Origin of the sequence: Mesorhizobium sp. M5C.F.Cr.IN.023.01.1.1, from assembly GCF_003997585.1 — a bacterium.
Lineage (GTDB): Bacteria > Pseudomonadota > Alphaproteobacteria > Rhizobiales > Rhizobiaceae > Mesorhizobium > Mesorhizobium wenxiniae.
The window spans coordinates 1-55,007 of sequence record NZ_RZSU01000004.1 but is presented as its reverse complement, the minus strand read 5'-3'; the positions used below and the strand labels follow the sequence as shown (position 1 = coordinate 55,007).

General features: G+C 62.7%; 57 protein-coding genes, 1 pseudogene and 1 riboswitch (1 of these 59 running past the window's edge). Of the genes and pseudogenes, 29 read left to right on the top strand and 29 right to left on the bottom strand.

Going from position 1 to position 55,007, the window contains the following annotated elements; all coding sequences use genetic code 11:
• From EOA78_RS03010 to EOA78_RS02995, 4 genes are all read left to right on the top strand, one after another.
• A protein-coding gene (locus EOA78_RS03010) for a phosphoketolase family protein (RefSeq protein WP_127313817.1) crosses the window boundary here: on the top strand, window positions 1-462 show its end. It extends 1,950 nt beyond the left edge of the window; 462 of the gene's 2,412 nt are visible here — the last part of the coding sequence; the start codon falls outside the window, past its left edge; its stop codon occupies window positions 460-462.
• On the top strand, window positions 462-1,634 hold the full coding sequence (locus EOA78_RS03005; protein ID WP_164783619.1) for an acetate/propionate family kinase: 1,173 nt from the start codon (window positions 462-464) through the stop codon (window positions 1,632-1,634). Before EOA78_RS03010 ends, EOA78_RS03005 begins: the two co-directional genes overlap by 1 nt.
• A complete protein-coding gene (locus EOA78_RS03000; RefSeq protein WP_128204295.1) occupies window positions 1,627-2,058 on the top strand; it encodes a hypothetical protein in 432 nt (143 codons plus the stop codon). Before EOA78_RS03005 ends, EOA78_RS03000 begins: the two co-directional genes overlap by 8 nt.
• Before the next feature lie 267 nt (window positions 2,059-2,325).
• Window positions 2,326-2,967 carry a ThuA domain-containing protein gene (locus EOA78_RS02995; protein WP_127313814.1) on the top strand — a complete coding sequence of 214 codons (642 nt, stop codon included), beginning with the start codon at window positions 2,326-2,328 and terminating at the stop codon, window positions 2,965-2,967.
• Window positions 2,968-3,058: 91 nt separating this feature from the next.
• On the opposite strand, the gene EOA78_RS02990 is transcribed toward EOA78_RS02995, so the two are convergent.
• The 3 genes from EOA78_RS02990 to EOA78_RS02980 all read right to left on the bottom strand — a co-directional run bounded on the left by EOA78_RS02990 (window position 3,059) and on the right by EOA78_RS02980 (window position 5,327).
• On the bottom strand, window positions 3,059-3,724 hold the full coding sequence (locus tag EOA78_RS02990) for a DUF6064 family protein (RefSeq protein WP_127313813.1): 666 nt from the start codon (window positions 3,722-3,724) through the stop codon (window positions 3,059-3,061).
• A complete protein-coding gene (locus tag EOA78_RS02985; RefSeq protein ID WP_127313812.1) occupies window positions 3,725-4,642 on the bottom strand; it encodes an aldo/keto reductase in 918 nt (305 codons plus the stop codon).
• Window positions 4,643-4,823: 181 nt separating this feature from the next.
• A complete protein-coding gene (locus tag EOA78_RS02980) occupies window positions 4,824-5,327 on the bottom strand; it encodes a hypothetical protein (RefSeq protein ID WP_127313811.1) in 504 nt (167 codons plus the stop codon).
• Window positions 5,328-5,726: 399 nt separating this feature from the next.
• On the opposite strand from EOA78_RS02980, the gene EOA78_RS02975 reads away from it, so the two are divergent.
• From EOA78_RS02975 to EOA78_RS36830, 3 genes are all read left to right on the top strand, one after another.
• Window positions 5,727-6,617 carry an alpha/beta hydrolase gene (locus EOA78_RS02975; protein ID WP_127313810.1) on the top strand — a complete coding sequence of 297 codons (891 nt, stop codon included), beginning with the start codon at window positions 5,727-5,729 and terminating at the stop codon, window positions 6,615-6,617.
• Window positions 6,618-6,619: 2 nt separating this feature from the next.
• Window positions 6,620-8,188 (top strand): ABC transporter substrate-binding protein, encoded by a 1,569-nt coding sequence (locus EOA78_RS02970; RefSeq protein ID WP_245477197.1) that lies wholly within the window; start codon window positions 6,620-6,622, stop codon window positions 8,186-8,188.
• 436 nt (window positions 8,189-8,624) lie between these two features.
• Window positions 8,625-10,781 (top strand): hypothetical protein, encoded by a 2,157-nt coding sequence (locus EOA78_RS36830; RefSeq protein ID WP_245477179.1) that lies wholly within the window; start codon window positions 8,625-8,627, stop codon window positions 10,779-10,781.
• A gap of 165 nt (window positions 10,782-10,946) precedes the next feature.
• On the opposite strand, the gene EOA78_RS35800 is transcribed toward EOA78_RS36830, so the two are convergent.
• The 6 genes from EOA78_RS35800 to EOA78_RS02935 all read right to left on the bottom strand — a co-directional run bounded on the left by EOA78_RS35800 (window position 10,947) and on the right by EOA78_RS02935 (window position 17,265).
• Window positions 10,947-11,366 carry a hypothetical protein gene (locus EOA78_RS35800; RefSeq protein ID WP_164783618.1) on the bottom strand — a complete coding sequence of 140 codons (420 nt, stop codon included), beginning with the start codon at window positions 11,364-11,366 and terminating at the stop codon, window positions 10,947-10,949.
• A gap of 531 nt (window positions 11,367-11,897) precedes the next feature.
• Window positions 11,898-12,683, bottom strand: a complete 786-nt coding sequence (locus EOA78_RS02955; RefSeq protein ID WP_127313807.1) for an MOSC domain-containing protein — start codon at window positions 12,681-12,683, stop codon at window positions 11,898-11,900.
• The gene (locus tag EOA78_RS02950) at window positions 12,655-14,310 is read right to left on the bottom strand and encodes a dipeptide ABC transporter ATP-binding protein (protein ID WP_127313806.1); all 1,656 of its coding nucleotides are present in this window, start codon (window positions 14,308-14,310) and stop codon (window positions 12,655-12,657) included. Before EOA78_RS02950 ends, EOA78_RS02955 begins: the two co-directional genes overlap by 29 nt.
• Window positions 14,311-14,321: 11 nt before the next feature.
• Window positions 14,322-15,149, bottom strand: a complete 828-nt coding sequence (locus tag EOA78_RS02945) for an ABC transporter permease (protein WP_127313805.1) — start codon at window positions 15,147-15,149, stop codon at window positions 14,322-14,324.
• Complete coding sequence (locus tag EOA78_RS02940; protein WP_127313804.1) at window positions 15,146-16,087, bottom strand: ABC transporter permease; 942 nt, start codon at window positions 16,085-16,087, stop codon at window positions 15,146-15,148. Before EOA78_RS02940 ends, EOA78_RS02945 begins: the two co-directional genes overlap by 4 nt.
• A complete protein-coding gene (locus tag EOA78_RS02935) occupies window positions 16,069-17,265 on the bottom strand; it encodes a C45 family peptidase (protein ID WP_127313803.1) in 1,197 nt (398 codons plus the stop codon). The genes EOA78_RS02940 and EOA78_RS02935 overlap by 19 nt, the downstream gene beginning before the upstream one ends.
• A 134-nt stretch (window positions 17,266-17,399) precedes the next feature.
• On the opposite strand from EOA78_RS02935, the gene EOA78_RS02930 reads away from it, so the two are divergent.
• Window positions 17,400-18,332: a GntR family transcriptional regulator gene (locus tag EOA78_RS02930; RefSeq protein ID WP_127313802.1), complete on the top strand. Its 933-nt coding sequence runs from the start codon at window positions 17,400-17,402 to the stop codon at window positions 18,330-18,332.
• Between the two features lie 116 nt (window positions 18,333-18,448).
• On the opposite strand, the gene EOA78_RS02925 is transcribed toward EOA78_RS02930, so the two are convergent.
• Entirely contained in the window at window positions 18,449-18,634 is a 186-nt protein-coding gene (locus EOA78_RS02925) for a hypothetical protein (protein ID WP_036267210.1), read from the bottom strand.
• A 300-nt stretch (window positions 18,635-18,934) separates the two neighbouring features.
• Between EOA78_RS02925 and EOA78_RS02920 the strand changes: the two genes are divergently transcribed.
• Window positions 18,935-19,369 carry a hypothetical protein gene (locus tag EOA78_RS02920; RefSeq protein ID WP_127313801.1) on the top strand — a complete coding sequence of 145 codons (435 nt, stop codon included), beginning with the start codon at window positions 18,935-18,937 and terminating at the stop codon, window positions 19,367-19,369.
• Window positions 19,370-19,553: 184 nt separating this feature from the next.
• Here EOA78_RS02920 and EOA78_RS02915 read toward each other — a convergent pair whose 3' ends face one another.
• Together EOA78_RS02915 and EOA78_RS02910 are read right to left on the bottom strand one after the other, a co-directional pair.
• The gene (locus EOA78_RS02915) at window positions 19,554-21,260 is read right to left on the bottom strand and encodes an HAD family hydrolase (protein ID WP_127313800.1); all 1,707 of its coding nucleotides are present in this window, start codon (window positions 21,258-21,260) and stop codon (window positions 19,554-19,556) included.
• A gap of 197 nt (window positions 21,261-21,457) precedes the next feature.
• A complete protein-coding gene (locus EOA78_RS02910) occupies window positions 21,458-21,742 on the bottom strand; it encodes an acylphosphatase (protein ID WP_127313799.1) in 285 nt (94 codons plus the stop codon).
• A 145-nt stretch (window positions 21,743-21,887) separates the two neighbouring features.
• Between EOA78_RS02910 and EOA78_RS02905 the strand changes: the two genes are divergently transcribed.
• Window positions 21,888-22,700, top strand: coding sequence for a hypothetical protein (locus EOA78_RS02905; protein WP_127313798.1), 813 nt, complete (start codon window positions 21,888-21,890; stop codon window positions 22,698-22,700).
• Entirely contained in the window at window positions 22,693-23,445 is a 753-nt protein-coding gene (locus EOA78_RS02900; protein ID WP_127313797.1) for a metallophosphoesterase, read from the top strand. The genes EOA78_RS02905 and EOA78_RS02900 overlap by 8 nt, the downstream gene beginning before the upstream one ends.
• 16 nt (window positions 23,446-23,461) lie before the next feature.
• Here EOA78_RS02900 and EOA78_RS02895 read toward each other — a convergent pair whose 3' ends face one another.
• From EOA78_RS02895 to EOA78_RS37685, 6 genes are all read right to left on the bottom strand, one after another.
• On the bottom strand, window positions 23,462-24,652 hold the full coding sequence (locus EOA78_RS02895; protein ID WP_127313796.1) for an NADH-quinone oxidoreductase subunit D: 1,191 nt from the start codon (window positions 24,650-24,652) through the stop codon (window positions 23,462-23,464).
• Window positions 24,653-24,708: 56 nt separating this feature from the next.
• Window positions 24,709-25,149: a hypothetical protein gene (locus EOA78_RS02890; protein ID WP_127313795.1), complete on the bottom strand. Its 441-nt coding sequence runs from the start codon at window positions 25,147-25,149 to the stop codon at window positions 24,709-24,711.
• A 351-nt stretch (window positions 25,150-25,500) separates the two neighbouring features.
• Complete coding sequence (locus tag EOA78_RS02885) at window positions 25,501-25,788, bottom strand: hypothetical protein (RefSeq protein WP_245477158.1); 288 nt, start codon at window positions 25,786-25,788, stop codon at window positions 25,501-25,503.
• Window positions 25,789-25,904: 116 nt separating this feature from the next.
• Window positions 25,905-26,129, bottom strand: a complete 225-nt coding sequence (locus EOA78_RS02880; RefSeq protein ID WP_127313794.1) for a hypothetical protein — start codon at window positions 26,127-26,129, stop codon at window positions 25,905-25,907.
• Window positions 26,130-26,244: 115 nt separating this feature from the next.
• On the bottom strand, window positions 26,245-27,366 hold the full coding sequence (locus tag EOA78_RS02875) for an NAD(P)/FAD-dependent oxidoreductase (RefSeq protein ID WP_127313793.1): 1,122 nt from the start codon (window positions 27,364-27,366) through the stop codon (window positions 26,245-26,247).
• Window positions 27,367-27,368: 2 nt separating this feature from the next.
• Window positions 27,369-27,491 carry a hypothetical protein gene (locus tag EOA78_RS37685; protein ID WP_281034027.1) on the bottom strand — a complete coding sequence of 41 codons (123 nt, stop codon included), beginning with the start codon at window positions 27,489-27,491 and terminating at the stop codon, window positions 27,369-27,371.
• Window positions 27,492-27,641: 150 nt separating this feature from the next.
• Here EOA78_RS37685 and EOA78_RS02870 point away from each other — a divergent pair, with 150 nt between their 5' ends.
• A complete protein-coding gene (locus EOA78_RS02870; protein WP_127313792.1) occupies window positions 27,642-29,018 on the top strand; it encodes an aspartate aminotransferase family protein in 1,377 nt (458 codons plus the stop codon).
• A 145-nt stretch (window positions 29,019-29,163) separates the two neighbouring features.
• A riboswitch (TPP riboswitch) is annotated at window positions 29,164-29,275 on the top strand.
• Window positions 29,266-29,868: a YkoF family thiamine/hydroxymethylpyrimidine-binding protein gene (locus tag EOA78_RS02865; protein WP_127313791.1), complete on the top strand. Its 603-nt coding sequence runs from the start codon at window positions 29,266-29,268 to the stop codon at window positions 29,866-29,868. It overlaps the preceding riboswitch by 10 nt.
• Before the next feature lie 147 nt (window positions 29,869-30,015).
• On the opposite strand, the gene EOA78_RS02860 is transcribed toward EOA78_RS02865, so the two are convergent.
• The 4 genes from EOA78_RS02860 to EOA78_RS02845 form a co-directional block, all read right to left on the bottom strand.
• Entirely contained in the window at window positions 30,016-31,119 is a 1,104-nt protein-coding gene (locus tag EOA78_RS02860) for an alcohol dehydrogenase family protein (protein WP_127313790.1), read from the bottom strand.
• Window positions 31,120-31,127: 8 nt separating this feature from the next.
• Window positions 31,128-32,507, bottom strand: a complete 1,380-nt coding sequence (locus EOA78_RS02855) for an aspartate aminotransferase family protein (RefSeq protein ID WP_127313789.1) — start codon at window positions 32,505-32,507, stop codon at window positions 31,128-31,130.
• Window positions 32,508-32,542: 35 nt separating this feature from the next.
• Window positions 32,543-34,036, bottom strand: coding sequence for an NAD-dependent succinate-semialdehyde dehydrogenase (locus EOA78_RS02850; protein WP_127313788.1), 1,494 nt, complete (start codon window positions 34,034-34,036; stop codon window positions 32,543-32,545).
• Window positions 34,037-34,164: 128 nt separating this feature from the next.
• Window positions 34,165-34,653 carry an Lrp/AsnC family transcriptional regulator gene (locus EOA78_RS02845; protein ID WP_127313787.1) on the bottom strand — a complete coding sequence of 163 codons (489 nt, stop codon included), beginning with the start codon at window positions 34,651-34,653 and terminating at the stop codon, window positions 34,165-34,167.
• 83 nt (window positions 34,654-34,736) lie between these two features.
• On the opposite strand from EOA78_RS02845, the gene EOA78_RS02840 reads away from it, so the two are divergent.
• The 10 genes from EOA78_RS02840 (at window position 34,737) to doeB (ending at window position 44,503) form a co-directional block, all read left to right on the top strand.
• On the top strand, window positions 34,737-36,122 hold the full coding sequence (locus EOA78_RS02840) for a PLP-dependent aminotransferase family protein (protein ID WP_127313786.1): 1,386 nt from the start codon (window positions 34,737-34,739) through the stop codon (window positions 36,120-36,122).
• Between the two features lie 125 nt (window positions 36,123-36,247).
• Complete coding sequence (ehuA, locus tag EOA78_RS02835) at window positions 36,248-37,033, top strand: ectoine/hydroxyectoine ABC transporter ATP-binding protein EhuA (RefSeq protein ID WP_127313785.1); 786 nt, start codon at window positions 36,248-36,250, stop codon at window positions 37,031-37,033.
• A 94-nt stretch (window positions 37,034-37,127) separates the two neighbouring features.
• A complete protein-coding gene (gene ehuB, locus EOA78_RS02830) occupies window positions 37,128-37,979 on the top strand; it encodes an ectoine/hydroxyectoine ABC transporter substrate-binding protein EhuB (protein ID WP_127313784.1) in 852 nt (283 codons plus the stop codon).
• A 187-nt stretch (window positions 37,980-38,166) separates the two neighbouring features.
• Window positions 38,167-38,826, top strand: a complete 660-nt coding sequence (gene ehuC, locus EOA78_RS02825) for an ectoine/hydroxyectoine ABC transporter permease subunit EhuC (protein WP_127313783.1) — start codon at window positions 38,167-38,169, stop codon at window positions 38,824-38,826.
• A 16-nt stretch (window positions 38,827-38,842) separates the two neighbouring features.
• Window positions 38,843-39,502 carry an ectoine/hydroxyectoine ABC transporter permease subunit EhuD gene (gene ehuD, locus EOA78_RS02820; protein ID WP_029350592.1) on the top strand — a complete coding sequence of 220 codons (660 nt, stop codon included), beginning with the start codon at window positions 38,843-38,845 and terminating at the stop codon, window positions 39,500-39,502.
• Between the two features lie 5 nt (window positions 39,503-39,507).
• Window positions 39,508-40,281 carry an ectoine utilization protein EutA gene (gene eutA, locus EOA78_RS02815; RefSeq protein WP_127313782.1) on the top strand — a complete coding sequence of 258 codons (774 nt, stop codon included), beginning with the start codon at window positions 39,508-39,510 and terminating at the stop codon, window positions 40,279-40,281.
• A 16-nt stretch (window positions 40,282-40,297) separates the two neighbouring features.
• Window positions 40,298-41,290 (top strand): hydroxyectoine utilization dehydratase EutB, encoded by a 993-nt coding sequence (eutB, locus tag EOA78_RS02810; RefSeq protein ID WP_127313781.1) that lies wholly within the window; start codon window positions 40,298-40,300, stop codon window positions 41,288-41,290.
• The gene (eutC, locus tag EOA78_RS02805; protein ID WP_127313780.1) at window positions 41,287-42,279 is read left to right on the top strand and encodes an ectoine utilization protein EutC; all 993 of its coding nucleotides are present in this window, start codon (window positions 41,287-41,289) and stop codon (window positions 42,277-42,279) included. Before eutB ends, eutC begins: the two co-directional genes overlap by 4 nt.
• A gap of 38 nt (window positions 42,280-42,317) precedes the next feature.
• A complete protein-coding gene (gene doeA, locus EOA78_RS02800; RefSeq protein WP_127313779.1) occupies window positions 42,318-43,496 on the top strand; it encodes an ectoine hydrolase DoeA in 1,179 nt (392 codons plus the stop codon).
• Window positions 43,497-43,501: 5 nt separating this feature from the next.
• Entirely contained in the window at window positions 43,502-44,503 is a 1,002-nt protein-coding gene (doeB, locus tag EOA78_RS02795; protein WP_127313778.1) for a N(2)-acetyl-L-2,4-diaminobutanoate deacetylase DoeB, read from the top strand.
• A 21-nt stretch (window positions 44,504-44,524) separates the two neighbouring features.
• On the opposite strand, the gene EOA78_RS02790 is transcribed toward doeB, so the two are convergent.
• The 4 genes from EOA78_RS02790 to cueR all read right to left on the bottom strand — a co-directional run bounded on the left by EOA78_RS02790 (window position 44,525) and on the right by cueR (window position 46,508).
• Entirely contained in the window at window positions 44,525-44,746 is a 222-nt protein-coding gene (locus EOA78_RS02790) for a hypothetical protein (RefSeq protein ID WP_245477137.1), read from the bottom strand.
• Between the two features lie 39 nt (window positions 44,747-44,785).
• A complete protein-coding gene (locus EOA78_RS02785) occupies window positions 44,786-45,454 on the bottom strand; it encodes a phytochelatin synthase family protein (protein WP_127313777.1) in 669 nt (222 codons plus the stop codon).
• A 110-nt stretch (window positions 45,455-45,564) separates the two neighbouring features.
• Window positions 45,565-46,113, bottom strand: coding sequence for a cytochrome c (locus EOA78_RS02780; protein WP_245477130.1), 549 nt, complete (start codon window positions 46,111-46,113; stop codon window positions 45,565-45,567).
• On the bottom strand, window positions 46,110-46,508 hold the full coding sequence (gene cueR / locus EOA78_RS02775; protein WP_127313776.1) for a Cu(I)-responsive transcriptional regulator: 399 nt from the start codon (window positions 46,506-46,508) through the stop codon (window positions 46,110-46,112). Before cueR ends, EOA78_RS02780 begins: the two co-directional genes overlap by 4 nt.
• A 933-nt stretch (window positions 46,509-47,441) precedes the next feature.
• Between cueR and EOA78_RS02770 the strand changes: the two genes are divergently transcribed.
• The 3 genes from EOA78_RS02770 to EOA78_RS02760 are packed head-to-tail and all read left to right on the top strand — an operon-like array spanning window position 47,442 to window position 50,432.
• Complete coding sequence (locus EOA78_RS02770; RefSeq protein WP_127313775.1) at window positions 47,442-48,509, top strand: type III polyketide synthase; 1,068 nt, start codon at window positions 47,442-47,444, stop codon at window positions 48,507-48,509.
• Complete coding sequence (locus tag EOA78_RS02765) at window positions 48,506-49,234, top strand: methyltransferase domain-containing protein (RefSeq protein ID WP_127313774.1); 729 nt, start codon at window positions 48,506-48,508, stop codon at window positions 49,232-49,234. The genes EOA78_RS02770 and EOA78_RS02765 overlap by 4 nt, the downstream gene beginning before the upstream one ends.
• The gene (locus EOA78_RS02760) at window positions 49,212-50,432 is read left to right on the top strand and encodes an NAD(P)/FAD-dependent oxidoreductase (RefSeq protein WP_127313773.1); all 1,221 of its coding nucleotides are present in this window, start codon (window positions 49,212-49,214) and stop codon (window positions 50,430-50,432) included. Before EOA78_RS02765 ends, EOA78_RS02760 begins: the two co-directional genes overlap by 23 nt.
• Before the next feature lie 45 nt (window positions 50,433-50,477).
• On the opposite strand, the gene EOA78_RS36825 is transcribed toward EOA78_RS02760, so the two are convergent.
• The gene (locus tag EOA78_RS36825; protein WP_245477127.1) at window positions 50,478-51,011 is read right to left on the bottom strand and encodes a hypothetical protein; all 534 of its coding nucleotides are present in this window, start codon (window positions 51,009-51,011) and stop codon (window positions 50,478-50,480) included.
• A 107-nt stretch (window positions 51,012-51,118) separates the two neighbouring features.
• On the bottom strand, window positions 51,119-51,382 hold the full coding sequence (locus EOA78_RS02750) for a hypothetical protein (RefSeq protein ID WP_206533402.1): 264 nt from the start codon (window positions 51,380-51,382) through the stop codon (window positions 51,119-51,121).
• 284 nt (window positions 51,383-51,666) lie between these two features.
• On the opposite strand from EOA78_RS02750, the gene EOA78_RS02745 reads away from it, so the two are divergent.
• Together EOA78_RS02745 and EOA78_RS02740 are read left to right on the top strand one after the other, a co-directional pair.
• A complete protein-coding gene (locus EOA78_RS02745) occupies window positions 51,667-51,975 on the top strand; it encodes a hypothetical protein (protein ID WP_127313772.1) in 309 nt (102 codons plus the stop codon).
• A 415-nt stretch (window positions 51,976-52,390) separates the two neighbouring features.
• On the top strand, window positions 52,391-53,830 hold the full coding sequence (locus EOA78_RS02740) for an FAD-binding oxidoreductase (RefSeq protein ID WP_127313771.1): 1,440 nt from the start codon (window positions 52,391-52,393) through the stop codon (window positions 53,828-53,830).
• Window positions 53,831-53,892: 62 nt separating this feature from the next.
• Here the strand turns inward: EOA78_RS02740 and EOA78_RS02735 are convergent, their stop codons facing one another.
• Window positions 53,893-54,321, bottom strand: coding sequence for a hypothetical protein (locus EOA78_RS02735; RefSeq protein ID WP_127313770.1), 429 nt, complete (start codon window positions 54,319-54,321; stop codon window positions 53,893-53,895).
• A gap of 503 nt (window positions 54,322-54,824) precedes the next feature.
• On the opposite strand from EOA78_RS02735, the pseudogene EOA78_RS36395 reads away from it, so the two are divergent.
• Window positions 54,825-55,007: pseudogene (locus EOA78_RS36395) on the top strand (hypothetical protein); the annotation flags it as partial.

The following is a 55,007-nucleotide window of genomic DNA, read 5'->3' as shown; positions in this document are numbered from 1 at the left end:
GCGCTTCCGGACCTGAAGATTCGCGTCGTCAATGTGGTCGACCTGATGACGCTGCAGTCGAATTCAAAGCATCCGCATGGCCTTGCCGATGAGGATTTCGACGCGCTGTTCACGAAAACCAGGCCGGTCATCTTCGCCTATCACGGCTATCCCTACCTCATCCACCGGCTGACCTACCGACGCGCCAACCATGACAACATGCATGTGCACGGTTTTCGCGAGGAAGGTACAACCACCACGCCGTTCGACATGGTTGTGCTCAATGAACTTGACCGTTTCAACCTGGCGCTCGCCGCGATCAAACACGTGCCAGGTCTCGCCGAACAGGCGAAAAATCTTGCCGCCGAACTTCACGGGAAGCTTGCGGAACACAAGGCTTACGTCCGCGAGTACGGCGAAGACATGCCCGAAATTCAGAAGTGGAACTGGCCTGGTAACAGTGCGACGAAGGTTGCCGAGTGATGCGACACGCCATTCTTGCACTGAACGCCGGCTCCTCCAGCATCAAATTCGGACTATACGATGTTGAACCCTCCGCAGAACTGCAACTCGTCTCGCGTGGTACGCTGGACCTGGGCGATGCGCCGAGGCTCAGCGTGAAAGCGGCCGATGGAACAGTGCAGTGTGATCGGCCGCTTGCCGGAGACGCGTACGAGGCCAGCATCGGCGCATTGCTCGACTGGATCGAGAGCGAACTTGGCGGCAGAAAACTGGTCTCCGCCGGACACCGCATCGTGCATGGCGGGCGCGAGTTCGTCGAACCCGTCCGTCTGACGCCGGACGTAATCGAGGCCTTGGACAGGCTGACGCCGCTTGCTCCGCTGCATCAGCCTCGCAGTCTCGCGCCGATCCGCACACTTGCGGCGCTGCGGCCGGATCTGCCGCAGGTCGGATGTTTCGACACAGCCTTCCATCAGACGATCGATCCGATCGTGAGCCGCTTCGCGCTACCGCGTAGATTTGATGAGGACGGAATTCGCCGCTACGGGTTTCATGGTCTTTCCTACGAATACATCGCCGGGCGGCTCAAGGAGATAGCGCCCGCTCTTGCGGCGAAGCGGACAATCGTCGCCCATCTCGGCAACGGAGCGAGCCTGTGCGCCATGCGCGACGGAAGAAGCGTCGATACGACGATGGGCTTTTCCGCGCTCGACGGCCTGGTCATGGGTACGCGTTGCGGCGCCATCGATCCGGGCGTGCTTTTGTACTTCATCCTGGAGAGAGGTATCGCGGGGGAGGCTCTGCAGCACATGCTGTATGAGGAATCCGGGCTGCTCGGAATATCCCGCATCTCGGGCGACATGCGCACGCTGGAAGCGAGCGACGATCCCCACGCCCGCGAAGCGGTAGAACTTTTTGCTTTCCGGGCCGCAAGGGAAGTTGCCGCACTCGCCAACACGTTGGGCGGCCTCGAATGCCTCGTGTTCACCGCCGGCATTGGCGAGCGCTCAGCGCCGGTCCGCAAGGCAATATGCGAAAGGCTTCATTGGCTTGGCGTGGCGATCGATGAGCCATCCAATGGCTCTCATGCCGAGATCATAAGCCGACCGGACAGCAAGGTCGAAATACGCGTCGTCGCGACCGACGAGGAGAGAATCATAGCTCGCCACACGCGCGTGCAGGGGAATGCTTGATAACGCAATCAACGGTGCTGTTTTCCAAGACAAGGAACCCTGCGCGCCTGCGACCGTTCCCCTGTTTGATACCAAAGGGAGAGATCCAATGGCCGAAACCGCTAACAACGCAGGCGCCTCAAAGGCGGCAAACGAAGCCCAGGAGGCGATGAAGAAGCAGATCGCTGAGCTTCGCCGCGAGATCACGAAAATAAATCGGACCCTTTCCGACCGCGCCGAGGAGGCACAGGGCTGGTACGACGGCGCCGCCGAACGGGCCTCGCGCGCAGCCCGGCAATTGCGTAGCCAGGCGCACACCGTGACTGAAACTGTCCAGCAGAACCCAGGCACAATATCTTCGGCGATGATGCTTGGCGGCGTGCTCGGTGTTGTCTTGGGAATTGTGATTGCAAAGAGTTCCGAACCTGAGCGGCGGTGGTTCTAAGGGGCAGATCACCACCCTTGCAGTGCCGAGCCTATCGGCATCAAGCATGGCTTTTGCGCTGTTGGTATCGGTTGCCATGAGCGTCGCCAACCTGGCCTGCGCCAGGCAGCTAGAAGAATGCGGCAATCCACTGAACCGTGCTACCGCGGCGTTGGGGCTGTGCTGCGCAAACTGCCAAACTCAAACCCGTCACCACTAATTTCGTACAGCTCTTGTTTCATCGATCATCTTGCTGACAGTCTTCATGCACAACTGCCGGAGAAGAATATGCGGCAAGCGCTGATCGTATGGGGCGGCTGGGATGGACACGAGCCGGAAGAAGGTGCGCGCGTCGTCAAGGCGATGCTCGAAGAGGAAGGGTTTGGCGTGCGCGTCGAAACCACGACCGAGATATTCGCCGACCCTTCGATCGCCGATCTGAGCCTGATCGTCCCGATCTACACGATGGCCAAGCTTGCGAAGAACGAGGAGCTCAACCTGACAAAGGCAGTCGAGGGCGGTGTCGGCCTTGGCGGCTATCACGGCGGCATGTGCGATGCCTTTCGTGAGGCCACGGAATACCAGTTCATGTGCGGCGGTCAGTGGGTGGCCCACCCAGGCAACATCATCGACTACCGGGTCGACATCACCAGGCGCGACGATCCGATCATGAACGGCATCGATGATTTCTCGTACCGTTCTGAGCAGTACTACATGCATGTGGATCCATCGAATGAGGTGCTGGCGACCACCACCTTCTCCGGCGAGCACGCGTCCTGGATCGAAGGCGTGGTCATGCCGGTCGTCTGGAAGCGCCGGCACGGCAAGGGAAGGGTGTTCTATTCCGCGCTCGGACATGCCGCCAAGGAGTTCGCGGTGCCGCAGATGCGAACGATATTTCGTCGCGGCCTGGTATGGGCGGCGCGTTGAGAGCGCCGACGATCGGCGGAAGGCCTGCGCGATATAGACCGCGCCGGTGAGCAGCAACGCCGCCAGAGCAAATGCCGAGCGCGCCGCCAAATCATCGGGCAATGCGGCGCAGGGCCAAGGCAGCGACAGTGGTGGCCGCTGCCAGAAGCGGCAGCCAGGCTTGCGGATCGCCCATGGCATGGAGCGTCAGGCCGCTGAGCAGAAGCCACAGCAGCGGGATCGCAAACAGCAGCGGCACAGGCCCGCCGCTCGCTGCAAGCAGCACGCCGAGCGTCGTGATCGCAGTCGGGTCCGGCGCGATGCCGAAGACCTCGGCGCTCGCCCATGGGCGCCCGAAGAGCGGCGGGAGGAGGGGATAGACGACGATGCCAGCGGCCAGGATCAGCAGCCCGAGCCTTGCTGCGATGTCACGCCGCTCGAAGGCGAGGCCGCCGCGCGCGGCTCCGCCGAACGCCATCAGCAGCGCCTGCAGGCCGAAGGCCGGCGCGACATAGGCGATCGCCCAGTTGATCACTGCATAGCGGCTCCACAGGAAGGACCAGCCGACAAAGGCAAAGAGCGCGGCGAGGACGAGCGCAATCCAGAGGCCGTGGCGACGCGGCCGCCGCAGCACGAGCAGGACAATGGCGAGGCCGGCGGCGAGCGTCAGGAGATGCAGCGGCCAGACGGCGGCATTGGCCAACTCGAACATGCGCCAGTAGACGCGCGGCGAGAAGAGCAGGAAATCTTCCAGCCGGTAGGTCCACCATTCCGACATCTAGAGATCCCGGACGTAGGCCGCCATCTGATCGCGCATGGCCGCGTCGGGGAGGGGACCGGTCGCCGCCAGCAGATTCTCGCGCACGTGTTCGACGCTGGTGGTGGCGGGGATGGCAACGGTGACGGAGGGATGCGAAAGGATGAACTTCAAAATGAACTGCGCCCAGGTCCCGGCACCGATCTCGGCCGCCCAGTCCGGCAGCGTCTCGCCTTCGAGCTGGCGCGTCAGCGCGCCTTGGCGAAACGGCCGGTTGACGATGACGGCCATCCCGCGCTCGGCCGCCAGCGGCAGGAGCCGCTCCTCCGCCTCGCGGTCGACGATGTTATAGGTGAGCTGCACGAAGTCGAGCGGATGCGCGTGCATGATTTGTTCGAACAGGTCGTGCCGTCGTCCTTCGGACGTCGTGATGCCGACATAACGGATCCGCCCGTCCGCCTTCTTGGCGAATAAGGTTTCGAGATGCGTTTCCCAGGCGACGAGATTGTGGACCTGCACGAGATCGAAGCGCGGCACACCCCACAAGCGGCGCGACTGCTCGATCTGCGCGGGTCCGTCGGCCGCGGAGGAGGTCCAGACCTTCTCGGCGGAAAACAGCGCTTCGGGCCGGCCGAGCTTCTCGAGGCCATAGCCGATCACAGGCTGCGAGGAGCCGTACATGGGCGAGGAATCGATCATGCGGCCGCCCGCCGCGAAGAAGGCCGCCATCACCTCGGCGCACTCGTCGCGCAGCACCGGATCGTCGCCGACATTGAAGGTGATCCAGGTGCCCAGGCCCACAGCGGGAAGCATCTCTCCCGAGGAGGGCACGGCCCGCACCATCGGCGCAGGCGGCGCGCCGGGCGCGGTTCCCGGCAACACCAGAGCCGCTCCGGAAGTGGCGGCAGCCTTCACGAATGTCCTGCGGGTGATGATCATCGTCTGCCGTCCCTGTACTCCCGACTACTTGTACTCCCGACCACAAGAATGGTTCCGGGCGATCGGCCTTCGCAAGGCTGATCGGCGGGGAGGTCGGTCTCTGGCGGCTGTTCGGAATATAGAACGCCTGCCTGACATAGGAACGAACGGTGCAGGGCCTGGGGTGCGCCAGCCGGCCCGATTACCTGGAAACGGCTCCTGTCCTGACCTGATGGCGCCGGCGGGCATATGCCACGCAGCCGTCTACCGTGCTGACGCAGAGCGCATCGCGGTGGTTCGGCGTGTTGTTGTCGCCGGCGTAGGCGACCTCGGCAACATGGCCATCGATCATTCGAATTTGCGTGTTGCAATAGCCGCCAGGATCGACATTGAGCGATCCTCCAACCGTCGGGACCGCACCCACGGCCAAAGTTGGAATCACGACGTTGAGATTGCCGCGTTGAACGGTACGCTGATACGTCCAGATCTTGCTTCCGCCCGCATCGGCGGTGGCAGTCGGAAAGCCAGCGCACATTCGAACGTCCGCCTCGCTGAGACCGACCATCTCTTTGCGGGCTGCCGCCGTTGTGGCGTCTTCCTTTGGGAGGTTCGACGTGTCGTCAGGGGCGACGCAGGAGGACACGATCGAACTGCCGGCCAGGAGAACAACAACAAGGACAAGCGTTCGGATGCGGGAAGATATCATACCGACTGTAGTGATTTGCGCTGAGCCCCGAGAACCTAATTAGGCAAGCAGAGAATCGAGTCAACCTGCACAACTTCACGATGTCGTTGTCATGCCGCTCGGCCGACCTTGAGCCGACGGCGCCGATGCGATCGTCGCCGCGATCGAAGCCCAGATGGGCCATGCGCACGCGCCGCTATCGTGCGCGACGTAAGCGAGGCGCGATGCACCTTTTGCAGCACGTCAAGTTTCCGGAACCCGGAACTGAGGCGCGACGGGCGGGACACCTGCTCATGCCTGCTCCGGAAGCTTCGGCGTTATGCGACGTAAAATACGTACTTTCCTGACATCAGGGATAAACAAATGCTTTTCAGTCACACAAAATGATGAAACAATGAGATTGAGATTAGGGAAAATTCGATGCGCAACGTCAGCGGACATGGCAAGCGCCTGTCCTATTACGACTTCGGGCACACCACGGTGTACGCCTCACGCTTCGACCAGCGCTTCCCCTATTGTGCCTATGTGCCCGAGGACTATGACGAAGACGGCGGCAAGACCTATCCGCTGGCGGTGATCGTGCATGGCACCGAACGCGGCATGCTCGCCTACCGGGACGCCTTTGCCGACTTCGCCGAACAGAACGGCGTGATCGTGCTTGCTCCGCTCTTCCCGGCGAATATCTGTTTTCCGGGCGATCTTTCCTCTTACAAGATGCTGCGCCAGGGCGACCTCCACTACGATGCCGTGCTCCTCGACATGGTCGAGGAGATGCGCGAGCGCTACCGCATCAGAGGGGACCGCGTGCTGATGTACGGCTTCTCCGGCGGTGGCCATTTCACCCATCGTTTCCTGTTCCTCCATCCCGAACGTCTGCTGGCTGCATCGATCGGTGCACCGGGCGTAGTGACCCTGCTCGACTTCGATCACGATTTCTGGGTCGGGGTACGCGACTTCGAGAACGTGTTCGGCAAGAAGATCGACCTCGACGCCATGCGCAAGGTCGCCGTGCAGATGGTGATCGGGGGTGACGATCTCCAAACCTGGGAGATCACCATCAAGCCGGAGGATGACTGGTGGATGCCCGGCGCCGATGTCGCCGGCGCGACCCGCAACGACCGGATCAGATCGTTGAAGGGCAGCCTGGAGAGACACAGCGTCGAGGTGCAGCTGGATGTCGTGCCTGGCATCGCTCACAACGACCGCGAGCTCATCGCCAAGGTCAAGGAGTTCTTTGCGCGGGCATTGAATGCCGCCCGCCTGAAAAACTGCAGTCAACAAACTGGAGATAAAAAATGGGAACAGGATTGAGAATGGGAAGACAATTGATCCAGGTGCTGGCGGCAATCGCCGTGATGGCGTGTGCATTGCCGGCGACGGCGCAGGAGCAGCCGAAAACCGGCGGCACGCTCAAGGTTCGCATCAACGCCGATATCCGCGCCACCGACGGTCTCAGCCGAGACGCGAATACCGACACGGTGCTGCACCATATCTTTGAGACGCTGGTGGCCTATCGCGCCGATCTTACAGTAGGGCCGGCACTGGCCGAATCCTGGAAAGTGTCGGACGACGGCAAGACCTATGCCTTTACGCTGCGCGACGGCGCCGCTTTCCACAATGGCGACGCCGTGACCTCATCCGACGTCAAATGGAACTGGGACCGCCGCATGGACCCAGCCAACCAGTGGTTCTGCATTCCGTTCTTCGATGGCAGCCAGGGCCTCAAGGTCGAGCAAGTGGCGACGCCTGATCCACGCACCGTCGTCTTCACGCTCAACGCGCCGAATGCGCTCTTTTTGGCGCAGCTCGCCAGTGTCCAGTGCAATGGCTGGGTGGCCAGCCCGAAGAATGTCGGCGCTGACGGCAAATGGATCGCCGATTCCGCCATCGGCAGCGGTCCCTTCACGCTGAAGGAATGGGTCAAGGGCCAGTATTTGGCGCTCGAACGCTTTGCCGACTACAAGCCGGTGAAGGAGGCGCCAAGTGGCTTTGCCGGCAGCCGGGAGGCCTATGTCGACGAGGTGCGCTTTATCGTCATCCCCGACACGGCGGCGGCGGAGACCGCGCTGTTTGCCGGCGAGCTCGACGTGCTTCCCGACCTTGAATCATCGCGTGTCGAGGAAGCCAAGTCGCGGGGCATGACGGTGCTGTCGACGCAAGGCCTTTCATGGACGGCGATCCTGCTGCAAACCAAGGACCCGCTGCTGTCGAACGCCAAGATACGCACGGCGCTGGCGCATGCCGCCGACATCAACCAGATCGCCGCCGCCCGCACCAACGGCGTCGCCACCGGAGATCCCTCGGCCGTCGCCCAGGCGAGCTCGTTCTTCGACGACGAATTCCTCAAATGGCCGCAATACGACCCGGTCAAGGCCAAGGCACTGCTGGACGAAGCCGGCTACAAGGGCGAGCCGATCAAGATCCAGACCAATACCCGCTACCAGGGCATGTATGAAAACGCCGTGCTGCTGCAGGCGATGCTGACGGCTGCGGGCTTCAATGCCCAGCTCGAAGTGCTGGATTGGGCGGCACAGCTCGACAATTACCTTGCCGGCAAATTCCAGATCCAGTCCTTCGGCTACTCGGCTCCTCTCGATCCGTCGCTGATGTATGGCGTCATCCTCGGCGACAAGGCGACCGACCCGACGGCGCAGTGGGACAGCAAGGAAGCCCTCGACCTCTACACGAAGTCGATGGCCACGACCGACCCCGGACAACGCAAGGCGCTGTTCAAGCAGCTCCATGCCCTCATGGCAAAGGATGTGCCGATCCTTGGCCTCTACTACGAACCATCCGTCGACGCGGTGTCATCGAAGGTGAAGGGCTATTCGGTATGGCCCGCGGCAAACCCCCGCGTATGGGGTGTTTGGAAAAGCGAATAGACAGGCGGTTGTCTGTCGCTCGAGAGATCGAAGGCGTGTTGCCTCCGATCTTTCGCTTGAGGTGCCGGTTGACCGTGAAGGTCTATGACCTAGCTTAAATCCCAGGAGGACCGTCCTAAGCCGGAAATGGCGGAATGGTTCGCACCGTGAGAGGAACTCCCGGGACGTTGTGATGCAGAGGTGCAAGTCGGCTTTTCAGAGCCTGTGCTCCCTTGGTGGCCGACAATCGGCGGCCACGGCATCTTCAAGTTTCGTTTCAAAAAAGTCATCTGCGCCGGCATGTCTATCAGCGCGCGACCGGCGCTCCGAACACCGGAGGGACCTCGAAGCAGTGACAGCTTCGAAAGCGATCGAAGGCGTTAGCCAGCACCAAGGCGAGGGGCCAAACACCGCTTCACGAACTTGAGAATACACCCAAAACCGCACAGGCACGGCAATGCCAAATTATCTTGCCGAAATTTACGCAAACGATGCAGATTTCGCCGTCCTGGGCGGGATTGCAATACTTGCATTGGTGGGCCTCTATCTTGTGCTCCGGCGTATCCTTATCGCGGTGCAACGGCGTCGCCTCAAATCAGATGTGAGCGAAGGCGGATCTGATCCCCCCGAGGAGGCATCTTGGGATTGGGAAAGCCCGGTCGACCTTGCAACCGAGCCTGCTTCTTCTCAGGTTGTCGTGCCCTCAGACACGGCAGACCTGGATGATCGGCGTCAGGATGCCAATTACCTTCGCTTCGGGGTGCGAATCGAGTATTTCGACGTGATCTCCGAAGTTTGCGAGAGTTCGTCTGTGGCCCAGACCAACGCTTTCGCTTCCGCGACGAACATACCGCAATCCGGCCGCCTTGCGACATCGGTCAGAGAAATCGCTGGCTATGTTCGTAGGCAGATGGCGGCTAATCTTGCCGCCGTAAGTAGTCCAGTATTGAGGGCTCTGAGCCGTATGCCGACACAACTCGCCCCCGCGGAACGTGGGGAGTGCGGGTCAGCATGGGACCAATTGGGTCATAAGGCTTCCCCGCGCAAAATTGCTCAGTTGGCCAATCCGGCGCATCGCGGTTTGAATGTCACAGCTCAAAGGGGAGGGTTCAGCCTGAATCCCGAGCCGACCATCGTAACGGCCTTCCCTCCTCGCGTTCGCAAGCCGATCGGTCTTGTGCCCCGCTTGGGCGTCGCCGCAATCTGTCTGGCCGTGCCGCTTAGCTATGCGATGACGAGACAAAACTGGGTCGAAAGCGCCCCCGCCATTTCGCGGGCCCAAGGCACGCGTGTCGACTTGCTCAGCCCGGATCTTGAGGCTGCCCGGGCGCAACTCGGGGCAGCCGGTGGTCAGGCAGTCGCCGCAGGGGAATTGGGCGGCCAGGAGTACCGGGTGGCGGAAGGCGAACGCGCCAGGAGCGCTGCTTTGCAGGGAGCACTCCTCGAGTCGCGCAAGCAGATCGATGCGCTGAGGACAAGCATGGCAGCCTCCGACAACGCACGCGAGGAGCGATTGCGCAACGAGCTCGCGGCAGCCCGCACACTTGACGCATTGCGGCGCATAGCGGGAGATGCCCGCACAATGCTGAGCGAGGCCACCAATTATGTCTTTACGGAGATGCCCGCTGCTCATCTGGAGCGTCAGCGAGCCGAATGGCGGGCGCGCGATTTGTCGCGAGCGAGGGCGAAAATTGAACAGCTTGAGGCCGAGGCCGCCGAGGATCGCGCCAAGGCCAAGGCTTCGCTGGCGCAAGCGAGCGGAATGCTCGGCGACGAACGCCGGAAGTCCGAGAACCTTCGTGGCGACCTCGCCGAAGTGAAACTGTCGAATGCCGCGCTCATGGAGCGCGCGGAAGTGGCTGAGCAGGAACGGACCGGTGCAGTCACAGCGAGAGAACGAGTGAAGCAGACCGCAGCCGAGACGGAGGGCGCGCTGGCTCGAGAACGCGCTGCAGCAGCGTCGATTCGTGAGGAGCTAAAAAAAGCTCGCCTCGAGCGCGACGCGGCTGAACAGGAACGAGCCAGAGCGGTGTCAGCGAGAGAGCGTGCCGAGCAGACTGTAACCGAGGCGGCACAGGCTCTGGCACGAGAACGTGCTGCAACTGCGTCGACGCGTGACGAGCTGGAAAAAGCTCGCCTCGAGCGCGTCGCAGCTGAACAGGAACGAGCCGGAGCAGTCGCAGCGAGAGAGCGTGCCGAGCAGACTGCAACCGAGACGGCGCAAGCGCTGGCACGAGAACGCGCTGCAGCAGTCTCGACCCATGAGGATCTCGATAAGGTTCGCCTCGAACGCGCCGCCGCCCGAGCACTTTTGGTACGGGTCACCAGGCTGAAGGAGGCTCTGGACCAGCAACGTGAAGCCAATATTTCACTTGCCCGCGACCTGGCTGCGGCGCGCGCGGACAATGACAGGCTCAGGGCTGAGCGTCGCAGCGCGCAGGTTGAGCGGCCGTTGAAGCCGCGCTCTGGCCGCGCAGCAGCCGCTACCGGCCCGGTGAAGGCTGTCAGCCAGAAGACTGCACGCAGCAAGGTTCGCAACCCGTCGCGGATTACCCGGGTGCGTTCTCTCACGCTTCCCTATTCCCTCAGGCCAAGAAACGCGACATTGGAGTGATTCCCAAAACGACTGCGCGGTCCTCCTATCGAAGGCTTCGGAAGGCATTGCCTCGCACCCTCTCACGACGCCGCAGCCACTCCGGGCAAAACAAGAAGTTATGCCAGGATGAGATCACCCGTTCGAATCATCCTGCTCTCGTCGGCGAGGAGTCTGCGCGATGCCCTATGTCAGCCCGATCACGCCGCCAGTCGCGTTCAATTCGCATTTGATCGGCGCCTGCCGCGTCTCCACCCTGCCTTGCCGTACATAGTCGATCCTGACCTCAATGGGAGCCAAGATCGTATCCGGGCTCAACTGATGTATGGACCCTGCGCTGCTGACGCGCACACTGGTCGCGCCAAACGGGGCGGCGGCCGACTCGATTGCATCATGGCAGGCGCGAACGACTTCATCCGGGACGCCCGGCAGCGCTTTGATTGGACTCACAATTGATGGGCTGGCGATGTCGCTGGGAGGCTGGAGGCTGGGCGGAAGGCCGACCGACTGTCCGGCCTCCATGGACGGGACGACACTGACGGCAGTGGCGGTCGTAGTTGCCGCCACTGCCGCCGTTGCAGCGGTGCTGGTTCCATCGTCGTCCACCGGTGAACTACTGCTGGTGCCGCTGGGCTTGCCGCCAGGTCCTTTGTGCGGGCCGCCTTTGCGGCCTTCACCGTGATGGCTGCCAGCGCTATTGCCTCCGCCATGGCTGCCAGCGCTATTGCCTCCGCCACCATAGTTGCCAGCACTATTGCCTCCGCCGCGCTGGCCGCCGGCTGCAGCTCCTGCGCAAGCTACCGCGATCGAGCAAACGAATGCGAAATATGCCCAGCTGGATTCAGGGGATTGACGCACGACCACCTCCATAAAGTGCGTCGGTCCAACCGTCTTTCCGCGGCATGCAGTCATGACGGCGCAACCGCCGCCGCCCCCAGGCAAACTCGCTACTAAGGCGCCCACGGAGGTAAACTAGGGGATGAATCCGGTGCATCAAGGACGCGGTGCGTAGTGGCCGGCATCAGCAGCGAGTTCGGCAACAAACGCATACTCCGCATAGCCGCCATCGAACTTACGGCCCATCTCACCCATCAGCCACGACGTGCCGCCGCCCCGCACCGAAAGTTGGAAGAAGGGTCAGGCTTCGTTGACCCTGTCGCCCAGCCTGACCTTGCCCGGCTGCACGACCTGGCAGAGCGCGCCGAAGCCGCCTTCGCCATGGCGCGCTATCGTTTGCAGCACTGCCGGTTCGAAGGCGAGATCGCCTTGCGCCAGCGCCGTGAAGGTGCAGCGCGCGCACGGTTCTGAGATCATGATCCGCGCCTCGCCGATCGAAAACACTTTGCCGATGATCTGCTGTTCGACCAAACCGTCCCACGAAGCGTCGGTTTCGATCACGATGTTGGGCCGGAACCGCCTCGAATCCACTTGCGAGGAATCCGCAAGCAGACCGGCAAGCCGGTTCATCGAGGCTGTCGTGACGATGTGGATGTCGGCGCGCTGATAGCGTGGCGCGATATGATCCTGGGCTTCCGAGCCGAAGGGGACGTGTGGGTGCAGCACAGCCCGGAAATCGAGGAAGGCCGAAACCAGCTCGCCTGCGAGGCTGGAGCCGGCATCGATCCAGGAGCCATTGTCCAATCCGATTTCCGGCCTGTCGCCCCGCAGTCTTGCAAGAAGGTTCGGCAGCGGCCGCCAATGTTTTAGCTTCTCCGGCGCGGCAACAATTCCGTCGCGCCGGTCGACGACGCCCCAGATCCGGTCGCCCGGAATTCCGCCTACCGCAAGCTCCGTCCGGTCCAGCCGTTCGCCGCCCATCGAACTGACGGGATATCGCCAGATTTCCTTGATGTGGCCGAACGGTGTCATGGTGCCGAGACGAGCCCTGTTGCCGTCATTGCGCCACTGCCTTGCGTACGCCATCGGCGAAACGGCGATCGATCAGCATCGCCGCATCGAGAAGGGCGCGCGTATAGGCGTGGCGCGGACGGTCGAATACATCGTCGCGGTCGCCGATCTCGACGATCCTTCCGTCCTGCATGACGGCGACCCGGTCGGCAACCTGCTCCACCGCACCCAGATCATGTGAGACGAACAGGCAGGCGAAACCGTAGCGTTCCTGCAACGACCGGATCAGAAGCAGGATCTGTTTCTGCACCGTCATGTCCAGCGCCGAGACCGGCTCGTCGGCGCCGACGAAGGCCGGTCGCCTGACGATCGCCCGCGCGATTGCGACGCGCTGGCGTTGCCCGCCCGACAGCTGATGCGGGAAACGCTCGAGAAGGTCGCGCGTCAGTCCCACTTCCTCGATGACTTCATCCATGCGCGCTGTCCGCCGCTTGCGATCCAATTCGGTGTCGAGCTTCAACGGCTCGGTGACAATCTCGGCAATGGACTGGCGAGGGTCGAGCGACGAATAGGGGTCCTGGAAGACGATCTGCATGTCGCGACGCTGCGCACGCGCGTTAGCCGATCGTTTATTTGCAATCGCCTTGCCAAGAAACGAGATCGTTCCGCTGGACGGCCTGACGAGGCCAACAATGGCGCGCCCGAGCGTCGTCTTGCCGGAGCCCGACGCGCCGACCAACGCCAGGGTTTCGCCGCGCCGGATGGCCAGGTCGACGCCGTCGACGGCGCGCTTCGGCTCCGCGCGCGCAAACAGCCTAGGACGGCCCGGATAGTCGATCACGACATTGCTGATCTCGACCAGGGGCGGGCCGTTGACGGCTCTTCTCGATCCGCCGGCGCTGCGCTTGGGAAGCGCATCCACCAACCGCCTGGTATAGTCATGCTGCGGTGTGTGAAGGACCTGGGTGCTGCTTCCCTGTTCGACCGCCTTGCCTTCGCACATCACCGTCACGTTGTTCACATAGTGGGACACCATGCCGAGGTCGTGGCTGATCAGCAGGACGGCGGTTCCATTCTCCCGCGTCAGCTCGACCATGAGGTCGAGCACGTCGCGCTGCACCAGCGTGTCGAGCGCCGTGGTCGGCTCGTCGGCGATCAGCAGGCGCGGTTTGAGCAGCATGACCGATGCGAGCATGATGCGTTGGCGCATGCCGCCCGAAAATTCGTGCGGATAGGCTGCAAGGCATTTGCCGGGATCCTTGATCTGGATCCTCTCCAGCATCGCCAGCGAGCGGTCCTTTATCTCGGCGCGCGATATGTCGCGATGCAGGCGAAGCCCTTCGGCCATCTGCTCGCCGATGGTGACGGCGGGATTGAGCGAGACCATCGGCTCCTGGAAAACCATGCCGATCTGTGCACCGCGTACCTGGCGCAGCGCCTTTGCGGCTAGGCCGGTGAGCTCCCGTCCTTCGAAGCGGATGCTGCTATCCGGCGTCGTGACCAGCGGGGCAGGGAGCAGGTTCAGAATCGAGCGGGCCGCCATCGTCTTGCCCGAACCGGATTCGCCGACCAGCGCCTGCATGTCACCGGGGGCGAGATCGAAGTTCAGCTCGTCGACGATCCGCTTTCCCGATGGTCCGACCGAGATCGACAGGTTGCGCACTGAAAGCATCGTGTTGTTGTCACCGGCTGGCACGAGCATGTTTCCAGCACCTACGTATTCGGGTCGAGCCAGTCGCGCACCGCGTCGCCCAGCATGTTGATGCCGAGCAGCGTGATCGAGATGCAGAGACCCGGCAGGATGATCAGATGCGGCGCCTGGCCGATATAGGGCCGCGCCGTCGACAGCATGTTGCCCCAGCTGGGCGCGGGAGGCGGGACGCCCAGTCCCAGAAAGCTCAGTGCGCTTTCCGACAAGATGATCCAGCCGAACATGGTGGTGGCGAGCACGATGATCGGGGCCACGCAGTTGGGCAGCACATGCCGCGCCATGGTGATGATCTCGCTGTTGCCCATCACGCGCGAGGCCTCGACATATTCCCGCTCGCGAATGGACATCACGGAAGCCCGCACCACGCGCACAACGATCGGCATGTAGGCAAGGCCGAGCGCAACGATGATACCCTCGCGGCTGGCGCCGATCACCGCCATCAGGCCAAGCGCCAGGAGCAGGCCAGGGAAGGCGAGGAAGGCGTCGTTGACCATCATGATGGCGCGATCGACCCAGCCCCGCAGGAAACCTGCGAGAACGCCGAAGAGGGTGCCGGTGATCAATGCGAAAATAACCGTCGCAAAGGCGATCCAGGCGCTGGTCCGCGCGCCGCTGGCCAGGCGGCTGAGCACGTCGCGGCCGAATTCGTCGGCGCCGAGCAGGTGCACAGGCGAGGGCCCGCTGAGGCGCGACGGCAGATCAAGCTTGAGCGGATCGTAGGGCGCGATCCACGGACCGAACACGGCCAGAAGGATCAATGCCCCGGTGACGGCGATCCCGAAGATCGCGTTGAATTTCAGACCGGGCCGGCCGAGCGCACGGGCGATCATGCCGTAACCCTCGGATCGAGCAGCGGGTAGATCAGGTCGACGAGAAGATTGACCGCGACATAGATGAAGGCGACGAACAGCATCGATCCCTGAATCACGGGATAGTCGCGGGCATAGATCGCGTCGACCAGCAGCCGGCCGAGGCCGGGAATGGTGAAGACGGTCTCGATGACGACGATGCTGGAAAGCAGGCTGCCGAGCACCAAGCCGATCAGGGTCAAGGTGGGCGCGAAGGCATTCTTGAAAGCGTGGCGCCACATCACCGCGCTTTCCGAAAGCCCCTTTGCCCGCGCATGGGTGATGTATTCCAGGCGCGCTACCTCGATCGTGCTGGCCCTGGCCATGCGCGCAATCGGGCCGGACTCGACGAGCACCAGGGTGACCACGGGCAGGATCACATACAGAGCGGCTTGCGCGAAGTCGCGGCTGAAGGGTACGTAGCCGACGACCGGCAGCCAGCCGAGATAGAGGCCGAAGATCAGCATCAGCATCAGCCCCAGCCAGAAACTGGGGATCGAGAGCAGGATGGTCGAGGTGGCGACGACAGTGACGTCGCGGAGACTGTCCTGCTTCCAGGCGGCCAGCATGCCGGCAGGCACGGCGATCGCCGAGGCCACAAGTACGGCGAGAAAAACGATGGTCGAGGAGACGGCGAAACGATCGAGGATCAGCGGCAGCACCTCTTGCCCGCTGCCGATCGAGCGTCCGAAATCGCCTGAAAGGACGTTGCCGGCCCAGATCAGATATTGCACCGCCACAGGCTGGTCGAGCCCCATCTGATGCCGCATCGCATCGACCTGTCCGGGCTGCGCGAGGTCTCCCAGCATCAGCGTCGCGGGATCGCCGGGGACGAAGCGCATCATCACAAACACCGCAACCGACACCAGGATGAGGGTCGGTACGGCGCTGGCGATCCGGGTCAGGACAAAGCGGACCATCGTTTCTCCTGTGATATCGAAGATCTCTCCCGCGCCGGCACTGCCTTCTCCGCGCGCTCGAGGATCTCGTCTTCGATGGTGAGTTCGTAGCGGGTGAATTCGCGGTTCTTGGCCGGCAACGGCGCGATCTCCATGACGCCGGCGGCTGGTTCGAAGACGATCATCGCCACCGTCGCCGAGAGATTGCCGCCTTCCTTCCTGATCTGCGGACGGCACACGCTGAACGGCGAAGCGAAGTCGTCGAACAGGGCTTCCTTCAGGTCGTCGATGGTGATGTCTCCATGCCGCGCCGACAGGTGCCGGCGCACGCGGTGGTCGCGATAGAGACTGTCCGGCACGTCGCGAAGCCCGGTTTCGCGCAGCTTAGACAACGCCACCGGGCTCTGCCAGTGATTGGCGTGGACGATCATCTCTTTGTCAGGATAGATGGCAAAGTTCTCGTCCGGGGCGCATTCGAAATCGACCGTGAACCCTTCGGCGGTGCTCAGGATCATGTTGTTGGAGCCGGATTTCGGCGTCGTCGCCACCACCTTGATGGCATGGGCGAAATGCTGCGCCTCGAGAGCCCGGCGCCGGATGAAGGGAAGCGGAATTCCGATCCCGCGATAGTCGCGGTCCGATTCGAGATAGTTCGCGGTGATGCCGATGCCGACCGAGTTGAAGCCGCTGCGCGCCAGTCCGCCGGCTTCAGTGAAGGTGAGGAGGTCCGGCCCGTCCGTTCGCCGGATGCGCAACACCACCGAGGTCTCGGAGCATTCGGCCTTCCAGTCCCAGTTCTGACCATGGATGAGCCTGCCGTTCCGGGTTGCCTCCGGCAGGATCGCCGCGCCCGTGCAGCCGTCGGGCTCGTCGTCGGAAATGCCTTTCTCGCGCCGGGCGAGCTGCAGGATTTCGGTACGCGCATTGACCAGGACGATCGAGGGCAGGTCGACATTCGCGCCTGACGCAATTCCTTCCATTTCCTCGACGAGATCGGGCGCCCATTGCCGCAAGCGGGGCAGGAAGATGCCGGAGAACCGCCCGACATCGTCCCGCCTGAAGCCGAAACGGTCGAGCTGCGCGGCATAGAGCGCTACCGAAGCGCCGATCCGCCCGCGCGCCTGTTCGCCATAGGCCATGCCGCGCGCTCTCGGCGCTCCATCGATCTCGACAAGCGGAAATGGTGCGACTGTTGTCATCAAGTGGAAGCCTCAAACTGGTGTGAGTCCGGATACTAATGCATTTTGATTGAATGAAAAGCAGGAAAATTCGCTGGATTGCCAGTTCGAACTGCGTGGCGCATATCTATAATGCGAACGCTTGAGGAAGTGATATGAACGAAACGATGATCGACCGGCCGGCACGCAGCGAGGCGGCCAGTCCGCTGCAGATCGATCTGGCGCGGCGGATCCTGGAGCGGATCAGAGATTCGGGCTGGACGGTCGGAACCCGCGTCTCGGTGCCGGACCTTGCCCGCACGTTCGGCGTTTCGCGTTCCCCCGTCAGCGCGGCGCTGGAACTGCTGGTCGCCCACGGCATCTTAAGTCCCTTCGAGACGAGGGGGCTGCAATTGGCGCGCGATGTCGCCGACCTTGATCCGGAGGATATCCTGCCCAGCTCTCCGCTTGAGGAGCTTTACCGCAGGATGATGCGGGAGCGCGCGCTCGGCCAACTGCCCCAGGAGGTGTCCGAGGCGGAATTGATGCCGCGCTATCAGGTGTCCCGCGGCGTCGTGCGCAAGCTCTTGCTCCGCTTTGCCGCCGAAGGGCTGGTGCAGCGTCTGCCGGGGCATGGCTGGCGTTTCGCCGACACACTTGTCGGCGAGGACGCCTACCGGGAAAGCTATGAATTCCGGATGGCCGTCGAATGCGCGGCGCTGCGGTCGCCCATGTTCAATGCGGGTCCTCAGCAGCTGGCGCCGGTCCGGCGCGCTCACGAGCGCATCCTGGCGATCGTGTCGACAGGCAAGACACTGATCGGCGGCGACGAATGGTTCCGGATCAATGCATCCTTTCACGAAGGGCTCGCGGCCTGCTCCGGCAACCGGTTCCTGGCCGATGCGGTGCGCCAGCAGAACAATCTGCGCCGGTTGCAGGAATCAGCGGGTTTCGAGGAACTGCCGGCGGAACGCATCGAGCAGTCCTGCCGGGAACATCTGGCCATTCTCGATGCCGTCGAAGCGGGCGAGATCGAATGGGCCGAGGCGCTGCTGCGCCAGCATCTACGGCAGGCCTCCGAGTTCGCTTCGCCACAGCGCTCGATCTGATGTCTGCCGGCGGCGCCGCCGCGCCGGCTGGCCACTCGGCCGCGCAATCCCCGACACCCGGCACTGAGCGATCGGGAACGAGCGTCTCCCCGATCGCTTCACGCCAATCCGCTCCGTCAAATGTCGGGATTGGATGCTTTAGGACCGATTTTCAGCGGCGCATCATTTTCATCCGGATTGGGGACGGGAGCTTCGTCGGGAAGTCTGTCCGGATCCGGCTCACGCACAGGCTTCGGTTCAGGAAACGGCGGTGGCGTGGGCGCCGGAGTGGGCGTTGGTTCCGGAGTGGGAAGAATGGCCATGGTGTGATTTCCTTCCGCTCGCTGCACTCTGCCTTGGCGGGTCGCTGACGTCGGCCGGATTTTGACGCCACCCGTTTCGATGGTTTCGCTCTAGAGGCCGATGCACGCAGAACGACCACGCTTGCCTATGGTTCCGATGGGAGCCTCCGATGACCCCGCAGGCATCGAGCGCTCATGGCAGGACGGCGCCGTCAGAAAAGTGATCGAATGGTCGGCGCATGAGGGCCTTGTCGGCGTCGTGAAGCGCCATAATTTTCATTTCAGGGTGGGACGAACTCACCTGCTGAATAGGAGGCGGCCGTGAAGCACCAGACACTTGACCAACTGCATACCGTTGCCGACGTTCACGCTGAAGCAACAGACCTCGTAGCGACCCGAAGCCAGCGTCTCGAACGTTGGGCGAAACTGCTGGAGAAAAATCCCGATCGGCGTCTCGAAGCGCTGACGGGCACCGAATATAAGTCCCCTGAGATACGCGAAAAAATGCGTTACAACGACTCGCCTCTCACGGTTGCCTTCGAGGACCCGATCTTTCGTGCGCAAGGCTTGAGAGACGACACCTACGGTGAAGCCAGGCGCTTCTTCGAACTGACTGACTGGCAGTTGCACGAAATTGTCTGCCACTGCCATGTCGGCGCCACGATACGAGCGCGATGGGCTGCCTCTCGCGTCCGTGCGGCAATGTCCGAGAAGTTCGGTTTCTTCGCCTGGCTGCGAGGAACATTCATGCATTGACGCTACGGGCATTCACGCTGCCGGCATTCACGCTAGGGGCCGGCATGTCGGGTGATGGAGGCGGCGAAGCGATTTCCACGCCTCACATCAGTGGTCGTTGATGTGCGGATATGCCGTTCGGCGGCGATCCGCCATCGGCGAAGGTCGATACAATGAGCCTCGATACCACAGCCATGGGCTGATTTCAGTCGGCGGGCGCCGTGTAGCGGCGGTGGACCGCTTCCGCGATGGCGGTGCGGCTTCTATGCGGATCGAGACTATCGTCATCCTCGATGACAGCCGCTTCCTCCGCAAGTCCCTGGTCTTTGACCTGGTCGCGGAACCAGGCCGAATAGTCGCCCGCGCGCAAGTGATGCTCCCAGGTGCGGTCGTCGATCCCCTCGGCGATATGGAGGAACATCATGAGATTTTGCGCTTTCAGGTTGAGCTTGCCGTCCGCGCCGCGGAAATAGAAACTATTGTCGCCAAGATCGCCCTCGGCATACTTGCGGATATGGCGCTTGCGTTCCTGCCGGGGACGCTCGATGGAGATCGGTCTTGCGGGACCGCCTGTCGACCGGTTCCAATACAAGACCTTGTTTTCCGGCGGCGGCACGACGCCCTGCGGCACGTCCTCGCCAATTGCGGCACAGAAGCTTTCGACGACCTTGTCGGCTTCCGGGCCAAGAGCCAGCACCGTGTCGACACCTGCCAGCACGTCCCGCGAAACCAGATCGGGATGAACGGTGACCAGAATGGTCGCCGAAAGGCTTTTTGGAAGCGCAAAGGATGTGCCATCCCGCGCATGCGGCAACAGGTGGTGTGCCTCGTCGATGACCAGCCAGTGCGGGCGTCCGGTGCGGGCGCGAAGCGCGGCAAGCTCCGGCAGCAGCTTGGCGAAGGCGTTTGGCCGCTCCGCGGTCTTGATCCCGAGCATGTTGACGGCGACATTGTTGGACGGCTTGGACAAGAGGTCGAAGATTTCGCGCGAGCTCGGCGGGCTTTTGGCGTCGCCAACCACCAGCACGTCCTCCAGTTCCTCGTAGTCGCCCTCCGGGTCGAGCACGCAAAACTGGAAGCCTTGCTCGACGAAGCGTTCGGTCAGGGCGGTGGCGAGGGTGGATTTCCCGATCCCCGACGTGCCGGCCAGCAGCACGCCGCCGCCGCGCGGTGAAAGGTGCATCACCGCGCCCGATCCGTCGTCCGCGCCAATCTCAATGCGTTGCCGCGCCGTGTCCAGCAAGGCGGCGTCATGCGAGATGAGGCCCTCGATCAACTCCCTCACGCCCGCGCCGCGGGCACCATTCGTCACGTGGCCCGCCGTCTCCCTTACCTTCGGCAGTGCATTGGCGACTGCAACTCCGAAGCCGACGGCGCGCAGAAAGGCATGGTCGTTCTCCGCATCGCCGATGCCGACGACGTTGTGGGCGGACAATCCCAGATCCTCGAGGGCAGCCGCAAGACCGGTCGCCTTGTTGACCCCGCTCGGCAGCACCATGACGGCACCCTTGTTGAAGATGATCTCCAGCTCCAGGCCAAGGTCCTTGATCACTTCCAGCACGATGGTCTCGTTGGGCTCCCTGGTGGCGACGACGGAACGTCCCATCGACAGGGGCGCGATCTTGCGCATCATCAGCCTGTCGACGAATTCCGCCGGAGGCGCAGGCGCCAGGATACGCTCCTCCTTCGAAGCCGGCGTGTAGACGAGCGCGCCATTTTCGGCGACGACCTTGTCGAAAATGCCAAGCTCCGGGAAAACGCTTTCGAGGTCGGCAAGCTCGCGACCGGTGACCATTATCAACTTGCGGCCGGTTTCCTTCAGCCGCCCGAGCGCGGCACGGGTCGCATCGGAAACGATCCCGTTTTCCGCGAGCGTTCCGTCGTAGTCAGTGGCTAGTGCAAGAGCATACATTGAACTGTCCGTCGGTAGTCCGAAGCTGACCCGAGAAGCTTTCTCGCTGAACTGAGCGGAAAGCCATCTGCTCCAGTGACTTTGTCTTGGCTGATCGGTTCAAACGGCGCTGGCTGCCGATTGTTCCCGGCGGCGGAAGGCAAGAGTTGCTGAGGCCTGGCTTTTGCTTAAGCATTTCCAAACCCGGTACCCGCTTGCTAGCCGACAATCCTGAATCCGTTCGGCTGCTGGCCGGGATCGACGTCTTGGGATTTCACGCTGGAGACCGACGCCCCGGTCGGCCCTTCCCACAACCGGTTCATCATCGTCGAAACCGCGCCCTCGGCTCCGACGATCAGTGCCGTTACGGATCCGTCATCCTCGTTGCGAACCCATCCGGACAGACCGAGCTTCTCGGCTTCGGTCCGTGTCCACACGCGAAAAGAGACGCCTTGCACCCTTCCACTCAGCCTGACGCGTACCGCTTTGCGCCCGTCCTCCATGGTCACCTCCTTGCAGCTGGTTTGTCCACACCTTCAACTCACTAGCGGCGAAAAAGGCTCCGCCTTGTCGGCAACGGAACCATGGGGCGGCGGCTTTGTTTAAAGACGGACAGTTGCGTTGCGGGTGCCTCGGAGCCACGATTTCATGACCAACGATTCTCCAACGGGAGGCGCCATCCCGGCATCCGTTCCGACGATCGACGCAAAAGCGGAGCCAACGCTTCGCTACGCCGAGGCCGAGGTATTCTACACCGAGGCGATCCGCGAGCTTGCCGCGACGGATATTCCCTTTCTTATCGCTGGCACCTATGCGGTGAGCGCCTACACGGGCGTTACGCGCCAGACGAAGGACCTCGATATCTTCTGCAAGGCAGGCGACTACGCGCGCATTCTCGCCCATTTCAAGCAGGCCGGTTATGCGGTCGAGATCGTGGACGATCGATGGCTTGGAAAGGTCTTCAAAAGCACGCATTTTTTTGACGTCATATTCGCATCGGCTAACGGCACCATGCCGGTCGGCGATCAATGGCTGGAGCATGCACGGCAAATCGAGCTGCTGGGCAGTAAGGTGCGGATCGTCGGTCCGACCGAGCTTATCTGGTCCAAGTGCTTCATCCAGGACAGAGGCCGCCACGACGGCGCCGACGTCGCTCATACAATCCTCAAGGCGCAGGATCAGATCGATTGGCACCGGCTGCTTTCCTATCTGGAGGTTCATTGGGAGGTGCTGTTGATGCAGCTTCTGAATTTCCGATGGATCTATCCGAGCGAGCGCGATCATGTACCGGGCTGGCTGCTCGACGAATTGCTTGACCGTCTCGCCAAGCAGAGGGAGCTGCCTACTCCCCGAATGAAGATCTGCCGCGGACGCCTGCTTTCGCCGACCGACTACGAGATCGACGTCAAGGAGTGGGGCTTTGCCGGCGTCGGTGGAACAGGAGAATTTCGTGATGGCTGAGAACGGCATAACCGCCAAGGCAAGGGTTGGGAACGGCGACACCGTGAGGATTGCGGCTGTCGGCGACCTGCACGTGAAGGAAGACGCCGAAACCTCTTGTCGTGATCTCTTCGGCGAGGTCTCGCGCGAAGCGGACGTCCTCGTCCTCACTGGCGACCTTACCAATCTCGGCAGGCCCCGAGAGGCCGAAATCCTTGCGGAGGATTTGCGCGCCTGCGCAATCCCGGTCGTCGCCGTGCTCGGCAACCATGACTATGAATCCGGTGCGGTCGAGGACGTCGCCCACATCCTTCGGCAGGCAGGCGTCCATCTTCTTGACGGTCAGACGACAGAAATCAAGGAGGTCGGCTTTGTCGGCGTGAAGGGTTTCATTGGCGGTTTTGGATCACGCATGCTCGGCTCGTTCGGCGAGCCGGCGATCAAGGCGATGGTCGCTGAAAGCGTCAGCGAGTCGATGCGGCTCGAAAACGCAATGCGGCAGGTTCGCACCAATCGTACGCTCGTCGTCCTGCACTACGCTCCGGTCGTCGAGACAGTCGCTGGCGAGCCATTGGAGATTTTTCCGTTCCTGGGCTCGTCGCGCCTGGCGGAGACGATCGATCGGTTCAAGGTCAGCGCCGTGGTGCATGGCCACGCGCATCGCGGCGTCTATGAAGGTCGCACACCCGGCGGTGCCCCAGTATATAATGTCGCCATGCACGTGGCGAAGCCAACCGGCCGTCCTTACGCCTTGCTCGAAATCTGAAACACCCTGTGAGTGGTCAGCGGTCGATCTCGCCGAACACGATATCGAGCGACCCGATGATCGCGGCGACATCGGCGATCATGTGCCCCCGCGACAGAAAATCCATCGCTTGCAGGTGGGCAAAGGACGGCGCCCGGATCTTGCATCGATACGGAGTATTGCTGCCGTTCGAAACCAGATAGACGCCGAACTCGCCCTTCGGTGCCTCCACCGCGGCGTAGACCTCGCCGGCGGGCACACGAATACCCTCCGTGTAGAGTTTGAAATGGTGGATGGTCGCTTCCATCGAGCGTTTCATCGTCGCCCGCGGCGGCGGCGTGATCTTGTGGTTCGCAATTGCCACCGGTCCGCGGCCTTCCGGCGACCGCAGTTTTTCCACGCACTGTTTCATGATCCGGACCGACTGGCGCATTTCCTCCATGCGGACGAGATAGCGGTCATAGCAGTCCCCGTTCTTGCCGACGGGAATGTCGAAATCCATCTCGGGGTAGCACTCATATGGCTGCGCCTTGCGTAAATCCCACGCCGCTCCCGATCCGCGCACCATCACACCGGAGAAGCCCCAAGCCCAGGCGTCGTCCTGCCCGATCACACCGACGTCGACATTGCGCTGCTTGAAGATGCGGTTGCCGGTGAGCAATTCGTCGAGGTTGTCGCAGACCTTGAGGAACGGGTCGCAGAAATCCCAGATGTCGTCCAGAAGCTTCGGAGGCAGGTCCTGATGCACGCCGCCGACCCTGAAATAATTCGCATGCATGCGGGCGCCGGAGGCGCGCTCGTAGAAAACCATCAGCTTCTCGCGCTCGGCGAAACCCCAGAGCGGCGGGGTCAGCGCGCCGATATCCATCGCCTGTGTCGTGACGTTGAGGAGATGCGACAAGAGCCGGCCTATTTCGCAAAAGAGGACACGGATGAGCTGTCCGCGCCTGGGAACTGATATTTCGAGCAGCTTCTCGGCGGCGAGGCAGAACGCATGCTCCTGGTTCATTGGCGCCACGTAATCGAGCCGGTCGAAATAGGGCAGGGCCTGCAGATAGTTCTTGTACTCGATGAGTTTTTCCGTGCCGCGGTGGAGCAGGCCGATATGGGGATCGGCGCGGTCGACGATCTCGCCGTCCAGTTCCAGCACCAGCCGCAGGACGCCGTGAGCAGAGGGATGCTGCGGCCCGAAGTTGAGGGTGAAGTTGCGAACTGCGGCCTCGACCATGACGGTGCTCCGCTGTACCGAGTTTACTGCCGAAGCCGCGTGCTCCGGTCCGCCGATCAGGTCGTTGTCTGGATGATCAGCGTCAGCGTGCCATCGCCATCAATGTTGGCAGCGACAACCTGAGAGGAATCAAGCCCGCTGGCCGCCAGCGCCGTTGCTGCCTGCGGCGACGCATCGATCGAACTCTGCAGGGCCAGCAGATCTTCAACGCTGGTCTGAGTGATCACGGCTTCGGCTTGTGTCTTGAGTTCCGGAGGCAAATCCTCGAGGGCGACGATCGCAATGCCAGTAAAGTTCTGGTCGGTGAAACCTTGATCCGGCACGGCTTGGTCGGGCAGCGCCTGGTCAGGCGGCGTCTGGTCGGGCAGGGTTGGATCGGGCAGGGCTTCCGGGGCAGGGGGTGCGATTTGGGGAAGTTGCGGGTCGGTGGATTGCGCGTGGATCGGCTGCGCCAAGGCCAATCCTGAAAGGGCGGCAATTGTCGTCAACATGCGCATGATCGTTCCTTCCGTTTCCATTTTGCTTGAGGAGGATCACCTGGTGACCACACAACCATCGTGCCGGATTATGGTTCCCGGTCCGTCACGGATATCGCTATGGTCGAGCCTATCCGTCGCGCGTGGTCGAGTGCATGACACAGAATGTTCAGGTCGCCAGTCCGGACCAGTCATTGGGTTCACCCCTTGCGCAGCTCAGTGCGCTCGTTCGGACGCGGAAGGACGCTGTAGCATTTGGTTTGCGCATGATCCCTAGCGAAACTCATGCATCGGGCCGACGCTACGCAACGGAGAATCGATCGATGACCCATAGCCATGTTCCGTCGTCTTGGCGGCGGGCGACCTCGGCGGTTACGGTGCCGTCAGGAAGACGGGTTGACGTGAGCGCCAAATCTCCGCTGACAACAGCCGGGCCTGATTTCCGGCAGCAAATTTTCGGCCCGTTGCGGTGATGTCCGCGAAGAGTGCCCGGATCGCTTCGCGGCCCAGCGTCAGTCGTCCCTCACCGCTGTCGACGACGGCGTTGGGTTCAAAAAGCGCGGCCATGCCGTTGATGTCTCCCACCCACTGCCGAGAGATCAGCAGGCGCTCCAAATCCTGGGGATCGCGCGCTGGCTCACGGCTTGGTTCATCGGTCATGGCGAGGACTCCTCCGACGCTCGGTACCAAGCGTTCGATCCTCCGTCAAATTTCGTTGGACGGGAATCCGGCGAAGCTCCGCCATAAGCCGATCGCGAGGTTGAGCAGCTTGGCGGTCATTCTCCCCAGACGACATCGCGGTCCGCGACGCGCCATTCGGCGGCACCGGCGCGGCACCGGTGGCTGCGGCTGTGGTTGAGGAAGTCGGCGATCCTTGCCGCTGACTTCGCCGAGGGGAAGGTGAGCAACCGATCGCGATGGACGACGGGCTCGCCGGTCTCATTGTCGCAGATCTCGAACCGGCAGCTTGGGTTTGGTATGGCTTCGAAACGGTTCTTCATATCGATGGTCCCGGTAATCGAGGGACCCAGGTTCTGCGACCCCGGCTTACAGATGGCTTACGAGCGTTTTGGATTATGCTTTTGGCAGCGGGCACGCTCGCGCAGGTCGCCTCGATTAGCTTGCCTTCGGCGCGAGGCGCTGCGCGACATGGTCGGCGATCGCCAGGCTTGAGGTCAGGCCGGGGCTCTCGATGCCGAACAAATTGACGAGGCTCTCCACGCCGTGCACCGCCGCGTCCTGGATGACGAAGTCGGCATTGACTTCGCCGGGACCGGAGAGCTTCGGCCGGATGCCGCTATAGGCCGGCTTCAGGCTGCCATCGGCGAGCTCCGGCCAGTATTTGCGGACCTCGTCGTAAAAGCGCTCGCCACGCGCTGGATCGACGCGATAGTCGAGTTGATCCGTCCATTCGACGTCAGGCCCGAAGCGGGCGACGCCGTCGAGGTCGAGCGTCAGATGCACGCCGAGCCCGCCGGGTTCGGGTATGGGATAGACCAGTCGCGCGAACGGCGCCCAGCCGGCGACCGAAAAATAATTGCCCTTGGCGTAGCGTAGTTCTGGCACGAATTGCCGGTCGAGCCCGACAAGCGAGCCGGCAAGTGCCATGGCGCCAAGCCCGGCGGCGTTGATGAAGCGCGCGGTGGCGATTTCAAAGCGCTCGCCGCTGGTGCTGTCGACCGTGTCGAGCACGATGCGCCCACTCTCGATGCGGCCGGCGACGATGCGGGTGTTGAGACTGAGTGTCGCCCCGTGCTCCTCGGCGTCGCCCAGCAGCGCCAGCATCAGGGCGTGGCTGCCGATGATGCCGGTCGCGGGAGACAAAAGGGCCGCCGTGCATCGCAGCTTCGGCTCCAGCCTGCGCGCCTCGGCGGCGGTTAAGGGCGTCAGGTTGCCCGCGCCGCAAGCAGAGGCGTTGGCCAGGATGGAAGCGAGCACCGGCTCCTGTCCGGCATTCGTGGCGACGATGAGCTTGCCGCAGCGCGCATGCGGCACCGCCCGCTCCTGGCAATAACGGTAGAGCCTTTCCCGGCCTGCCACGCAGAGCCGGGCCTTCAGCGATCCGGCCGGATAGTGGATGCCGGCATGGATAACCTCGGAATTGCGCGAGCTAATCCCGGTGCCGATGGCGTTCTCGGCTTCGAGGATCAGGGTGTCCATGCCGCGCTGCGCCATCTCGCGCGCGATCGCGAGGCCGACGACCCCGGCGCCGGCAACGATGCAGTCGACATGGTCCACGATCAGGCCACCTCAGCCTCTATGTTGTGCCTGGTGAGCCGTTTAGGAATGACGGCTCGGCGATGCGCACAGCCGGCTTGGCGCAGGTTCTCGCGTTTTGCGGCCTCGAAGTTGAAATTCTGCATGTCTTCCGTCCATCCGCCAGCGCTTTCGAAAGGGCTTGACACCCTTACAAGAAACAGATGCACCAAACAGCATTAATGCCAGAGGGACCTGCCGATGCGCGCCGAACGGCGGCAAGGACGCACGTCCCGGCATGCAGGACAGGAACCATCATGGACGCTCGACCGAATTCTCCCGAAGCTCGCGACATCAGCTACCACATGCACGGCTACACCAATGCCCGCAAGCATGAGGAAGCAGGGCCGCTCGTCATCGAGAAAGGCGACGGCATCTATGTCGAGGATCTCGCCGGCAACCGCTATATCGAAGCAATGGCCGGACTTTGGAGCGTCGCGGTCGGCTTCTCCGAGAAGCGGCTGGTCGACGCGGCGGTGCGCCAGATGTCCAAGCTGCCTTACTATCATGACTTCGGTTCCAAATCGCATTCGCCGCTGATCGATCTCGCCGAGAAGCTTGTGCAGATGGCGCCAGTGTCGATGAGCAAGGCGTATTTCACCAATTCCGGCTCCGAGGCCAACGATACGGCCATGAAGATGATCTGGTACCGGTCCAATGCGCTCGGCCAGCCGGCACGCAAGAAGATCATCAGCCGCAATCGAGGCTATCACGGCGTCACCATTGCCGCGGCAAGCCTGACCGGCCTGCCCAACAACCACATTTCCTTCGACCTGCCGATCGCCAATGTGCTGCACACGTCGACGCCGCACCACTGGCGCGAGGCGCTGCCAGGCGAGAGCGAAGAGCAGTTTTCGAGCCGGCTTGCCGACGACTTAGAAAAGCTGATCCTGGCCGAGGGCCCGGAAACCATCGCCGCCTTCTTCGGCGAACCGATCATGGGCGCCGGCGGCGTCATCGTTCCGCCGGCCGGTTACTGGGAGAAGATCCAGGCGGTGCTGTCGAAATACGACATCCTGCTCGTTGCCGACGAAGTCATCTGCGGCTTTGGCCGAACCGGCGAAATGTTCGGCTCGCAGACCTTCGGCATCAGGCCCGACATCATGGTGCTGTCGAAACAGATCTCTTCATCCTACCTGCCGATCTCGGCCCTGCTGATCAACGAAAAAGTTTTCGAGCCGATTGCCGACGAAAGCAATCGCATCGGCACCTTCGGCCACGGCTTCACCGGCGGCGGCCATCCCGTTGCGGCCGCGGTCGCGTTGGAGAACCTGAAGCTGATCGAGGAGCGCGATCTCGTCGGCAATGCGCGCACGGTCGGCGCGCATATGCAGAATCGGCTGCGCAAGTTCGCTTCGCACCCGCTTGTCGGCGAAGTGCGCGGCGTCGGCCTGATCGCGGCGGTCGAACTGGTCGGCGACAAGGCGGACAAGACGCCGTTGGAGACGGCCGGCGCGCTGGGCGGGCTCGTCAACGGTTTCATGCAGCAGAACGGCGTCATCTCGCGCAACATGGGCGATGCGCTGGCCTTCTGCCCGCCGCTGATCATCACCGAACCCCAGGTCGATCAGGTGGTCGACGCGTTTGAAAGATCGCTCGAAGCCGCGGTCAAGCAGGTCGGGTCACTGAACTGATCAGGTCGTCCGAAGGCAGAGGCTGAATGGGCGTCGGTGATTGGCGAAAGTCGGCAGCTTCGCTGGCGGCGCCACGCTCGGCAATTGGTCTTAAGCGATTGCCCTGGACCGTACTTGAACATCGTTCGCGCAGCTGCTACGTCGCCCATATCGACAGGGGCGCTCCGTATTGCCGGGGCTGAGATGGAAGGTGCAAGCCTTCGGTCCCTCAAGCTGATCTGGGTAATGCCAGCGGAGCGAGGCGACTATGTTTTCAGGTGCACAGATTTCCCTGTATCCGATGTGCGACGATTTCGTCGGCGTCATCCTCAAAGCAATTTCGGCGATGGATTTCTATCGGCCGAATTTCCGCATTGAGACCGACGACATCTCGACGCTGATCGTCGGCCCGCCGGAACAGCTTTTTCCGGCCATACGCGATCTGTTCACCTCGGCCGCGGCAAGTGGTGTGCATTGCGTCTTGTCGGCGACGGTGTCGCGCGGCTGCCCCGGCGAGCCCGACGATCCAATCTGCACACCGATTTCCGGCAGCAGCCACGAACTCTCCCTGGCCGAGCGCATCGGCGCGGCGCGGGCGCATGTCGACGGTGCGAAAAAGCTCGAACAAGAGGTCGCCGCGCAGTTCTCGCTCTATCCGCTCGGCGAAGGCCATCACATGGACGAGATCTACGGCTGCATCGACTTCCTCAAGACTTCGGGCGTCTTCGACAGGTCGAAGAACTTCTGCACCAAGCTGAGAGGCGACGCTGGGCCGGTGTTCGCGACGCTGTCGGAAGCCTTCCTTCGCTTCGGCGCGCCGCAAGGCCATGTCGCGCTCGACCTTACCGTGTCGGCGAACAGCCCGAGCTAAGGTGCGTCGATATTCAGGTGATGCCGGCCTGCAAACGGCGGTTCCCTGCGCTTCCGGTGCTCACGTACTTTAGTACGCTCCGCTCCGGTTCTCGGAAACCATCATTCTCGGCGCGGCCTGACCTGAATCTCAACACACCGAGTTGCTCTATCCATTGGCGGCCGAAACGGCATCCGGAACGACCACCAGCTTGCCGACAAAGTCCTTAGCGATGAAATCCGCCTGGGCGCGGTGGAAATTGGAGAGCTTGTAGACACCGCCAACCAGCGGCCGGATCTTCTTCTCTTCGATGTAGCGGACGATACGGCGAAAGTCCGCACGCGTGCCCTGGCTGGAACCGTGCAGCTGCAACTGCTTGAGATACATGGTGCGCAGGTCGAGTTGCACGACCGGGCCGGCAATCGCGCCGGCCGTTGTGTAGCGGCCTTCGGGCCGAAGAATGCGCAAAAGGTCGTTGAAGATGGCGCCGCCGACCAGGTCGGCAACCACGTCGATCGGCTGGCCTCCGGTCGCCGCGTTCACTGCGGCGGGCAGGTCAGCCACGCCACGGGTGATCACCGCCTCGGCGCCGATGTCGAGCACGGCCTGTTCCTTGCCCTTGCCGACGATGGCAAAGGGGATGGCGCCGCGCGCCCGCGCCAATTGCACGATGCCGGAGCCGACGCCGCCCGACGCGCCGGTGACCAACACGCGCTCGCCCGCCCTTAGTGCGGCGCGTTCCAGCATCTGTTCGCCGGTGAGATAAGCGCAGCAGAAGGTGGCGAGTTCGACATCGGTCAGCTCGGTGGCGACGACATGGGCGTTCTCGGCCGGCACGGCCTGGTATTCGGCATAGCCGCCGTCGCGGCCGTGGCCCATGTAGTCGATGTCGGCGAGGGAATCGTCGTCGCGGTTGTAGATCGAGAAATCGACCATCACCCGCTCGCCGATGCGGGCCGAAGAAACACCGTCGCCGACCGCGACGATGTGCCCGACGGTGTCGGTGCCCTGGATGCGCGGGAAGGTCAGTGTGTTGCCTTGCCGCCGCCAGGTCGACACGGCGGCAGCATCTTCTTCCGTGCCATAGGCACCCTGGCGCACCCAGACATCGGTGTTGTTCATGCCGCAAGCGGTCACCTTGACCAGCACTTCGTCAGGCGCGGGCGAAGGCACTTTCACGTCGGTGCGGTAGACGAGCTTTTCCGGCCCGCCGTGGCCGACCAGCTGCACGGCGGCCATGGTGGCGGGGAGGGTCTTGGTCATCGCGCTCATATCAGCCTTCAGACGTTGGCAAACACGCTTTTCACCGCATCAGCCGTTTTTGACACTACGATGTCGGCCTCTTCGCGCGTCAGGCAGAGCGGCGGCGCGAAGCCCAGAATGTCGCCCTGCGGCATGGCGCGGCCGATGACGCCGCGCTCGCCAAGGGCTGTCGCGACCTGCGGCCCGATCTTTTGCGAGGCATCGAAGTACACGCGGTCGTCCCGGTCGGCGACGAATTCGATTGCCGCCAGCATGCCGTCGCCGCGCACCTCGCCGACATTTTTGTGGCCGCCGACGGCTTTCGCTAGTTCGGCGCGGAAATAGGCGCCGGTCTCGCCGGCGTTGGTCACCAGGTCCATCTCGTCGATCAGTTCCAGATTGGCGACGCCGGCGGCGACGCAGATCGGATGCGCCGAATAGGTCCAGCCATGACCGAGCGAGCCGAGCTTGTCGGAACCCTGCACCAGCACCTGCCAGACCTTGTCCGAGACGATGACGCCCGACAGCGGCGCATAGGCCGAGGTCAGGCCCTTGGCGATGGTGATCAGGTCGGGCTTGATGCCGTAATGGTCGGCGCCGAACATCGTGCCCAGCCGGCCGAAGCCGGTGACCACTTCGTCGGCGACGAGCAGTACGTCGTACTTCTTCAACACTGCCTGGATTTTTTCCCAATAAAGAGCGGGCGGCGGCACTATGCCGCCGGTGCCGAGGATCGGCTCGCCGATGAAGGCGGCGACCGTGTCCGGGCCCTCAGCCAGTATCATTTCCTCCAGCTTGTCGGCGCAGTATTGGGAAAACTGCTCCTCGCTTATCGAGCGGTTGGCGCGGCGGAAGTAGTAGGGCGCCTCGGTGTGCAGGATCGGCGCGCGCGGCAGGTCGAAAGCGTTGTGGAACAGGTCGAGCCCGGTCAGCGACCCCGTCATGACGCCGGAGCCGTGATAGCCGCGCCAGCGCGAGATGATCTTCTTCTTCTCCGGCCGGCCGAGCACGTTGTTGTAGTACCAGATCAGCTTGATGTTGGTTTCGTTGGCGTCGGAGCCGGAGAGGCCGAAATAGACCCTCGACATGCCTTGGGGGGCGCGGTCGATGATCATCTTGGAAAGCGTGATCGAGGCCTCGGTGCCGTGGCCGACATAGGCGTGGTAATAGGCCAGGTTCTTGGCCTGCGCGGCGATGGCATCGGCGATCTTCTGCCGGCCATAGCCGACATTGACGCAATAGAGCCCGGCGAAGGCATCGATGCTCTTGCGGCCATTATTGTCCCAGATGGTGACGCCTTCGCCGCCGGCGATCACGCGGGTCGGGCTCTCGCCGCGCGCGTGGGTACCCATATGGGTCGAGGGATGGAAGAAGTGGTCGCGGTCCCAGGCGGCGAGTTCGTTGGACTGGTCGAGCATCTTTTTTACTCCTGAGGAAAAGTGTCGGGCGCGGTTTACGCGACGTCTAGGCAGAGATATTTGAGATCGGTAAAGGCTTCGAGCCCGTGGCGCGAGCCCTCGCGGCCGATGCCGGACTGTTTGACGCCGCCGAAGGGGATCGGCGCCCCGGTGATCTTCACGCGGTTGATGGCGACCATGCCATAGTCGAGCGCGCGGCCCATGCGCAATTGGCGGCCGCCGTTCTCGGTGACCACGTAGGCGACAAGCCCGTATTCGGTGGCGTTGGCGCGAGCGATGACCTCGTCTTCACCGTCGAAGGGCGTGACGGCGGCGACCGGACCAAACGTTTCCTCGCGCATGATCAGCGCGTCGTCGCTGACATCGGCGAGCAGGGTCGGGCGGTAGAACAGCGGTCCTGCAGAATCGCGTTTGCCGCCGGTGAGGCAGTGTGCGCCATGGGCGAGCGCATCGGCGACCTGCTCCTCGACCTTCTTGACCGCGCGCTCATGCATCAAGGGCCCGATGTCAGTGTCATCAGCCAGGCCATTGCCGGTCCGCAGCATCTCGATGCGCCTGGCGAAGGCGGCGCAGAAACGATCGTAGATCGGGCGCTGGACATAGATGCGGTTGGCGGCGAGGCAATCCTGGCCGGAAGTGGCGAATTTGGCATCGACGGCTATGGTCACAGCCTTGTCGAGATCGGCGTCGGCGAAGACGATCAGCGGCGCGTGGCCGCCAAGCTCCATCACCAGCCGCTTCATCGTCGGCGCACTTTGCGCGGCGATCAGCCTGCCGATCTCGGTCGAGCCGGTGAAGCTCATGGCCCGGACGCGAGCGTCTTCGCACATCCGCCCAACGATGGCCGAAGCCTTGCCGGTGAGAACGTTGAAGACGCCTGCCGGCAGGCCGGCGCGTTCGCCGAGCTCGGCCAGCGCCAGTGCCGACAGCGGCGTTTCCGACGAAGGGTGCGCGACGATGGTGCAGCCGGCGGCAAGGGCGGCCGCCGCCTTGCGGGTCAGCATGGCCGCGGGAAAATTCCACGGGGTGACAACGCCGACGACGCCGAGCGGTTCGCGCCGCACCATCATCTCGGCGTTTGGCAAGTGGCTGCTGACGCTTTCGGCGTTGAGCCGTTTTGCCTCCTCGGCATACCACTCGACGAAGGAGGCGGCGTAGTCGATCTCGCCAAGCGCTTCCCTAAGCGGCTTGCCCTGTTCGAGCGTCATCAACAGCGCCAGATCATCCTTGGCAGCGATGATCAGGTCGAACCATTTTCGCAGAATTCTCGCGCGTTCCTGTGGGAGAGCCGCGCGCCAGGAGGGAAAGGCGCGGGAGGCCGCGTCGATCGCCTTGCTCGTCTGCCTGCTATCGAGCGCGGCAACAAAGGCGACGGTGGCGCCGGTGGCAGGGTCGGTCACCTCAAAACTCTCGGCGGCTTCACTCGCAGTCCAGTGGCCGTCGACATAGGCGAGTTCGCGCAGCAACCGGCGGTCGGCGAGGCGGTCAAGCGCTTCATGGCGCTGTGGGCGGGCAAAATGCGCGGACATTTCGATGTCTCCCGTTCGAAGTGATACAGTAAGATTATTCGCGCGGCCCAGACAGAGAGGCTGTTTCGGCGCCCGCGCGTAGAGAGATTGTCTCTATTGCATCGCTCGGGCGGACGATCTCTCTAGGGTCAGGACGCCGGCAACAGATCCGCCACCGGCAAGGCGACTTCCTCCTTCACTGTCTTGGTGACGATATAGGTAAAATAGCGGTCGATGCCGATCTCGCGTTCGAGCAGGACGTCGACCAGCCGCTGGTAGGCGTCGATGTCGCGCGCCATCACTTTCAGCAGATAGTCGACGCCGCCGCCCACCGACCAGCAGGCGACGATTTCGGGGACGTCGCGGATGACGCGCTCGAAGCGGTCGAAATCGGCCTGGCGGTGGTTGGCCAGCGTCACCTCCATAAGTACGGTTGCGACCGGCGCAACGGCGCGCATCGCAACCTTGGCGTGATAGCCGGCGACGATGCCGGCCTTTTCCAGCTTGCGCAGCCGCATCCAGCACGGCGTCGGCGACAGGCCAACCTTGTCGGCGAGCGCCAGCTTTGTGATGCGCCCGTCGCGCTGGACCGCGTCAAGGATTTTGAGGTCGATCTGATCGAGTTTCGGTGCGGCCATGAGCGTCCACTTTTTCGTCCCCGACACCATGACGGCGCATTATTTCGATTGTCAATTGCACTGATTTCGATCTCTAATATGTCATGACATTGTGGCGTCCAGATCCCGCGCTCATCCGGCGGCCGGCCTATCAGTCGCTCGCCGACCAGTTCGCGCGCGCCATTCATGATGGACGGCTAGCCAACGGCGCGCGGCTGCCAACGCATCGCCGGCTGGCCGACGAATTGAAGCTTTCGGTGCAGACAGTCAGTCGCGCCTATGAGGAACTGATCCGCCGGGGCCTGGTCTCCGGCGAGATCGGCCGCGGCAGCTTCGTGCAGACGCTGCGCCGCGAGCCCGAGCCGCCGTATCTGCCGGAGCGTCTTGGCGAGGTCATCGACCTCTCCATCCTGAAGCCGGTTTGCGAGCCGATGCATCTGGAGCGGCTGAAACAGGCGCTTGGCTGGCTTGCCGGGAACCTGCCGTCGAGCTCGGCGCTGTCGTTCCGGCCGAACATGGTGTTCCCGCGCCACCGCGCGGTGGCGGTTGAATGGCTGCGGCTGTGCGGTCTCGATGTGTCCGCGCAGAATGTCAGCCTGACCAACGGCGCCACGGCCGGCATGACGGTGGCACTGATGAGCGTGGCGCCGCCCGGTTCGACCGTCGCCACCGAGGCGATCGGCCACCACACTCTGATCCCGCTGGCGCGCTATCTCGGCTTCAACCTCGAGGGCCTGCCGATCGACGATAATGGCCTGATCCCGGAGGCGCTCGACGAGGCGTGCCAGCTTTCCGACATCCGCGCCATATTCGTGCAGCCTTCGGTGATCAATCCGACCGCAACGCTTATGGGCGCCGCGCGGCGCGAGCAGATCGCCGCGGTGGCGCGCCGGCACGACCTCGCCATCATCGAGAACGACGTGCTCGGCCCGCTGGTCGAGGGTCGCCCGCCGCCAGTCGCCGCCTTCGCGCCCGAGCGCACGCTCTACGTCACCTCCTTCACCAAAATCGTCGTGCCAGGCCTGCGCATCGGCTATCTCGCGGCGCCCGACCGCTATGTCGCCGCCGTCGCCAACCGGCATCTCGTCTCCAACTGGATGGCGACGCCGCTGGTGGCGGAGATCGCGACAAAATGGGTGACCGACGGCACGGCGATGGAGCTTGTTCGCTGGCAACGTTCGGCACTGCGGCGGCGGCAGGAGATTGCCGCTCAGGTGCTTGCCGGGGTCGACTATCGTGTCCATCGCGACGGATTGCATCTGTGGCTGCAGCTGCCCGGCGACCGCGCCGAGGAGAGTTTCGTCTCGCAGGCCCGTTTGCAGGGCGTGGCGATCGCGCCAGGCACATCCTTCCGTATTTCGCAGGAGCCCTGGCAGCCGGCAGTGCGCATCTCGCTGGGCTCGACTACCGAGGAGGAACTGCGCGCCGGCCTGAGCGTTGTCACCAAACTTCTGCTCGGCGATCCGGAGCATCTCCTGCTGGCGATCTAGGCAAAGATCGCCGCGGAATTGTGCGGAGCCAGAAACATTGTCATGAGTTTATTTTCCTGATTGACATGATTTGGCGCGTTCCGCATCGTTGAAGGCACCAAGCTTCTCCAGCACGGGGAAATTCATTGTCCGCGCCCATCATCAAGATCGACGGCATTTCGAAAAGCTTCGGCACCTTCAAGGTGTTGGACGGTCTGTCGATGCAGGTCATGCCGCGCGAGAAGCTGGCGCTGATCGGCCCATCCGGCTCGGGCAAGACGACGATCCTGCGCATCCTGATGACGCTGGAGAGGATCGACAGCGGCCACATCCAGATCGACGGCGAGCAGCTCTACCACATGGAGCGCAACGGCCAGTTGCTGCCCGCCGACGAACGGCATCTGGCAAGAATGCGCCAGAAGATCGGCATGGTCTTCCAGCTGTTCAACCTGTTTCCGCACAAGAGTGTTATCGACAACGTCACGCTGGCTCCGATCCTGACCAAGGGCATGTCGCGCGCCGCCGCCGAAAAACGGGCGATGGAACTGCTCGACATGGTCGGCATGGCCGACAAGGCCAGAGCGATGCCGGCGCAGCTCTCCGGTGGGCAGAAGCAGCGCGTTGCCATAGCTCGCGCCTTGGCGCTGCAGCCCAGGATCATGCTATTCGACGAGGTGACATCGGCGCTCGATCCGGAACTGGTCGAGGAGGTGCTAAACGTGTTGTGGCGGCTCTGCTCCGAGACAGACATGACCATGCTGCTCGTCACCCATGAAATGGGTTTTGCCCATGATTTCGCCGACCGGGTGCTGTTTTTCGACCGCGGGAAGATCGTCGAAGAAGGCAAGCCCGACGAGATTTTCCGCAATCCCAAGCAGGAGCGCACGCAAGGCTTCCTGAAGAAGATCATCGCGGCCGGACATCGCGTCTGACCGCCATGCCAAGGCGGCGAAGCCGTCCTCAAGGGGCGGCGAAGCCGTCCCGTAGAACGACCAAACCAAGAAGAGAAGCAAGGAGTTGGGAACAATGAAGAAACTTGGCATTCTGGCCGGCGTGGCCGGTGTTGCACTAACCGCAATTCTGGCCGCCTCGACCGCGGGATCGGCCGACGACAGCAAGCTCGAAGAGCTCAAGGCACAGGGCTTCGCGCGCGTCGCCATTGCCAATGAGCCGCCCTACACGGCGGTTGCGGCCGACGGCAAGGTTTCGGGCGCGGCGCCCGATGTGGCGCGTGAAATCTTTAAGCGCCTCGGCGTCAACGACATCGTCGCCTCGATCTCGGAATATGGCGCCATGATTCCCGGCCTGCAGGCCGGCCGTTTCGACGTCGTCACCGCCGGCCTGTTTATGAAGCCGGAGCGTTGCGCGGCCGTTGTCTATTCGGAGCCGGTGCTGTGCGACGCCGAGGCGATGCTGGTGAAGAAGGGCAACCCCAAGGGCTTCAAGAGCTACGAGGATGTCGCCAAGGATGCCACCGCGACGATCGGGGCGCCGGGCGGCGGCACCGAGGAGAAGCTGGCGCTCACCGCTGGTGTGCCACGTGACCGCGTCATCGTCGTGCCGGACGGCCAGAGCGGCCTGAAGATGCTGCAGGACGGCCGCATCGACGCCTATTCGCTGCCAGTGCTGTCGATCAATGATCTGGTCAAGAAGGCCAACGATCCGAACCTCGAAGTTGTCGCTCCGGTGGTCGGCGCGCCGGTCTATTGCGACGGCGCAGCCTTCAAGAAGGGCGACGAAACGCTGCGCGACGCCTATGACGTCGAGTTGGCCAAGCTGAAGGAGTCCGGTGAATTCGCCAAGATCATCGAGCCTTACGGCTTCTCGGCAGCGGCAGCGATGTCGACAAGCCGCGACAAGCTCTGTTCGGCAAAGTAGGCGCCCTTTTCCTTCTCCCAGTTCACGGGGAGAAGGTGGCCCGAAGGGTCGGATGACGGGTAGCGCCATACTTTAATTGGTTCGCGCTGCCCCTCATCCGCCTGCCGGCATCTTCTCCCCCGTGAACGGGAGAAGGACGCTGAAACCAAAGTCTCGCTAGACGTTCAACGCGGAAACTCTCGACCCAATGACCCAATGGTCCGGCTATTTCAGCCTGATTTTGCAGGGAGCGCTTGTTACCATCGAGCTGACGCTGATGGGGTCGGTGCTTGCCCTGATCATGGCGTTTCTCGCCGGGCTGGGGCGGCTGTCGCGTTTTTTCGCCATTCGGGCGCTGGCCACCGCCTATATCGAATTCTTCCGCGGCACCTCGATCTTCGTGCAGCTGTTCTGGGCCTATTTCGTGCTGCCCTTCATCGGCATTTCGCTGACGCCGCTGCAGGCGGGCGTGCTGGCGCTCGGCCTCAATGTCGGCGCCTATGCGGCGGAGGTGGTGCGCGGCGCCATCCAGTCGATCGGCCGCGAACAGTACGAGGCCTGCACCGCGCTCAATCTCGGCCGCTGGCAAGGCATGCGCCATGTCATCCTTCCGCAGGCGCTGCTGGTCATGCTGCCGACCTTCGGCAACAACGCCATCGAATTGCTCAAGGCCACCGCCGTCGTTTCGCTGATCTCGCTCGCCGATCTGACCTTCCAGGCGCAGGTGGTGCGGTCGCAGACCGGCAACACGCTGGTGCCGTTCACCACCATTCTCATCATCTATTTCGTCCTTGCGCTGATCATTTCCTGGGGCGTGAGATCGCTGGAACGCCGGATGGCGCGCGGTCTCGACGGGGTGCGCGTATGATGGATCGGGCCTCATAATGGAGTGGGATTGGAATTTCGTCTGGGAGATCATGCCGACGCTGATCCAGGGCGTGAAGATCACCATCCTGGCGACGCTGCTCGGCTCGGTTCTGGCCGCGATCGTGGGGCTGGCCATCGCGCTGGCGCGGCGCTCGCCGAACAAGGGCTTGTCGCGCACCGTCGGCTTCCTCGCCGAATTCATCCGCGGCACGCCGCTTTTGGTGCAGCTCTATTTCATCTTCTACGTGCTGCCGGATATTGGTATCCTGCTGCCACCGCTGGTGGCGGGCGTCATCGGCCTCGGCCTGCATTACGGCACCTACACGGCCGAAGTCTATCGCGCCGGTATCGAGAATGTGCCGCGCGGCCAATGGGAAGCCGCCAAGGCCTGCAATCTGAACGCCAGGCAGACCTGGACCCACATTATCATGCCTCAGGCGATTCCGCCGATGATCCCGGCGCTTGCCAACTACTTCATCGCGATGTTCAAGGAGACGCCGCTGCTGTCGGCGATCACCGTGCTGGAACTGATGAACCAGGCCAAGAGCGTCGCCAACACCTATTACCGCTATGTCGAGCCGATGACCTTGGTCGGCGCCTTCTTCCTCGTCATCAGTCTTTTCTCGGTCGTGCTGCTACGCTGGCTGGAACGCCGTTACGGCAAGATCGAGAGGTAGTCTTCATGAAAAACTTGCCCGAAATCAGAGTGATGCCGACACGGCCGGCGCTCGACGCGCGTCCCCTGGAAAAGCGCGTCGGGTTGATCATCCTTGCGACCGACCATACGACCGAACCGGATTTTCGCCGCATGGTGGCGAGCGACCGGATTGGCGTTTATGTCGCGCGCATTCCCTACGCCAATCCGACGACGCCGGACAATTTGCGCAAGATGCAGCCGTCGCTTACGGCGGGCGCGGCGCTCATCCTGCCCGATGAGCCGCTCGACGCGATCTGCTATTCCTGCACCTCGGCCTCCGTGGTCATCGGCGATGCCGAGATCGAGGCGGCGGTGCAGGCGGCCAAGCCTGGCGTGCCGGTGGTCACGCCGCCGATGGCAGGCGTGCGCGGCTTGAAGGCCCTGGGCGCCAGGACGATCAGCATCCTTACTCCCTATACGGTCGAAACCAGCCGGCCGTTGGCGGCCTATTTCGCGGCGCATGGTTTCGAGATCGCCGGCTTCACCTGTCTCGGCTTCGAGGACGACCGCGAGATGGCGCGGATTGCGCCTGCGTCGCTGGTCGATCTGTCGCTCGATGCGATGGACGAAAAAGCCGACGCGCTGTTCGTCTCCTGCACGGCGCTGCGGGCAGCACTTGCCGTGGTCGGCATGGAAGAGGCGATCGGCCGTCCGGTCGTCACCAGCAACCAGGCGACGGCCTGGAACTGTCTGCGGCTTTGCGGCGACGACGAGCCCCGTGCCGAATTCGGCCGTCTGATGACGCTGCCTTTGAATTGATTGCAGAGCAAAGGTCATGACCGCGAACGACGTCACCCTGTCCGATATCCGCGCGGCGCGCGAGTGCATCGCAGCTAAGGTCGAACGCACGCCGACCGCGCTTTCTCCGAGTCTTTCCGGGCACTTGGGCGCGCCTGTTTATCTCAAGCTCGAACATCGGCAGACCACCGGCAGCTTCAAGCTGCGCGGTGCCTCGAACGCCATCGCGTCGCTGAACGCCGAGGAGAAGGCGCGTGGCGTGGTCGCCGCCTCGACCGGCAATCACGGCCGGGCGCTGGCTCATGCGGCGAAGCTCGAAGGCATGCGGGCGACGATCTGCATGTCGCGACGGGTGCCGCAGAATAAGCTCGATGAAATCCGTCGGCTTGGCGCCGAGATCCGCATCGTCGGCAACAGCCAGGACGATGCGCAGCAGGAGGTCGACCGGCTGGTCGCGGAAGAGGGGCTGGTCATGCTGCCGCCCTTCGACCATCCTGATATCATCGCCGGTCAAGGCACGCTCGGGCTGGAGATCATCGAGCAGGTTGCGGACGCCGCTTTGGTGCTGGTGCCGCTGTCCGGCGGCGGACTGGCAGCGGGTGTCGCCGCGGCCGTGAAGGGCGTCAGACCGAGCACGAAGGTCATCGGCGTTTCGATGGCGCGGGGTGCGGCAATGAAGGCGAGCCTCGATGCCGGACATCCAGTTTTGGTCGAGGAACTGCCGACACTGGCGGATTCGCTTGCCGGTGGCATCGGCCTCGACAACTGGCTGACCTTCTCGATGTGCCGCGACCTGCTCGACGACGTGATCCTGCTCGACGAGGATGAGATCGCCGCCGGCATCCGCCATGCCTATGAACAGGAGCGCGAGATCGTCGAAGGCGCCGGCGCAGTCGGCATCGCCGCCGTGCTGTCCGGCAAAGTCAGGGCGAGCGGCCCCACGGTGCTCATTCTGTCGGGCCGCAACATCGATATGACGCTGCACAGGAAAGTCGTTTGCGGCGAAGCAATGCAGGAGAACGCCGCATGAGCCGAATGACGATACTCACCGAAGCCGAATTGCGCGCGATCGTGAAGCTCGATCTCGATGCTGTCGCTTGCGTCGAGAATGCGTTCCGCGCGCTTGCCACCTTGCCGGTGGCGATGCCGCCGATCCTGCGGCTCGACATTCCCGAGCATCGCGGCGAGGTCGACGTCAAGACCGCCTATGTGCCTGGGATAGAAGGTTTTGCCATTAAGATCAGTCCCGGCTTCTTCGACAATCCGAAGCTCGGCCTGCCCAGCGTCAACGGCATGATGGTGCTGCTGTCGTCAAAAACCGGGCTGGTCGAGGCGCTGCTGCTCGACAATGGTTATCTCACCGACATCCGCACAGCGGCGGCCGGAGCGGTCGCGGCTAAACACCTTTCGCGGCCGGACTCCTCGATCGCCGCGATCTTCGGCGCCGGCGTCCAGGCTGGACTGCAGCTCGAGGCGCTTATGCTGGTGCGGCCGATCGCCGAGGCCCGCATCTGGGCCAGGGACGCCGCCAAGGCCGAGGCTGCGGCGGATGCATTGCGCGAAAGATTAGGCATCGCCGTGCGCGCCGAGCCCGACGCCGCAAATGCGGCCGCCGATGCCGACATCATCGTCACCACGACGCCGTCGACCGAGCCGCTGATCAAAGCCGGCTTCGTCTTGGCCGGCCAGCACATCACCGCTATGGGCTCGGACGCCGAGCACAAGAACGAGATCGCTCCGGCGATCCTGCGCATGGCCGATCTCTACGTCGCCGACAGCGCGAAACAGACGCGGCTGCTGGGCGAACTGCACCATGCCATCGCGGCGGGCGTGATGGCGGCCGATGCCGAAGTGACCGAACTCGGCCAGATCATCGCCGGCGAAAAGCACGGCCGGCGCTCAGCCAGCGACATCACCATCGCCGACCTGACCGGCACCGGCGTCCAGGACACGGCGATCGCCACGCTCGCCCGCGACCGTGCGCGGGCGGGGAATGCCGGGACAATTTTCGAAAGCTGATGCTGGCCGCAAGGCCCAACAAACGAGGACCAAGAACAATGCAGCCCAATCTCAAATTCTCGCGCGGCGAATATGCGGATCGCCTCGCCAAGACACGGACGGCCATGGAGGCCAAGGGTGTCGATCTCCTTATCGTCAGCGATCCGTCCAATATGGCCTGGCTGACCGGCTATGACGGCTGGTCGTTCTACGTGCATCAGGCCGTCATCGTGCCGCCGTCGGGCGAACTGGTGTGGTACGGGCGCGGTCAGGACGCCAACGGCGCCAAGCGCACCGCGTATCTCGCGCACGACAATATCGTCGGCTATGCCGACCACTATGTGCAGTCGACCGAACGCCACCCGATGGATTTTCTCTCGCAGGTGCTGGCCGATCGCGGCTGGGGCAAGCTCAGCATCGGCGTCGAGATGGACAATTACTGGTTCTCGGCCGCCGCCTTTGCTTCGCTGCAAAAGCATCTGCCCAACGCCCGCTTCGTCGATGCCACGGCACTCGTCAATTGGCAGCGTGCGGTGAAGAGCCCGACCGAAATCGACTATATGCGCAAGGCCGCCCGGATCGTCGAAGCGATGCACCAGCGTATCGTCGACAAGATCGAAGTCGGCATGCGCAAATGCGACCTGGTCGCCGAGATCTATGATGCCGGCACGCGCGGCGTCGACGGGATCGGTGGTGACTACCCAGCGATCGTACCGCTGCTGCCATCGGGCCCCGATGCGTCGGCGCCACATCTGACCTGGGACGACCGGCCGATGAAGTCGGGCGAGGGTACCTTCTTCGAGATTGCCGGCTGCTATAACCGCTATCACTGTCCGCTTTCCCGGACTGTGTTCCTTGGTAAACCCACACAGGAATTCCTCGATGCCGAAAAGGCGACGCTGGAAGGCATGGAGGCCGGGCTTGCCGCGGCAAAGCCTGGCAACAGCTGCGAGGACATCGCCAACGCCTTCTTCGCGGTGCTGAAGAAATACGGCATCGTCAAGGACAACCGCACCGGCTATCCGATCGGGCTTTCCTATCCGCCGGACTGGGGCGAGCGCACCATGAGCCTGCGCCCCGGCGACCGCACCGAGCTGAAGCCGGGCATGACCTTCCATTTCATGACCGGCCTGTGGCTGGAGACGATGGGGCTCGAGATCACCGAATCCATCCTGATCACCGAGACAGGGGTCGAGTGCCTGGCCAATGTGCCGCGCAAGCTGGTGGTGAAGAATTGAGCCCGATGTCCAGCCTTCGCCCCTCACCGATCACGCCGACCGTCGATTTCGACCGCGACGGCGTGCAGCACGGATTCCTGCGGCTGCCTTACAGCCGTGACGATTCGGCATGGGGATCGGTGATGATCCCGATCTGCGTGATCCGCAACGGCAGCGGGCCGAGCGCATTGCTCACCGGCGGCAATCATGGCGACGAATACGAGGGGCCGCTGGCGCTCTACGATCTCGCCCGTACGCTCGATCCGAAGCACGTCAGCGGCACGGTGATCATCGTGCCGGCGATGAACTATCCGGCGTTCCGTGCCGGCACCCGCACCTCGCCGATCGATAAGGGCAATCTGAACCGCAGCTTTCCCGGCCGGCCCGACGGCACGGTGACCGAGAAGATCGCCGATTACTTCCAGCGCGAACTTTTGCCGCGCACCGATATCGCGCTCGACTTCCATTCCGGCGGCAAAACGCTCGACTTCGTGCCGTTCTGTGCCGCCCATATCCGGCCCGACAAAGTGCTGGAAGCGAAGGGGTTCGCGGCGGTCGAAGCGTTCTCGGCGCCGTGGTCGATGAAGATGCTGGAGATCGATGCGGTCGGCATGTTCGACACTGCCGCCGAAGAGATGGGCAAGCTGTTCATCACCACGGAGCTTGGCGGCGGTGGCACCTCCCGCGCGGAAACGGTGCGGATCGCTCGTCGCGGCGTGCTCAATGTGCTGCGCCATGGCGGCATTGTCGCCGGTGCGGTCGAGATGCAGCCGACCCGCTGGCTAGACATGCCGTCGGGCGATTGCTTCTCGTTCGCCGAGGACGATGGGATGATCGAAACGATGATCGATCTGAGCGAACCTGTCGAAGAGGGCCAGGTCCTGGCGCGCATCCACTCCATCGGCCGCACCGGTGCCGCACCTCAAGAGATCAGGGCAAGAATGGGCGGCATGCTGGCCGCGCGGCATTTTCCCGGATTGGTCAAGGCGGGCGACTGCACCGCAGTGGTCGCCGTGCTGGTCGATTGAAAGCAGCCGCAGTGGCTCGGCTCATGGATTAAGGCAGCTTAATTTAATAGCGCGCTGCGTCGAGGGCGCGCGAAACTCCTCGAGCTCCGCTTTCGCAATGCCGGCGACTTCGGCGTCGCTGAGATAGCTACCGCCGGCGACTTCCTTGAGGAAGCCCGACAACGCCTCGACCAGCGCATCCCTGACCGCCTTTTTGCAGCACGGCGAGATTGCCCCAGCCCCGGCGCCCGAGCCGGGGGGCACTACGCTCGTTGGCGGTCTGCGAAACTGCTTGCGACCGTGCTACTCGATAAGCAGCAAGCCGCGCTTTTTGTCGCCATCGCTGTCGATTGTGTTCATGGCTGAAAACAGGCGCTCACGCTCGATCAGCCAGGGCTTGTAGTCCTCGTTTACGTCGAGGACGAAGACCATGTCCTCGGCCTCCAGATATCCTCCGATCGGGGAAAAATGGCCAGCGCCGGCGCCGAAAATCTTCTCACGGGTGAAGTTGACGATGTAACGGCGGCCGGGATCGTTGGCCCGCTTCATGTGCTCGCGAAACGCATCAGCGCTCAAATTCCGAAGCACGGAAACCTTCCGCCTGGTGTTCGTTCGAGCGACCTCGGCAAGCTCGTCCAGCGTGAGCCCGATGATGCAAAAGCCTGTCCAGCACTTTCCGGTTCCGGCGAGGACTTCGGCTTCGGTTGTCTCCTCCTCGCCGATGGAGCGGAATGTGTTTGCGACACTTGCCGGGCCGCACCTTGATCCGTTTGATTGCCATGTGACGTCGGCATTGAAAGTGGCAGCCACGGGGAGCTTCCAGGCGCTGTCAATCAATCCAGGGGTGCGGATAACCGATGACTGGATCGCGTCTTGCGAGACTCTGGACTGGCCAGCAATCAAAAGTGCGCTGCCGCCCAGCAGGCCGACGACGGCGATCACAATCACACCGAAAGCGAGACTGCGCTTCATTGCTGAACCTCGGAGGCAGCAACAGGACAATGAACAAAAGGCACCGCAACGTCAATCAGCGCCGCACCCGGCCAATCAGCCATCCGGTGATCTCGCGGATCGCTCGGCGATCACAGGACCTTCTGCCGGAACTTCGAATGACAGCTTGAGCAATCCTGCAGGATAAGATGCAGGAGGTGCTCGGCGGGAGCCTTGGCAGGATCGCCTTCTGCCGCTGCCGGCCGCTTGCCAAGCAGGCTGCCGCCGCCCATCGCCGGGCCGGAACCCATCCTCATGTCGTCGGTGATACTGGCGGGCGCCCGCTCGGCCTTGGCGGCCAGTGTGCTCGCCAGCGTCCCGATGTGACGGGCCAGCGCCTCGAATTCCGAACGGGCCTGGTCGATTTCCAACCTGGCGCCCGAAGGCGCACCCAATGTCGCGCTGGGAAATTCCGCAATGAGGGCAGGGCCGGTGCGGGCACGTAACGTCCCCGCCGCCGCCTTGAACGCCGCAGCGTCATAGGCCAGCTTGCCATCGAACATCCCGGCGATCGTCTTTGCGGCAGCGGCCATCTCCTTCATCGAGGACTGGCGCGTCGCGACGATTGGGTCAGGTCCGGCCGCGGCCACCACCGCGGAGGCGCAGGCAAGCGACAGCATCACTACGGCGGTCCACTTCACTGAACCATGCCCTCTCCCGCCAATTCGTCGATGATCGGGCAGTCCGGCCTCTCGTCGCCATGACAGTGCTCGACCAAATGATGAAGCAGGCCACGCAATCCCACGAGTTCGGCGATCTTCCTGTCGATCTCCTGCAACTTGGCTTCGGCGATAGATTTGACGTCGGCGCTCTCGCGGTCCTTGTCTTGATAGAGCGACAGCAACTGGCGGCATTCGTCAACCGAAAAACCCAGGCTGCGCGAGCGCTGCAGAAACCGGAGGCGGTGGATGTCGGCTACCGAATAGTCGCGATAGCCATTGTCTGTCCGGGCCGGGCGCAAAAGCCCGATGTCCTCGTAGTAGCGTATCGTCTTGGACGGCAGGCCGGATTTCTCGGATGCGATGCCAATGTTCATGATGAAAATCTCCGTTCGAAAGGGAAATAGACCTTCCAGCTGCTGGAAGGTCAACCGCCCGAGGGTGATTTTCACGCGCCGCAGCTCCTCTCAGCCGAGAAAGGGCGCAGCGGTAGGTTGGGACCATACGGAAACGACGCAAACTCGAGCGGACGCGGGACGTCACCCGCTCAAGGCAGGAGAGGCGGCGTCAAATGAGAGCGCTGGTTCTTGGATGGTATCGATCGGGCAGGGAACTTCGCCCCGTGAAGGAGCGGGGTCGTTAGGCCGGATAGCTGCTGCGCCTGCAGACCCCATGTGGGTTCCAGAGCCGACCCAAGTAGCTGCCTATTCACGCGTCGGATTTTCGCTAAAAGGCGTATCCTAACCTAGCCCAAGGAAGCTGAGTATCGCTATTACGATAATGACGGCCCCGACCAGCCAGATTATATTGTTCATGACAGCTCTCCTTGTCTTTACCGCGAGCCCTATGGCAGCTGGCCATTGTTCCCAAAATCGGGCTTCAAGCCGGCAATTGTTCCTAGGATCGGGGAAGCCCGCGCCTCTGGAGGAGCGCGGGCCGACGGGGTACGGGCCCCGATCCGGCAGCCAATATCCGGGAGATATTCGCTGTCATCCTACAACTGTTAGTATGCCCTAATGTTCCACCGATCAGCAAAAAGACCGTTCCCGGTGAGGGCCGGACGCAATGGCGCCTCGGCCCGAAGCGCGGGGCTCTTGGTGGACGCCTCGGTAACGGAGCCTATGTTCCTAGTGCCGGCGAACCGCAGCATCGCCCGGCAGCAGCACATGCTGAACCTCGGGATGAAATCAGTTCTCAGAAACGTTCATCGAACAACACTCAAAACCTGATGTCCAACATCTGGTGCCGATGACCACACAACCTCCGGCGGTGGCCCAAAATATACCGTGCACACGCCGAGGAGACAGAATATGCCGGCCAAAGCGTATATCAACCGGATCGCGACAGCGGTGCCGGAGCACGACGTTCATCAATTCTATGTGCGTTTCGCGGCCTCCATGCTTGCCGCCGATCGCCGAAGAATTTTCAAACGCATGGCTGACCTCGCCGGCATCGAGCACCGCTATTCCTGCTTTGCACCTGCCAGCGACCCCGAAGGACCGTCAGCAGACCTGGCCGGGAGGTTCATCCGGGGCGCCTTTCCTGGAACGGCCGAGAGAATGGCAATGTTCGGAGATGCCGCACCTGTTCTGGCGAAAAAAGGCGTCGAGGGATTAGAGCTTGATGCCGGCGTTTCCCGCATCACCCATCTTATCGTTACCACCTGCACCGGTTTTTCAGCCCCGGGCATCGACCTGGAGCTGGTTGCGCGATGCGGCCTGCCGGAAGGGGTTGAACGCACGATGATCGGGTTCATGGGCTGCTACGCGGCGATTAATGGCCTCAAGCTTGCCCGCCACATCGTCCGCTCCGACCCGCAGGCGAGGGTCCTGCTGGTCAATATCGAACTCTGCACGATGCATCTGCGGGAATCCAGCGGGCTGGAAAAGCTGCTGTCGTTCTGCCTCTGGGGCGACGGCTGTGCGGCTGCGCTCGTCACCGCCGAGCCGCACGGCATCGAGCTCGAAAGCTTTTACTGTATCGTGGCGAACGAGCGGCGGGATCTGATGAGCTGGAGCATTCGCGACAACGGCTTCGAAATGGTTCTTTCCGGCCAAGTCCCGGCAGCGATCCATGAGGCGTTGCGGAGCAACCAAGATGCCATCCTCGGCGACCGGCCGACCGAGGCGATCGACCTCTGGGCCGTGCACCCGGGTGGACGTTCGGTTCTCGACGCCGTCGAAAGGGCCCTGAAGCTTGCACCCACCGCGCTGGAGCCATCGCGCGAGGTGTTGCGCCAGTACGGAAACATGTCGTCCGCGACCGTCATGTTCGTGATGAAAGAGATGTTGAAGGCGCCACCAGGCCAACTCGGCTGCGGCATGTCGTTCGGACCCGGGCTGACGGCCGAAACCATGCTTTTCCGAACGGTGTCATGAGCGGCCTGGAGCAGCGCCAGCTTGAGCCGGAAATCCTCGACGGACTTGCGGGCGACGATCCGCGAGCGCTTGCCGCGCGCCGCGACCTCCGTCGCATCAACGCCCTGATGTTTCAGGCGAGGATCATGGCGTCGCTGCTCCGGAAATTTGTGCCAAACCCGCCACGCCGGATTCTGGAGATCGGCGCCGGCGATGGCTCCTTCATGCTGGCGATAGCGCGGCGCATGGCCGGGCATTGGCCTGGGGTCGAACTGGTAATGCTCGACCGCGTCGACCTCATCACCGCGCAATTGCGTGGTGATTTTGACAGGCTGGGATGGGCGGTCGAAGGCGTCACCGCCGATGTCTTCGACTGGGCGAGAAAGAATGAGGGGACGCGGTTCGACGCGATCACCGTCAATCTGTTTCTGCATCATTTTGACGATGCCGAGCTCGTGCGTCTGTTTTCGCTGATGGCGCCGAAGGCCCCGCTGCTCGTGGCGACAGAGCCGTTGCGGGCGAAACTGGCGTTGGCCGCGACGCGTCTTCTGCCGGCAATCGGCGCCAATGACGTCACTCGAAACGACGCGGCTCAAAGCGTGCGTGCCGGCTTTCGCGGCAGCGAGCTTTCCGGTCTCTGGCTCGCAGCAAACGGCAAGCCGGTCGAGGAACGGCGCGCCGGCCTTTTTTCCCACATTTTCGTCGGTACCGGTGTGATGACCTATGACGCGATTGTCGACCCATGACGCGGTCATCATAGGCGCCGGCCCGGCGGGCACGTCCGTCGCGCTGACGCTGGCCCGGCGCGGATGGGACGTGGCTATTGTGGAAAAGAGCGCGTTCCCGCGCCACAAGGTCTGCGGTGAATATATATCGGCAAGCAATCTTGCGCTTCTGGACCAGCTGGAAATCGGCGATGCCTGGCGTGCCAATGCCGGCCCCGAAATCCGCCGTGTCGGCTTCATTTCCGGCGAAGCTAGTGTCGAGGCGCCCATGCCTCGCGCGAAAGATGGGCCTTCTGCCAACCCTGGCTTCGGCCGGGCGCTCGGCCGGGATATTCTCGACTGTCTGCTTTTGCAGGTGGCGCGATCGGCGGGCGCCGAAATCTTTCAGCCTTGCCGCGCCGTCGCCATCGACCGGGATGGCGAGATGCAAATGGTGCGAATTCAAGCCGGGAACGAAACGACAATGTTGCGTGCGCCAGTGATTGTCGCCGCACACGGCTCCTGGGAACCAGGACCGCTGCCCAGCCAGCTCGGGAAGACCAACCGCCCTTCGGACCTGCTCGGCTTCAAGGCGCATTTCACCGGCTCGTCCCTGGCGCCTGATTTGATGCCCCTGCTGGTCTTTCCCGGTGGTTATGGCGGCATGGTATCGGCCGATCATGGCCGGCTGTCGATTTCGTGCTGCATTCGGCGCGATATGCTCGCACGGTTGCGCAAACAGTCTGGCCCCAACCAGCAGAGCCATTTGTCGGCGGCCGATGCGGTCTCCCGTCATCTGAGGGAATCCTGCCGGGGTGTCAGGGATGCCCTGGAGTCAGCTCACGCCGACGGTTCGTGGCTTGCCGCAGGTCCGATCCGGCCGGGAATTCGCTCCTGCTACGAACGGGACATCTTCCGCGTCGGCAATGCAGCCGGAGAGTCCCATCCCGTTGTCGCCGAGGGCATCTCGATGGCGCTTCAGTCCGGCTGGCTGCTGGCCTGCGAACTCGCATGCGCGCCCGGCGGCCGTGCAGGGCGCGAGGCTGCCGGCAGACGCTATGAGGCGGCCTGGAAAAGTCTGTTTTCAACTCGGGTCTACGCCGCGGCCGTACTTGCTGGGATTGCCGTTAGTCCAGGCAGCGCAACCTGGATGGCGGCGATTGTCCGGAATTTCCCGCAAGCACTCACCTTAGGCGCGCAACTGAGTGGGAAGACAAAGCCGGTTCCCGGCTTTGTCTGACTGGCCGCGGCAAGCCACCGCGGCCCTCAGGGAGCCTTGGCTCCGTTACTCGGGGCAATCCTCCCTATCCGAAGTTGCAGTGCCACTGGCAGTGTTCATATCGGCCTGCGTCGCGTCCTTGCACCGGTCAGCCATGCCGTCGGTGCCTGTGGTTGTTGAACCGGTTACGTTTGGATCGGCAGGATTTGTAGTATCGGTGCCGGGAGCCATCGTGCCAGTGCCTGTCCCGGTGCCCGCTCCCGGATCGCTGGTGCCGGATCCTGTGCCGGTTGATTGCGCCATCGCCGAAGTGGCAAGGGCGATGCTGAGTACGGTTGCAGAAAGAATTTTCTTCATCATGGTGGGTCTCCATTCGAGTTGCCTCGCTGATTGCGATGATTCTCCAACGAGCGCTTTTTGGAGTTGTTCCATCAGACAGAAATTGTGATTGAGCCGATGACAATCCAAGCCAGCAATGCTGCGAAGCAGCGAACGAGTGCCATCTTTTTTCGGTTTCGATGGAACAAGATCCGCCAGCCACGGTTGGAAGCACAGTCGTTTTACAGCGACTGGAAAGCCGTTCGCACGGCGTTCGGACAAAGGCCCCGCGCTTCCTCCCCGCGGGGCCTTTTCTGTTGCTGCAGGAACTTTCATGGAATTTGGCCTACCCGGAACGGGCCGGCTAGCTGCGCCATTGGATGCTGCCGTCACGGCTCGTCGATATCTTGCTTCGAGGGGTTGCGCGAGATGGCGCGTTCCTTTTCGTCGTCCGGCAACGCCTCGTCACTTTCCTGGTACGGATTGTCGTCGTCTTCCTCGGGCAGTTCAGCCTCCTTCTCGAGGTCGTACCGGATGTCGCCGTTTCCCGGCACGCTGTCTGGCATAATTTCGCCGCCTTTAATCGCGTCCCAGTCCTGCTGTTCAATTGTCGGGCCTTCGGATGGATCGTCGGGTTTTCTGCGCGGTGCCATCAGAGCTCTCCTATGCATTGGTTGCTGATATGTCTAACTCCGCGGACCGCTGCGTAGTTCCTCGACCGCACCGGCGGAGACCGCCTTACGGCGATCCAGTACCCATCTCCGTTTTGCCTGCCGGCGCGCTTTTTTATCCGGGCCTTTAGTCTCCGGCCTTTAGTCCCAATGAGAGCTGACTGTTAGGCGGGGGTTGCAAAAAGTTGAACTTTTCGCGGAACACTCCGCCTGTCTCGCTGTTGGTTCGCCAGCGCATTCCGCGCATTCGGAACAGGAGAACGACGATGAAACGCATCCTTCTGGCGTCGGTCATGCTGGCAGTATCATCCGGGCTTTCACTTGCCCAGACGACAAGCGGAACCTCGACGACCACGACCATGCCTAGCACCACCGATCAGGGAGCCAACTCCACTACCACAACCGATCAGGGAACTGACTCGACCACCACCAGCGGCACCAATCCGAACTCGGCCAAGGATTGCGCACCTGGCCAGCAGACCGGCAGCGCGAAAGAGGCCGCTCCTGGTCAGCAGGACACGGACGCCAAGACCGCCGCCCCCGGCCAAATGAAAAAGACTAGCGAAGATTGTTGATCGGCAAATCACCACGGGCCGGAATTGCCGGCCTGTGGCTCGCCATCATCGTCGATTTAGAAGCGACGGCCCGTCTGCGCGACACCGGATCGAGGAAGACGTGCAGTGCGCCTCGACATGAGCGATGTCCTTGCCGGTGACAGCCACAGGTCTGGCGGGCGGGCGACGCCGTTGCGGCCTACTGCCTGCCCGGACGGGCTGAAGGTGAGATCGGGCGGTATGCTGGCGAGCAAGCTGCGTCTGCGTTCCTCGCAAATCGGCCGTCTGGGTCATATCTCATCCGATTGAGCGCGGCCGCCGACGCGCGCGCAATAACGCCCGGCAAGCCACTAGGAACTTGCTTGACCTCTAATATAAGGGCAAACTTGGAAACGGGTGGAGGGAAAACGGCTCAAAAAACAATCGGGAGGAAACCATGAACAGCATGAGCCTCACCACGCTTGAACGCGGCAAGACGACAGTCGATGCCGCGGCCCTGGACGCGCTTTCGGCGCAATTGCGCGGCACCGTGCTGAGGGAAGGCGACGCCGCCTATGACGAGGCACGCAGCATCTGGAATGCCATGATCGACCGGCGGCCAGGGCTGATCGTGCGCTGCGCCGGTGCCGCCGACGTTGTCGCCGCCGTCAATTTTGCCAGGGAAAACAGGCTGCTCGTCGCGGTTCGCGGCGGCGGCCACAACATCGCCGGCAGCGCCGTCTGCGACGGCGGCCTAATGATCGATCTGTCGCTGATGAAGTCGGTGCGGGTCGATCCGGCGACGCGGCGGGCATGGGTGGAACCTGGCGCGACGCTCGCCGACGTCGACGCGGAAACACAGGCCTTCGAACTGGCGGTGCCGACCGGCATCAACTCAACCACCGGCATTTCAGGCCTGACGCTGGGCGGCGGCTTCGGCTGGATCACGCGGAAATTCGGCTTGACCGTCGACAATCTTCTCTGCGCCGATGTGGTTACCGCCGACGGCAAGCTGCTGCGCGCCAGCCAGACCGAAAACCCGGACCTGTTCTGGGCGCTTCGCGGTGGCGGCGGCAATTTCGGCGTCGTCACGGCTTTCGAGTTCAAACTCCACCAAGTCGGTCCGCAGGTGCTGTCGGGGCTCGTCGTCCATCCCTTCGCCGATGCTGAAAACGTGTTGCGGGAATACCGAGCCGCGCTCGAAGCAGCGCCCAATGAGCTGACCTGCTGGGTGGTCATGCGGCAGGCGCCGCCGCTGCCGTTCCTGCCGGCCGAATGGCATGGCAAGGAGGTGCTGGTCCTGGCCATGTGCTATTGCGGCGACCTTCAGGAGGGCGAGAAAGCGACGCAAAGGCTTCGAGCCATCGGCACACCGATTGCCGATGTGGTCGGCCCCAACCCGTTCACCGGCTGGGAGCAGGCATTCGATCCGTTGCTGACGCCCGGCGCCCGAAACTACTGGAAGAGCCATGACTTCACCGAGCTTTCAGACAGCGCGATCGGGGTCGTCACGGCCGCGATACCCAGGCTTCCGGGGCCGGAATGCGAGATATTCTTCGCCCATATCGGCGGTGCCGCGGGCCGGGTGGCAGCGGATGCAACGGCGTTTCCGCAGCGCAGCGCGCATTACGTCATGAATGTTCACGCCCGCTGGCGCGAACCGGAAATGGACCGCGCCTGCATCGACTGGGCGCGCGGTGTTTACGAGGCGGCCTCGCCCTATGCCGCCGGCACGGCCTATGTGAACTTCATGCCGGGCGACGAGGTCGACAGGGTCGAAGCAGCCTATGGCGGCAACTATCGGCGGCTTCTGGAAATCAAGCAGCGATATGATCCGCTGAATCTGTTCCGCATGAACCAGAACTTGCGCCCGGCGGAAAACCTGCGCGCTGCATAGGCGTGCGCACGCGATGACAAGGCCCGCGCCTCCGGCGGAGGTCGCGGGCCTCATTTTTCGGTTCATACGCTGGCAGGTATCAGGATCGCAATGCGATGCACGCCGACCGCGGCACTTGTGTTCGTGGCACCGTCGGTCTTGCCCTTGGCGCAAGTGTACATGTCGCCTTCTTTGAGTTTGAATTCCTTGTCCGCTTTCTTGATCGTGAATTCGCCGGCAGCGATCGTGCAGACCATGTCGTTGTCCATGACCATTTCAGGAGCCACTGCTCCGGGCTGAAAGACCACGTCGACGATTGAGATGCTCTTGTAAGCGGGAATGTCGGAGTTGCCAGTGCCGACCTCCACCACTCTGACGCCGGGCGCAATCTCCTTGCCTTCATTCGGGCCGTACTCCTTGGCCGTTGCGGATCCCGCCAAAGCGAACAGAGGCGTAACTGCGGCGGCCGTGACTCCGAGCGCAATTGCAGACCTGCGATTCATGGTTTCCATCGCATCCTCCCTTTTGTTGGTCGCGCACAAATGTGCATGGCCAAGATATATTAGCAAAAAACGAATTTACCTGTATGCAAAGGCTGCGTTGGCAGCGCAGCCTGCGCGCAGACGGTCACGGGTGATGCGATGCTTTTTATCTGAAACAGCCTTCAGCTGAGGCCTGCCTAGGCAAGGTCTAGTCCTTTCGCTTTGTTGACTCGGCCTGCAAAAACGGGCAGCAAAGCCTGACATGGAGGGCATTTCTACCATTTTTTTAGTTTTGGAGGGAGCTTTTTGAAATCGACCTTCGCCCAATTGGCGATCGGTAGAGGGATTGGTTAACCAAGTTTGTCCATCTTTTGAATCAATCGGCAACAGACGTGAAGCGTGCAGGGGGCACCAGACGACTGTGATTGTGACGGCTGCGAGCCCCGCATGCCGCAAGGCCGATTGAGGTTGGTTGTATGGCGTTTGTGCGTTTGAAAAACCGGGGTGACAGTCCTGATACTGGACTGATTTCGATGAGGCCCGGCCGGCGCTGGGCCGCGATTCCCGTTGTTGGCGTTGCGATCGCTCTGTGGTCGGTGGCGACCGTGGCGGGCCTCCATTCGGTGGGAACTTCGCTCACCGCTGCCTCCAACAGTCTTCCGCAAAGCCTCCGCGCGCCGCGCACCGTCGCGCTCGCCGATCGCACGCTTGCCAAT

What these genes read in the sequence shown, in the direction of transcription:
- EOA78_RS03005 (WP_164783619.1), top strand. Translation starts at nt 462, where the DNA reads ATGCGACACGCCATTCTTGCACTGAACGCCGGCTCCTCCAGCATCAAA.
- EOA78_RS03000 (WP_128204295.1), top strand. Translation starts at nt 1,627, where the DNA reads ATGCTTGATAACGCAATCAACGGTGCTGTTTTCCAAGACAAGGAACCC.
- EOA78_RS02995 (WP_127313814.1), top strand. Translation starts at nt 2,326, where the DNA reads ATGCGGCAAGCGCTGATCGTATGGGGCGGCTGGGATGGACACGAGCCG.
- EOA78_RS02990 (WP_127313813.1), bottom strand. Translation starts at nt 3,724, where the DNA reads ATGTCGGAATGGTGGACCTACCGGCTGGAAGATTTCCTGCTCTTCTCG.
- EOA78_RS02985 (WP_127313812.1), bottom strand. Translation starts at nt 4,642, where the DNA reads ATGATCATCACCCGCAGGACATTCGTGAAGGCTGCCGCCACTTCCGGA.
- EOA78_RS02980 (WP_127313811.1), bottom strand. Translation starts at nt 5,327, where the DNA reads ATGATATCTTCCCGCATCCGAACGCTTGTCCTTGTTGTTGTTCTCCTG.
- EOA78_RS02975 (WP_127313810.1), top strand. Translation starts at nt 5,727, where the DNA reads ATGCGCAACGTCAGCGGACATGGCAAGCGCCTGTCCTATTACGACTTC.
- EOA78_RS02970 (WP_245477197.1), top strand. Translation starts at nt 6,620, where the DNA reads ATGGGAAGACAATTGATCCAGGTGCTGGCGGCAATCGCCGTGATGGCG.
- EOA78_RS36830 (WP_245477179.1), top strand. Translation starts at nt 8,625, where the DNA reads ATGCCAAATTATCTTGCCGAAATTTACGCAAACGATGCAGATTTCGCC.
- EOA78_RS02955 (WP_127313807.1), bottom strand. Translation starts at nt 12,683, where the DNA reads ATGGCGTACGCAAGGCAGTGGCGCAATGACGGCAACAGGGCTCGTCTC.
- EOA78_RS02950 (WP_127313806.1), bottom strand. Translation starts at nt 14,310, where the DNA reads ATGCTCGTGCCAGCCGGTGACAACAACACGATGCTTTCAGTGCGCAAC.
- EOA78_RS02945 (WP_127313805.1), bottom strand. Translation starts at nt 15,149, where the DNA reads ATGATCGCCCGTGCGCTCGGCCGGCCCGGTCTGAAATTCAACGCGATC.
- EOA78_RS02940 (WP_127313804.1), bottom strand. Translation starts at nt 16,087, where the DNA reads ATGGTCCGCTTTGTCCTGACCCGGATCGCCAGCGCCGTACCGACCCTC.
- EOA78_RS02935 (WP_127313803.1), bottom strand. Translation starts at nt 17,265, where the DNA reads ATGACAACAGTCGCACCATTTCCGCTTGTCGAGATCGATGGAGCGCCG.
- EOA78_RS02930 (WP_127313802.1), top strand. Translation starts at nt 17,400, where the DNA reads ATGAACGAAACGATGATCGACCGGCCGGCACGCAGCGAGGCGGCCAGT.
- EOA78_RS02925 (WP_036267210.1), bottom strand. Translation starts at nt 18,634, where the DNA reads ATGGCCATTCTTCCCACTCCGGAACCAACGCCCACTCCGGCGCCCACG.
- EOA78_RS02915 (WP_127313800.1), bottom strand. Translation starts at nt 21,260, where the DNA reads ATGTATGCTCTTGCACTAGCCACTGACTACGACGGAACGCTCGCGGAA.
- EOA78_RS02910 (WP_127313799.1), bottom strand. Translation starts at nt 21,742, where the DNA reads ATGGAGGACGGGCGCAAAGCGGTACGCGTCAGGCTGAGTGGAAGGGTG.
- EOA78_RS02905 (WP_127313798.1), top strand. Translation starts at nt 21,888, where the DNA reads ATGACCAACGATTCTCCAACGGGAGGCGCCATCCCGGCATCCGTTCCG.
- EOA78_RS02900 (WP_127313797.1), top strand. Translation starts at nt 22,693, where the DNA reads ATGGCTGAGAACGGCATAACCGCCAAGGCAAGGGTTGGGAACGGCGAC.
- EOA78_RS02895 (WP_127313796.1), bottom strand. Translation starts at nt 24,652, where the DNA reads ATGGTCGAGGCCGCAGTTCGCAACTTCACCCTCAACTTCGGGCCGCAG.
- EOA78_RS02890 (WP_127313795.1), bottom strand. Translation starts at nt 25,149, where the DNA reads ATGCGCATGTTGACGACAATTGCCGCCCTTTCAGGATTGGCCTTGGCG.
- EOA78_RS02885 (WP_245477158.1), bottom strand. Translation starts at nt 25,788, where the DNA reads ATGACCGATGAACCAAGCCGTGAGCCAGCGCGCGATCCCCAGGATTTG.
- EOA78_RS02880 (WP_127313794.1), bottom strand. Translation starts at nt 26,129, where the DNA reads ATGAAGAACCGTTTCGAAGCCATACCAAACCCAAGCTGCCGGTTCGAG.
- EOA78_RS37685 (WP_281034027.1), bottom strand. Translation starts at nt 27,491, where the DNA reads ATGCAGAATTTCAACTTCGAGGCCGCAAAACGCGAGAACCTGCGCCAA.
- EOA78_RS02870 (WP_127313792.1), top strand. Translation starts at nt 27,642, where the DNA reads ATGGACGCTCGACCGAATTCTCCCGAAGCTCGCGACATCAGCTACCAC.
- EOA78_RS02865 (WP_127313791.1), top strand. Translation starts at nt 29,266, where the DNA reads ATGTTTTCAGGTGCACAGATTTCCCTGTATCCGATGTGCGACGATTTC.
- EOA78_RS02860 (WP_127313790.1), bottom strand. Translation starts at nt 31,119, where the DNA reads ATGAGCGCGATGACCAAGACCCTCCCCGCCACCATGGCCGCCGTGCAG.
- EOA78_RS02855 (WP_127313789.1), bottom strand. Translation starts at nt 32,507, where the DNA reads ATGCTCGACCAGTCCAACGAACTCGCCGCCTGGGACCGCGACCACTTC.
- EOA78_RS02850 (WP_127313788.1), bottom strand. Translation starts at nt 34,036, where the DNA reads ATGTCCGCGCATTTTGCCCGCCCACAGCGCCATGAAGCGCTTGACCGC.
- EOA78_RS02845 (WP_127313787.1), bottom strand. Translation starts at nt 34,653, where the DNA reads ATGGCCGCACCGAAACTCGATCAGATCGACCTCAAAATCCTTGACGCG.
- EOA78_RS02840 (WP_127313786.1), top strand. Translation starts at nt 34,737, where the DNA reads ATGACATTGTGGCGTCCAGATCCCGCGCTCATCCGGCGGCCGGCCTAT.
- ehuB (WP_127313784.1), top strand. Translation starts at nt 37,128, where the DNA reads ATGAAGAAACTTGGCATTCTGGCCGGCGTGGCCGGTGTTGCACTAACC.
- ehuC (WP_127313783.1), top strand. Translation starts at nt 38,167, where the DNA reads ATGACCCAATGGTCCGGCTATTTCAGCCTGATTTTGCAGGGAGCGCTT.
- ehuD (WP_029350592.1), top strand. Translation starts at nt 38,843, where the DNA reads ATGGAGTGGGATTGGAATTTCGTCTGGGAGATCATGCCGACGCTGATC.
- eutA (WP_127313782.1), top strand. Translation starts at nt 39,508, where the DNA reads ATGAAAAACTTGCCCGAAATCAGAGTGATGCCGACACGGCCGGCGCTC.
- eutB (WP_127313781.1), top strand. Translation starts at nt 40,298, where the DNA reads ATGACCGCGAACGACGTCACCCTGTCCGATATCCGCGCGGCGCGCGAG.
- eutC (WP_127313780.1), top strand. Translation starts at nt 41,287, where the DNA reads ATGAGCCGAATGACGATACTCACCGAAGCCGAATTGCGCGCGATCGTG.
- doeA (WP_127313779.1), top strand. Translation starts at nt 42,318, where the DNA reads ATGCAGCCCAATCTCAAATTCTCGCGCGGCGAATATGCGGATCGCCTC.
- doeB (WP_127313778.1), top strand. Translation starts at nt 43,502, where the DNA reads ATGTCCAGCCTTCGCCCCTCACCGATCACGCCGACCGTCGATTTCGAC.
- EOA78_RS02785 (WP_127313777.1), bottom strand. Translation starts at nt 45,454, where the DNA reads ATGAAGCGCAGTCTCGCTTTCGGTGTGATTGTGATCGCCGTCGTCGGC.
- cueR (WP_127313776.1), bottom strand. Translation starts at nt 46,508, where the DNA reads ATGAACATTGGCATCGCATCCGAGAAATCCGGCCTGCCGTCCAAGACG.
- EOA78_RS02770 (WP_127313775.1), top strand. Translation starts at nt 47,442, where the DNA reads ATGCCGGCCAAAGCGTATATCAACCGGATCGCGACAGCGGTGCCGGAG.
- EOA78_RS02765 (WP_127313774.1), top strand. Translation starts at nt 48,506, where the DNA reads ATGAGCGGCCTGGAGCAGCGCCAGCTTGAGCCGGAAATCCTCGACGGA.
- EOA78_RS02760 (WP_127313773.1), top strand. Translation starts at nt 49,212, where the DNA reads ATGACGCGATTGTCGACCCATGACGCGGTCATCATAGGCGCCGGCCCG.
- EOA78_RS02750 (WP_206533402.1), bottom strand. Translation starts at nt 51,382, where the DNA reads ATGGCACCGCGCAGAAAACCCGACGATCCATCCGAAGGCCCGACAATT.
- EOA78_RS02745 (WP_127313772.1), top strand. Translation starts at nt 51,667, where the DNA reads ATGAAACGCATCCTTCTGGCGTCGGTCATGCTGGCAGTATCATCCGGG.
- EOA78_RS02740 (WP_127313771.1), top strand. Translation starts at nt 52,391, where the DNA reads ATGAACAGCATGAGCCTCACCACGCTTGAACGCGGCAAGACGACAGTC.
- EOA78_RS02735 (WP_127313770.1), bottom strand. Translation starts at nt 54,321, where the DNA reads ATGGAAACCATGAATCGCAGGTCTGCAATTGCGCTCGGAGTCACGGCC.